General features: G+C 73.8%; 48 protein-coding genes, 1 tRNA gene, 2 pseudogenes and 1 riboswitch (1 of these 52 running past the window's edge). Of the genes and pseudogenes, 31 read left to right on the forward strand and 20 right to left on the reverse strand.

Features of this window, described 5'->3' with window-relative positions:
- The first annotated feature begins 131 nt into the window (after positions 1-131).
- Entirely contained in the window at positions 132-1,823 is a 1,692-nt protein-coding gene (locus ACTWP5_RS23890) for a hypothetical protein (RefSeq protein ID WP_443223147.1), read from the forward strand.
- 326 nt (positions 1,824-2,149) lie between these two features.
- Positions 2,150-3,565, forward strand: a complete 1,416-nt coding sequence (locus ACTWP5_RS23895) for an NAD(P)/FAD-dependent oxidoreductase (RefSeq protein WP_443223148.1) — start codon at positions 2,150-2,152, stop codon at positions 3,563-3,565.
- Between the two features lie 145 nt (positions 3,566-3,710).
- Here ACTWP5_RS23895 and ACTWP5_RS23900 read toward each other — a convergent pair whose 3' ends face one another.
- Positions 3,711-4,571: an ABC transporter ATP-binding protein gene (locus tag ACTWP5_RS23900; protein WP_443223149.1), complete on the reverse strand. Its 861-nt coding sequence runs from the start codon at positions 4,569-4,571 to the stop codon at positions 3,711-3,713.
- Between the two features lie 310 nt (positions 4,572-4,881).
- Between ACTWP5_RS23900 and ACTWP5_RS23905 the strand changes: the two genes are divergently transcribed.
- Both ACTWP5_RS23905 and ACTWP5_RS23910 read left to right on the forward strand, forming a co-directional pair.
- Positions 4,882-4,965 (forward strand) — tRNA-Leu (locus ACTWP5_RS23905).
- 271 nt (positions 4,966-5,236) lie between these two features.
- Positions 5,237-6,076 carry a Bax inhibitor-1/YccA family protein gene (locus tag ACTWP5_RS23910; protein WP_443223150.1) on the forward strand — a complete coding sequence of 280 codons (840 nt, stop codon included), beginning with the start codon at positions 5,237-5,239 and terminating at the stop codon, positions 6,074-6,076.
- A gap of 95 nt (positions 6,077-6,171) precedes the next feature.
- Here the strand turns inward: ACTWP5_RS23910 and ACTWP5_RS23915 are convergent, their stop codons facing one another.
- The 3 genes from ACTWP5_RS23915 to ACTWP5_RS23925 all read right to left on the reverse strand — a co-directional run bounded on the left by ACTWP5_RS23915 (position 6,172) and on the right by ACTWP5_RS23925 (position 8,986).
- Entirely contained in the window at positions 6,172-6,642 is a 471-nt protein-coding gene (locus ACTWP5_RS23915; protein WP_443223151.1) for a hypothetical protein, read from the reverse strand.
- Positions 6,639-7,727, reverse strand: a complete 1,089-nt coding sequence (locus ACTWP5_RS23920) for a hypothetical protein (protein WP_443223152.1) — start codon at positions 7,725-7,727, stop codon at positions 6,639-6,641. The genes ACTWP5_RS23915 and ACTWP5_RS23920 overlap by 4 nt, the downstream gene beginning before the upstream one ends.
- Positions 7,728-7,957: 230 nt before the next feature.
- Entirely contained in the window at positions 7,958-8,986 is a 1,029-nt protein-coding gene (locus ACTWP5_RS23925; protein WP_443223153.1) for an SGNH/GDSL hydrolase family protein, read from the reverse strand.
- A gap of 160 nt (positions 8,987-9,146) precedes the next feature.
- Here ACTWP5_RS23925 and ACTWP5_RS23930 point away from each other — a divergent pair, with 160 nt between their 5' ends.
- The gene (locus ACTWP5_RS23930) at positions 9,147-10,541 is read left to right on the forward strand and encodes a cystathionine beta-synthase (RefSeq protein WP_443223154.1); all 1,395 of its coding nucleotides are present in this window, start codon (positions 9,147-9,149) and stop codon (positions 10,539-10,541) included.
- Between the two features lie 410 nt (positions 10,542-10,951).
- Here ACTWP5_RS23930 and ACTWP5_RS23935 read toward each other — a convergent pair whose 3' ends face one another.
- Complete coding sequence (locus ACTWP5_RS23935; protein WP_443223221.1) at positions 10,952-11,395, reverse strand: hypothetical protein; 444 nt, start codon at positions 11,393-11,395, stop codon at positions 10,952-10,954.
- A gap of 66 nt (positions 11,396-11,461) precedes the next feature.
- Entirely contained in the window at positions 11,462-12,916 is a 1,455-nt protein-coding gene (locus ACTWP5_RS23940; RefSeq protein ID WP_443223155.1) for a diaminopimelate decarboxylase, read from the reverse strand.
- A gap of 175 nt (positions 12,917-13,091) precedes the next feature.
- Between ACTWP5_RS23940 and ACTWP5_RS23945 the strand changes: the two genes are divergently transcribed.
- A complete protein-coding gene (locus ACTWP5_RS23945; protein WP_443223156.1) occupies positions 13,092-14,462 on the forward strand; it encodes a formimidoylglutamate deiminase in 1,371 nt (456 codons plus the stop codon).
- On the opposite strand, the gene ACTWP5_RS23950 is transcribed toward ACTWP5_RS23945, so the two are convergent.
- Positions 14,437-15,081 (reverse strand): hypothetical protein, encoded by a 645-nt coding sequence (locus ACTWP5_RS23950; protein ID WP_443223157.1) that lies wholly within the window; start codon positions 15,079-15,081, stop codon positions 14,437-14,439. The two genes, ACTWP5_RS23945 and ACTWP5_RS23950, sit on opposite strands and share 26 nt — an antisense overlap.
- A gap of 74 nt (positions 15,082-15,155) precedes the next feature.
- Here ACTWP5_RS23950 and ACTWP5_RS23955 point away from each other — a divergent pair, with 74 nt between their 5' ends.
- The gene (locus ACTWP5_RS23955; protein WP_443223158.1) at positions 15,156-16,415 is read left to right on the forward strand and encodes an MFS transporter; all 1,260 of its coding nucleotides are present in this window, start codon (positions 15,156-15,158) and stop codon (positions 16,413-16,415) included.
- Positions 16,416-16,482: 67 nt separating this feature from the next.
- On the opposite strand, the gene ACTWP5_RS23960 is transcribed toward ACTWP5_RS23955, so the two are convergent.
- Positions 16,483-17,178, reverse strand: a complete 696-nt coding sequence (locus tag ACTWP5_RS23960; protein ID WP_443223159.1) for an MOSC domain-containing protein — start codon at positions 17,176-17,178, stop codon at positions 16,483-16,485.
- A gap of 81 nt (positions 17,179-17,259) precedes the next feature.
- Positions 17,260-18,258 carry an RNA polymerase sigma factor SigF gene (locus ACTWP5_RS23965; RefSeq protein WP_443223160.1) on the reverse strand — a complete coding sequence of 333 codons (999 nt, stop codon included), beginning with the start codon at positions 18,256-18,258 and terminating at the stop codon, positions 17,260-17,262.
- 261 nt (positions 18,259-18,519) lie between these two features.
- On the opposite strand from ACTWP5_RS23965, the gene ACTWP5_RS23970 reads away from it, so the two are divergent.
- The 4 genes and pseudogenes from ACTWP5_RS23970 to ACTWP5_RS23985 all read left to right on the forward strand — a co-directional run.
- Positions 18,520-18,906 carry an STAS domain-containing protein gene (locus ACTWP5_RS23970; RefSeq protein ID WP_443223161.1) on the forward strand — a complete coding sequence of 129 codons (387 nt, stop codon included), beginning with the start codon at positions 18,520-18,522 and terminating at the stop codon, positions 18,904-18,906.
- A 325-nt stretch (positions 18,907-19,231) separates the two neighbouring features.
- Complete coding sequence (locus ACTWP5_RS23975; protein WP_443223162.1) at positions 19,232-19,735, forward strand: ATP-binding protein; 504 nt, start codon at positions 19,232-19,234, stop codon at positions 19,733-19,735.
- 130 nt (positions 19,736-19,865) lie between these two features.
- Positions 19,866-20,543, forward strand: a complete 678-nt coding sequence (locus tag ACTWP5_RS23980; protein ID WP_443223163.1) for a response regulator transcription factor — start codon at positions 19,866-19,868, stop codon at positions 20,541-20,543.
- 11 nt (positions 20,544-20,554) lie between these two features.
- Positions 20,555-21,793, forward strand: a pseudogene (locus ACTWP5_RS23985) (ATP-binding protein); the annotation flags it as partial.
- A gap of 101 nt (positions 21,794-21,894) precedes the next feature.
- Here the strand turns inward: ACTWP5_RS23985 and ACTWP5_RS23990 are convergent.
- Complete coding sequence (locus ACTWP5_RS23990) at positions 21,895-22,467, reverse strand: GtrA family protein (protein WP_443223164.1); 573 nt, start codon at positions 22,465-22,467, stop codon at positions 21,895-21,897.
- Between the two features lie 168 nt (positions 22,468-22,635).
- On the opposite strand from ACTWP5_RS23990, the gene ACTWP5_RS23995 reads away from it, so the two are divergent.
- From ACTWP5_RS23995 to ACTWP5_RS24010, 4 genes are all read left to right on the forward strand, one after another.
- Positions 22,636-23,781, forward strand: coding sequence for a 5-(carboxyamino)imidazole ribonucleotide synthase (locus ACTWP5_RS23995; RefSeq protein ID WP_443223165.1), 1,146 nt, complete (start codon positions 22,636-22,638; stop codon positions 23,779-23,781).
- A 104-nt stretch (positions 23,782-23,885) separates the two neighbouring features.
- Positions 23,886-24,374, forward strand: a complete 489-nt coding sequence (purE, locus tag ACTWP5_RS24000) for a 5-(carboxyamino)imidazole ribonucleotide mutase (RefSeq protein ID WP_443223222.1) — start codon at positions 23,886-23,888, stop codon at positions 24,372-24,374.
- A 207-nt stretch (positions 24,375-24,581) separates the two neighbouring features.
- Positions 24,582-25,811, forward strand: coding sequence for a dipeptidase (locus ACTWP5_RS24005; protein WP_443223166.1), 1,230 nt, complete (start codon positions 24,582-24,584; stop codon positions 25,809-25,811).
- Positions 25,812-25,970: 159 nt separating this feature from the next.
- Positions 25,971-28,121, forward strand: a complete 2,151-nt coding sequence (locus ACTWP5_RS24010; protein ID WP_443223167.1) for a DUF6351 family protein — start codon at positions 25,971-25,973, stop codon at positions 28,119-28,121.
- Positions 28,122-28,192: 71 nt separating this feature from the next.
- Here the strand turns inward: ACTWP5_RS24010 and ACTWP5_RS24015 are convergent, their stop codons facing one another.
- Together ACTWP5_RS24015 and ACTWP5_RS24020 are read right to left on the reverse strand one after the other, a co-directional pair.
- Positions 28,193-28,987 (reverse strand): hypothetical protein, encoded by a 795-nt coding sequence (locus ACTWP5_RS24015; protein WP_443223168.1) that lies wholly within the window; start codon positions 28,985-28,987, stop codon positions 28,193-28,195.
- A 237-nt stretch (positions 28,988-29,224) separates the two neighbouring features.
- Complete coding sequence (locus tag ACTWP5_RS24020; protein ID WP_443223169.1) at positions 29,225-29,806, reverse strand: GrpB family protein; 582 nt, start codon at positions 29,804-29,806, stop codon at positions 29,225-29,227.
- A 319-nt stretch (positions 29,807-30,125) separates the two neighbouring features.
- Positions 30,126-30,295, forward strand: a riboswitch (cyclic di-AMP (ydaO/yuaA leader).
- 5 nt (positions 30,296-30,300) lie between these two features.
- Here ACTWP5_RS24020 and ACTWP5_RS24025 point away from each other — a divergent pair.
- On the forward strand, positions 30,301-31,077 hold the full coding sequence (locus tag ACTWP5_RS24025; RefSeq protein ID WP_443223170.1) for a M23 family metallopeptidase: 777 nt from the start codon (positions 30,301-30,303) through the stop codon (positions 31,075-31,077).
- 145 nt (positions 31,078-31,222) lie between these two features.
- On the opposite strand, the gene ACTWP5_RS24030 is transcribed toward ACTWP5_RS24025, so the two are convergent.
- Together ACTWP5_RS24030 and ACTWP5_RS24035 are read right to left on the reverse strand one after the other, a co-directional pair.
- Entirely contained in the window at positions 31,223-32,026 is an 804-nt protein-coding gene (locus tag ACTWP5_RS24030; RefSeq protein ID WP_443223171.1) for an ABC transporter permease, read from the reverse strand.
- The gene (locus tag ACTWP5_RS24035; protein ID WP_443223172.1) at positions 32,023-33,027 is read right to left on the reverse strand and encodes an ATP-binding cassette domain-containing protein; all 1,005 of its coding nucleotides are present in this window, start codon (positions 33,025-33,027) and stop codon (positions 32,023-32,025) included. The genes ACTWP5_RS24030 and ACTWP5_RS24035 overlap by 4 nt, the downstream gene beginning before the upstream one ends.
- Before the next feature lie 92 nt (positions 33,028-33,119).
- Here ACTWP5_RS24035 and ACTWP5_RS24040 point away from each other — a divergent pair, with 92 nt between their 5' ends.
- The 3 genes from ACTWP5_RS24040 to ACTWP5_RS24050 all read left to right on the forward strand — a co-directional run bounded on the left by ACTWP5_RS24040 (position 33,120) and on the right by ACTWP5_RS24050 (position 35,965).
- Positions 33,120-33,923, forward strand: coding sequence for a TetR/AcrR family transcriptional regulator (locus ACTWP5_RS24040; RefSeq protein ID WP_443223173.1), 804 nt, complete (start codon positions 33,120-33,122; stop codon positions 33,921-33,923).
- A 302-nt stretch (positions 33,924-34,225) separates the two neighbouring features.
- A complete protein-coding gene (locus ACTWP5_RS24045) occupies positions 34,226-34,414 on the forward strand; it encodes a hypothetical protein (protein ID WP_443223174.1) in 189 nt (62 codons plus the stop codon).
- A 336-nt stretch (positions 34,415-34,750) separates the two neighbouring features.
- Positions 34,751-35,965, forward strand: coding sequence for a helix-turn-helix domain-containing protein (locus ACTWP5_RS24050; RefSeq protein ID WP_443223175.1), 1,215 nt, complete (start codon positions 34,751-34,753; stop codon positions 35,963-35,965).
- Between the two features lie 439 nt (positions 35,966-36,404).
- Here the strand turns inward: ACTWP5_RS24050 and ACTWP5_RS24055 are convergent, their stop codons facing one another.
- Complete coding sequence (locus ACTWP5_RS24055; RefSeq protein WP_443223176.1) at positions 36,405-37,778, reverse strand: amidase; 1,374 nt, start codon at positions 37,776-37,778, stop codon at positions 36,405-36,407.
- A gap of 280 nt (positions 37,779-38,058) precedes the next feature.
- Between ACTWP5_RS24055 and ACTWP5_RS24060 the strand changes: the two genes are divergently transcribed.
- The 4 genes from ACTWP5_RS24060 (at position 38,059) to ACTWP5_RS24075 (ending at position 40,837) form a co-directional block, all read left to right on the forward strand.
- Positions 38,059-39,330: a serine hydrolase domain-containing protein gene (locus ACTWP5_RS24060; RefSeq protein ID WP_443223177.1), complete on the forward strand. Its 1,272-nt coding sequence runs from the start codon at positions 38,059-38,061 to the stop codon at positions 39,328-39,330.
- A 333-nt stretch (positions 39,331-39,663) separates the two neighbouring features.
- Positions 39,664-40,098, forward strand: a complete 435-nt coding sequence (locus tag ACTWP5_RS24065) for an SRPBCC domain-containing protein (protein ID WP_443223178.1) — start codon at positions 39,664-39,666, stop codon at positions 40,096-40,098.
- Positions 40,085-40,438: an ArsR/SmtB family transcription factor gene (locus ACTWP5_RS24070; RefSeq protein ID WP_443223179.1), complete on the forward strand. Its 354-nt coding sequence runs from the start codon at positions 40,085-40,087 to the stop codon at positions 40,436-40,438. The genes ACTWP5_RS24065 and ACTWP5_RS24070 overlap by 14 nt, the downstream gene beginning before the upstream one ends.
- Before the next feature lie 3 nt (positions 40,439-40,441).
- Entirely contained in the window at positions 40,442-40,837 is a 396-nt protein-coding gene (locus ACTWP5_RS24075; protein WP_443223180.1) for a VOC family protein, read from the forward strand.
- A gap of 267 nt (positions 40,838-41,104) precedes the next feature.
- Here ACTWP5_RS24075 and ACTWP5_RS24080 read toward each other — a convergent pair whose 3' ends face one another.
- Positions 41,105-42,265: an acyl-CoA dehydrogenase family protein gene (locus tag ACTWP5_RS24080; RefSeq protein ID WP_443223181.1), complete on the reverse strand. Its 1,161-nt coding sequence runs from the start codon at positions 42,263-42,265 to the stop codon at positions 41,105-41,107.
- A gap of 166 nt (positions 42,266-42,431) precedes the next feature.
- Between ACTWP5_RS24080 and ACTWP5_RS24085 the strand changes: the two genes are divergently transcribed.
- The 3 genes and pseudogenes from ACTWP5_RS24085 (at position 42,432) to ACTWP5_RS24095 (ending at position 46,322) form a co-directional block, all read left to right on the forward strand.
- Complete coding sequence (locus ACTWP5_RS24085) at positions 42,432-43,799, forward strand: UDP-glucose dehydrogenase family protein (protein ID WP_443223182.1); 1,368 nt, start codon at positions 42,432-42,434, stop codon at positions 43,797-43,799.
- A 275-nt stretch (positions 43,800-44,074) separates the two neighbouring features.
- Positions 44,075-44,830, forward strand: a pseudogene (locus ACTWP5_RS24090) (GH12 family glycosyl hydrolase domain-containing protein); the annotation flags it as partial.
- A gap of 202 nt (positions 44,831-45,032) precedes the next feature.
- Complete coding sequence (locus ACTWP5_RS24095; protein WP_443223183.1) at positions 45,033-46,322, forward strand: extracellular solute-binding protein; 1,290 nt, start codon at positions 45,033-45,035, stop codon at positions 46,320-46,322.
- A 115-nt stretch (positions 46,323-46,437) separates the two neighbouring features.
- Here ACTWP5_RS24095 and ACTWP5_RS24100 read toward each other — a convergent pair whose 3' ends face one another.
- Positions 46,438-47,088 carry a CGNR zinc finger domain-containing protein gene (locus ACTWP5_RS24100; RefSeq protein ID WP_443223184.1) on the reverse strand — a complete coding sequence of 217 codons (651 nt, stop codon included), beginning with the start codon at positions 47,086-47,088 and terminating at the stop codon, positions 46,438-46,440.
- 91 nt (positions 47,089-47,179) lie between these two features.
- Here ACTWP5_RS24100 and ACTWP5_RS24105 point away from each other — a divergent pair, with 91 nt between their 5' ends.
- Entirely contained in the window at positions 47,180-47,563 is a 384-nt protein-coding gene (locus tag ACTWP5_RS24105) for a VOC family protein (RefSeq protein WP_443223185.1), read from the forward strand.
- 58 nt (positions 47,564-47,621) lie between these two features.
- On the opposite strand, the gene ACTWP5_RS24110 is transcribed toward ACTWP5_RS24105, so the two are convergent.
- From ACTWP5_RS24110 to ACTWP5_RS24120, 3 genes are all read right to left on the reverse strand, one after another.
- Entirely contained in the window at positions 47,622-48,893 is a 1,272-nt protein-coding gene (locus ACTWP5_RS24110; protein ID WP_443223186.1) for an LCP family protein, read from the reverse strand.
- 126 nt (positions 48,894-49,019) lie between these two features.
- Complete coding sequence (locus tag ACTWP5_RS24115; RefSeq protein WP_443223223.1) at positions 49,020-49,919, reverse strand: DNA-3-methyladenine glycosylase family protein; 900 nt, start codon at positions 49,917-49,919, stop codon at positions 49,020-49,022.
- Positions 49,920-50,425: 506 nt separating this feature from the next.
- Positions 50,426-51,751 (reverse strand): peptidoglycan recognition protein family protein, encoded by a 1,326-nt coding sequence (locus ACTWP5_RS24120; RefSeq protein WP_443223187.1) that lies wholly within the window; start codon positions 51,749-51,751, stop codon positions 50,426-50,428.
- A gap of 144 nt (positions 51,752-51,895) precedes the next feature.
- On the opposite strand from ACTWP5_RS24120, the gene ACTWP5_RS24125 reads away from it, so the two are divergent.
- The 4 genes from ACTWP5_RS24125 to ACTWP5_RS24140 all read left to right on the forward strand — a co-directional run.
- Positions 51,896-52,648, forward strand: a complete 753-nt coding sequence (locus ACTWP5_RS24125) for a TIGR03089 family protein (RefSeq protein ID WP_443223188.1) — start codon at positions 51,896-51,898, stop codon at positions 52,646-52,648.
- Between the two features lie 39 nt (positions 52,649-52,687).
- Complete coding sequence (locus ACTWP5_RS24130; protein ID WP_443223189.1) at positions 52,688-54,004, forward strand: LCP family protein; 1,317 nt, start codon at positions 52,688-52,690, stop codon at positions 54,002-54,004.
- A 145-nt stretch (positions 54,005-54,149) separates the two neighbouring features.
- Positions 54,150-55,949: an LCP family protein gene (locus tag ACTWP5_RS24135; RefSeq protein WP_443223190.1), complete on the forward strand. Its 1,800-nt coding sequence runs from the start codon at positions 54,150-54,152 to the stop codon at positions 55,947-55,949.
- A gap of 118 nt (positions 55,950-56,067) precedes the next feature.
- Positions 56,068-56,138, forward strand: partial view of an LCP family protein gene (locus ACTWP5_RS24140; RefSeq protein WP_443223191.1) — the 5' end (the start) only. Its footprint extends 1,828 nt past the window's final position; only the first 71 of its 1,899 coding nucleotides appear in the window; the start codon lies at positions 56,068-56,070; its stop codon lies beyond the right edge, outside the window.

A 56,138-nucleotide genomic window follows, 5' to 3' on the forward strand; every position in this document is an offset into this window, starting at 1 on the left:
GGCGACGACCCCGGCTATTTACGGCTTTTTTCTGATTTAGCTGTTATGTGTCATTTCATACCTCGTGGGTAGCCCGAGCGTGTGTCGGCGGCCAGGACGCCGGCCGCCGTGACCCATGGAGGTGTGGACCGGTGATCCAGATACGACTCGACAGCATCCACTGCGTGGAGAACACCGAGACCTTCGGCGAGGACGAGACGTTCGTGCTGGTCTCCACCGTCGACCTCGACCACACGGTCAGCGTCCAGGGCTTCCCCGTGCCGATCCCCGCGAGCCAGGTGGCGCTCTTCGGACCCCACAACCTCAACGACGGAGACACGGCCGACCTCAGGGAGTCCAAGCCGTTCTGGGGCCTGAACACGGGGATGCCCGCGAGCCTCCCCGACCCCGAGCGCGTGATCTCCCACGTCCAGCTGATGGAGCACGACTCGGGCTCTCCCTCGGCGACGCGGATGGCAGCCGAGGGGGCGGTGACCAGCGCGGTCTTCGGCGCCCTGGGCGCCAGTCGGCAGGTGATCTCCCAGCGGATCGCCCAGAGCGTCTCGGGAGCGGTGGCGATTCCCACCGGAGCCCCTGACTTCGAGGACCCGATCGGTGACCCGGTGGAGCTCACGTTCACCGCGGAGGAGGTCCAGCGGGCGGAGAGCGGCCAGTCCGTGGAGAAGGAGGTGACCATCACCGGGGACGGCGGGGAGTTCCGCCTGCGGTTCACCGCGTGGGGCGTCGTCTGGGCGCCGCCGCCCGTCCCCGCGCACGCGGCGGCGGCGCCCCAGTTCGAGTACGCGGGAGTTCCCAAGAACCTCGACGTCGCGGCCTTCGACCGCGACGGGGCGCTGAACATGATGTGGATCACCGGCACCGGCAGCTGGCACGGCCCGCTACGGGTGAGCCCGCCCGGCGTGGCGCCGGCCGGGGGGCCCGTGGCGATGGCGAAGCAGCACGACCGCCAGCTGGACGCCGTGTTCGTCGACGTCAACGGGTCGGTGAACGTGATGTGGGTGGTCGACGCCGGGGTCTGGCAGGGCCCGGTCGGTCTCACTCCGCCCGACGTGGCGCAGCGAGGCGTCCCCACCCCGGTCGCGCTGGGGAGACAGCTCACCCGGCAGCTGGACGCCGTCTTCGTCGACAAGGACGGGGCGGTCAACGTCATGTGGGTCGTCGGCACCGGGAAGTGGGAGGGTCCGGTCGGCATCAGCCCGCCCGACGTGGCCGGGCGGGGAATCCCCACCTCCGTCGCCCTCGCGCGGCAGCTCGACAACCAGCTGGACGCGGTCTTCGTCGACCGGGACGGGGCGGTGAACGTGATGTGGGTGGTCGACGCCGGGGTCTGGCAGGGCCCCGTCCGCCTCACCCCACCCGACACCGCGCCGCCCGGAGCCCCCGTCGCGCTGGCGAAGCAGAACGACCACCAGCTGGACGCGGTCTTCGTCGACCGGGACGGCGCGGTCAGCGTGATGTGGGTGGTCGACACGGGGGTCTGGCAGGGGCCGCACCCCATCAGCCCGCCCGGCGTCGCCTGGCCCGGGGCCACCGTGGCGCTGGCCAAGCAGCTCGGCAACCAGCTGGACGCCGTGTTCGTCGACGTCAACGGGTCGGTGAACGTGATGTGGATCGTCGACCCCGGCGAGTGGCAGGGCCCCGTCGGCCTCTCCCCGCCGAACACCGCGCCCGCCGACGCGGAGACGGGCACCGCCCCGGTCACCCTCGCGCGCCAGACCGGCAACCAGCTCGACGCCTTCTTCGTGAACGGCAACGGGACGGTCATGGTCATGTGGGTGATCGACACGGGCGCTTGGCAGGGACCGCATCCCATCACGCCCTGACCGGTCGTGCCCACCGTCCGCGAGTGCGCGGCCCCCGGGGCGGGTCCGCCGTCCCCACCAGGGACGACGCGGCGACACGGAGTTCGTGAAGTTATTCACATACTTGCCGGCGACCGCGCCCCCACCGCGGTGCCCTCGTCCCCTCGCGGCCGCCCCGCCCGCCACGTGACGTGCCTCACGGGCCGCCCAACGCCCGCCCTGACCTGCGACGTTGCCAGGATCGCCGGGGTCGGGCAGCGCGGGACGCGGAGTGTACCAGAATGTCCGACCAAGCTTGTGAAGGGGCTCACGAGCCTCCCTCCGGACGCGGGAGCATACTCGAAGACATGAGCACCACGGAGCGTCCCCGCATTCTCGTCGTGGGCGGTGGTTACGTCGGCCTGTACGCCGCCCGCAGGATCATGAAGAAGCTGCGGTACGGCGAGGCCACGGTCACCGTCGTCGACCCGCGCTCGTACATGACCTACCAGCCCTTCCTCCCCGAGGCCGCCGCCGGCAGCATCTCCCCCCGGCACGTCGTGGTGCCGCTGCGCCGGGTTCTCCCCAGGGCCGAGGTCCTCACCGGCCGCGTCACCACCATCGACCAGGACCGTCGGGTGGCCACCGTCGCCCCGCTCGTCGGCACCTCCTACGAGGTCCCCTTCGACTACCTGATCGTCGCCCTCGGCGCCGTCTCCCGCACCTTCCCCATCCCGGGCCTCGCCGAGCAGGGCATCGGCATGAAGGGCGTCGAGGAGGCCATCGGGCTGCGCAACCACGTGCTGGAGCAGCTGGACAAGGCCGACTCCACCACCGACGAGGAGGTCCGCCGCAAGGCGTTGACCTTCGTCTTCGTCGGCGGCGGCTTCGCCGGGGCGGAGACCGTCGGCGAGGTCGAGGACCTCGCCCGCGACGCCGTGAGGTACTACCCGACGCTCCGGCGCGAGGACATGCGCTTCGTCCTCGTCGACGTCGCCGACCGGATCCTCCCCGAGGTCGGTCCGAAGCTCGGCGAGTGGGGCCTGGAGCACCTGACCAGGCGCGGCGTCGAGGTCCACCTGAAGACCTCCGTCGTCTCCTGCGTCGACGGGCACGTGGAGCTGAGCAACGGCGTCACCGCCGACGCCGGCACCCTCGTGTGGACCGCGGGCGTCAAGCCCAACCCGGCGCTGGCCCGCTTCGGCCTCCCGCTCGGCCCCAAGGGCCACGTGGACACCGAGCCCACGCTCCAGGTCCGCGGCACCGACCACGTGTGGTCGGCCGGCGACAACGCGCAGATACCGGACCTGGCGGCGCGCGCGGCCGGCCAGGAGAACGCGTGGTGCCCGCCGAACGCGCAGCACGCGCTGCGCCAGGCGAAGGTGCTGGGCGACAACGTCATCGCCGCGCTGCGCGGCTTCCCGCAGCACGAGTACCGGCACGCCAGCCTGGGCGCGGTCGCCGGCCTCGGCCTGCGCAAGGGCGTCGCGATGATCCGGGTCGGCCCGCTCACCCTCCGCTTCCGCGGCCGGCTGGGCTGGTACCTGCACCGCAGCTACCACGGCATGGCCGTGCCGACGTGGAACCGGAAGGTGCGCGTCTTCGCCGAGTGGACGCTGGCGCTGTTCCTCAAGCGCGAGGTCGTCTCGCTCGGCGCGATGGAGCACCCGCGCGAGGAGTTCTACGAGGCCGCCGCGCCCGTCACGGCCTCGGCCGCCGCCCGCGAGGACCGCGAGCGGGACCAGGCCGGGGAGCGGGGCCGCCAGGCGGCGAAGGCCGGCTGACGAGGGCTCGCGGGACGCGAACGGGACACGGTGGCCGCTCCGGGGACGGGGCGGCCACCGTCGTCGTGGGGGCGCGGCGTCAGGCGCGGTGCCTCGCCCTCCCTCACCGGGCGCCGCCGCCCCGCCGGGGACCGAGGGACGACCGTCAGGGCGCCGGGGGCGTGTCCGTCGGCTGTCGCGGGAGCTCGAAGCGGCGCAGGTGCTCCAGGACCCGCTCGGCCGTGGGCCGCTCCATGTGACCGTCGACGCGGCCGTCGGCGAGGAAGACGACCCGGTCCGCGTAGGAGGCGGCGACCGGGTCGTGCGTCACCATCACCACCGTCTGGCCGAGTTCGCGCACCGAGTTGCGCAGGAAGCCGAGGATCTCGGCGCTGGCACGGGAGTCGAGGTTTCCCGTGGGTTCGTCCGCGAAGATGACGTCGGGCCGGCCGGCCAACGCGCGGGCGACCGCCACCCGTTGCTGCTGCCCGCCGGAGAGCTGTGCCGGCCGGTGGCGCAGCCGGTCGCGGAGGCCGACCGTGGCGATGACCCTGTCGAGCCAGTCGGGGTCCGGCCTGCGGCCCGCGATCTCCATCGGGAGTCGGATGTTCTCCAGGGCGTTGAGCATCGGCATCAGGTTGAAGGACTGGAAGACGAACCCCACGCGGTCGCGGCGCAGCCGCGTCAACGAGCGGTCGTTCAGCGACGTCAGCTCGGTGTCGCCGATGCGGGTGGAGCCGGACGACACGGTGTCCAGGCCCGCCATGCAGTGCATGAGGGTGGACTTGCCCGAGCCCGAGGGGCCCATGATCGCGGTGTACTCGCCCTGGCGGAACGCGACGGAGACCTCGTCGACGGCGACGACCCGGGTGGGGCCCGTTCCGTAGGTCTTGGTGAGCTTGTTGGCCTCGGCGACGACGGCTGACACCTGGTGCGCCTCCCACTCGACGGCTCGATGGTTCGACGGTGCGGCGGACGGACGGTTGGGAGCTCGGCAGTTCGACGGGGTACGTCCCGCAGGTCCCATCGTGACCCAGCGTTCGCCCGTTCGTCATTCGCCGGGGAGCGGGTTTCGCATCGTCCCTGGGTAGGAGCCTCCCCGGATGCACGTGCATTCATTCTGTGCGCACGCGTGCGCAGAGGGTGGATTTGCGTCATTCCCACGCCGGGGTTACCAGCCAGTCATACGCGTGACCGGGACGTCACCCCTGACAGGACATCAGGGGCTCATAAAATCAGACAACATCCGTAAGAGACACCGCTGTTCAGGGGAGAGTCACCGTTAAGCTCAGTTGGGAGCCCCACAAGGCGCGCACTCCAAACGGCCTGGGAACCGTGCCCGGATGGTGGAATGTAGACACGGTGAGCTTAAAACTCGCTGGCCCCCTCGGGCCGTGCCGGTTCAAGTCCGGCTCCGGGCACTCCCACGGGTCGCAGCGCGGCCCCTCCCGGCCTGGCGGCGTGCCGCCGCGCAAGCCGTGCGCCGGCCGGCGTCGGTGAGGCGGCGGACCGGCTTCCACCAGGGCCCCCACCCGGCCCTCACCCGGAAGGGCGGCCAGGGCCGCCCAAGCCGGTACCAGCTCGGAACAGTCGAGCCCTTCCGCTCGTTTCTCCCTATGCACTACCGTGCGGTCTTTGCTAAAGCATTACTCTGGTGGTCAAGGCCGCGCCGTGCGGCCATGGAGGAGTGAGATGAGGAGTAGCAACCCGGTCTTCACGCGTCGGGGGTTCAGTCGGGACGGTGGCTACGCCGGCTTCAACGCCGGACCGCAGCTGGCGACCGGGACTCCGTACGCGGGCAGCCCCACCAACCCCTACGCCCAGCCGCAGGTGGGACCCGACGGCACCGTGACGCCGCCGGCCGCCCCGCCGCGCGGTGGCGTGATGACGATCGACAGCGTCGTCTCGCGTACCGCCCTCACCCTGGGCACCGTGATCGTCGCGGCCGCGGCCGCGTGGATCTCGGACATGCCCCTCGGCCTGGGCTTCCTCTTCGCCCTCGTCGGCATGGGCCTGGCCCTGTGGCAGTCCTTCCGGCGCAAGGCGTCCCCGCCGCTGATCCTGGCGTACGCGGTGGCCGAGGGTCTCTTCCTCGGCACCATCAGCGCCGCGATCAACGCCGCCGCCCCCGGCGCGGCGATGCAGGCGGTGCTCGGCACGATGGCGGTCTTCGCCGGCGTGCTCTTCATGTACAAGCAGCGGATCATCCGGGTCACGGCGCGCTTCACGCGCTTCGTGATGGCCGCGGCCATCGGCTTCGTGCTGCTGTCGGCGGTCAACCTCATCGTCGCCGTCATCGGTGACGGGAACGGCCTGGGTCTGCGCGACGGCGGCCTCGGCGTGCTGTTCGGCATCGCGGGCGTCGTGCTCGGTGCCTGCTTCCTCGCCCTCGACTTCAAGATGGTCGAGGACGGCGTGGCGTACGGCGCGCCGGAGGAGGAGTCGTGGCTGGCGGCCTTCGGGCTGACCCTGACCCTCGTCTGGATCTACCTGGAGTTCCTGCGGCTGGTGTACATCCTGCAGGGCGAGTAGCGGGTGCGCGCCCAGTGCGCGCACCCATGGCACGCGGAGGGCCCGCTGGACAACGTCCGTCCCGCGTGCCCTCCGCGTGCCATGGGAACGGGGTGTCAGAAGCGCTGGGAGCCGAGCAGCGCGAGCGCGGCGCTCAGCTCCGCCTCGGCGTCCGGGCCCGGCGGCGCGGCGCGCAGGGCCTCCACCAGGTCGTGCCCGGCGACGGCGAGCTGGTCGCCGACGGCGTAGATCCCCGCGTCCGGGAGCTCACGCTCCCGCGGCGACGGACCGCCCGCCGCACCGGCGGGGGCCGGCGACTCGCCTGGTTCGGCCGGCAGAGCCGACCCCCCTGGTTCGGCCGGCAGAGCCGGACGTGTCGGGTCCGGCGGCTCCAGGCGGTGGGCGCGGCGCGCCAGCTCCCGGGCCAGTGCGAGCCCGCGAGCGGCGGCGCCCCGGCGCAGGGCGCTCTCCGGCAGCGCGCGCAGCCGGTCACTGAGCCGCTCCACCAGCGCGTCGAGCGCGTCGAGGGTCTCGGGCGCGCCGACGGCGCCGTTCCGCGCGCCGGGCCCCGGAGGCGAAGCGCTCATCGCCTGCGCGTGGAGGTGGCGACGACGCGGTCCACGAGCAGGTAGACGCTTTCCTCTCCGCAGGAGAACGTCAGCGCGTAGGCGCCGGCGATGCCCGAGCCGCCCATCAGCACCGGCTCGTGGCCGTCGCGCACGGCCGCCGCGAGCCGCTCCGCGGCCTGCCGGTGGCTGGGGGAGAGACACAGCGTGGTGCCGTCGGCGAAGAGGAGGACGTCGAGGGTGCCCAGCGGGCCCGGCCTGACCTCGGTGAGCGGCGTGCGGGCCTCGGCGAGCTGGGAGAGGCGGGCGGCGGTGCGCTGGTGGGAGCGGTCCACGGGCTCGCCGGTCAGCGTGTACCCGGGGTGGGAGGGGTGGCGGCGGCGGGCGGCGGCCAGCTCCGCCGCGTCGGGGCGTTCGCCCCGTCCCGCGCCCGGCTCCTCGTCCTCGTGCTCGTCCTCGTCGGCGTCGCCCTCGTACTCCTCGTCGACCTCGTACGCCTCGTCGTGGTCGGCGCTCTCGCCGTGCTCGGCGTCGTCGGGCCCGTCCAGCTCGCGCAGCGCGGCCGTGGCGGCGTCGGCGGCCGACTCCGCGTCGGGTTGGGGCTCGTCCAGGCCCTCCAGACCCTCCAGGCCCTCCAGACCGGGCTGGCGCGGTACGAACACCACGCCGTCGCGCAGCGGCGTGGCGTACCCGGAGTCGCTCAGCAGGTACCGCTCCAGGAGGGCGTCCAGCAGCTCCTCGTCGGCGGGGGTGACGCCGCCCCGCCCGAGGCCCGAACCGCCAGGCAGCGGCCCCCGGGCCCTACCCGGCGCCGTCCCGGCCTCGCTGGCCTCGCGCGCCTCCCGGGCCTCCTGCTCCGCCCAGTACGCGCGGGCCTCGGCCAGCTCCCGCTCGCGCTCGGCCGCCAGCGCCTCCGCGACGGCGCTGTGGATCGCCTGCTCGGGAGCGTGCCTGGCCGGGGGAACGGTGGCCCGCGAGGGCCCGGTCAGCTCGGCGCGCAGCGCCGCGATGTCCGCCCGCAGGCCGCGGGCGGTGTGCAGGGCCGCGACGCCCAGGCCCACGGCGGTGCCTGCGGTCGCCAGGAGAATGACGGATATGGCGCTCACGGACTCGCTCCCAGTGCTCGTGGTCCCTGATTTCTTATCTCAGGTTTCCGTGACACGGCCACGCGGGGCAGTCCGAAACGTCACGAATCGGGCGGGACTTTCGCCCCATGCGCCCCCACGCGACCCCTTCTGAGCTGCGGCGTTGCCGATGCGACGCGGCGTGCATCACATCCCGGGTCCGCTTCGGTATCGCTGCTATATACGCGGCGCCCGGTGGCGGTCGCGGGGGCTCACGTGACAGCCGCGTGGTCGGCGTTCCCCTGACCGCCGCCCGCGGACTCCGTCCGCTCCTCCGGCAGGCCGCGCCGACGCCGCAGGCGCAGCAGCGCCCACGGCGTGCGCCGGCCCTGGCTCTCGGCCGCCGCCACCTCCGTGCCGCCCTCCTCCGCGGCGGCGACGGCGGCGCGCGCCACCGGCATCAGCCGCTCGCGCGGCGGGAGGGCCGGCCGCTCCTCGGGCCAGGCGTCCAGCGCCGAGCAGAGCGTCGGCAGCAGCGCCATGGCGGCCGTGGCGTACCCCTCGGCCGACGGGTGGTACTGGTCGGGCCCGAAGAGCTCCCGGGGGTGGGCGGCGAACTCCGGCCCGAGCAGGTCGCCGAGCGAGACGGTCCTGCCGCCGAGCTCCACGGCGGCGATGGTCTGGGCCGCGGCCAGCTGGCGGCACAGCCGTCGGGCGACCCACCGCAGCGGCGGGGGCACCGGCTCCACCGTGCCGAGGTCGGGACAGGTGCCGACGATGACCTGGCTGCCGGCGGTGCGCAGCCGCGTCACCGCCTCGGCCAGGTGCTTCACCGAGCGTGCCGGGGGCACCCGGCCGGTGACGTCGTTGGCGCCGATCATGATCACGCAGACGTCGGGGACGGGCGCCCTGCCCGGCTCGGTCAGCAGCAGCGACACCTGCCGTTCGAGGTCGTCGGAGCGGGCACCGGAGAGCGCCACGCTGTGCAGCTCCACGGTGCGCTCCGAGACGGCCGCCAGGCCGGAGGCGAGGAGTGCGCCCGGGGTCTGCGCGGCGCGGTGGACGCCCTGGCCGGCGGCGGTGGAGTCGCCGAGCATCGCCAGCCGCCACGGCGGGCCGGGGGTGGCGGCGAACGCCGTGCCGTAGACGCCGTCGGCGACGGGCGGCTCCTGGCTGGGTCCGCCGCTCAGCCGGCGGCGGGCGTACTGCACCTCCGTCAACAGCAGCCCGGCCGCCGCGCCGCCGAGCAGACCGATGCCACCGCCCCCGTAGGCCGCGGCGGTCGCGATCCTGCGTGCCACCCTCGCCCTCGACGACATCGCCCGCTGCGCCTCCTCGCGTCTCCGCGTCGGCCCGAGTCCCGGCCGGCTACTCATGCTCTGCCCAGCGCGAGAGGCCGCGCAACGCACTAGGGTGCACTCGGTACGGACCGTAGGCCCGGTACCAGACATACTCGGATTAATGGAGATCCAGGTGCAGTATTACGAGTCGGTGATCGATCTTGTGGGCAACACCCCGTTGGTGCGGCTCGGTCGGGTGACGGAGGGGATCGCCGCCACGGTGCTGGCGAAGGTCGAGTACCTGAACCCGGGTGGCTCGGTCAAGGACCGGATCGCGCTGACCATGATCGAGGCCGCCGAGCGCTCGGGGGAGCTGCGCCCCGGCGGCACCATCGTCGAGCCGACCTCCGGCAACACCGGCGTCGGCCTCGCCATCGTCGCCCAGCAGCGCGGCTACCGCTGCGTCTTCGTCGTCCCCGACAAGGTCTCCACGGACAAGATCAACACGCTGCGGGCCTACGGCGCCGAGGTCGTCGTCTGCCCCACGGCCGTGGCCCCGGAGCACCCCGACTCCTACTACAACGTCTCCGACCGCCTGGTCAGGGAGACCCCCGGCGCGTGGAAGCCCGACCAGTACAGCAACCCGGGCAACCCGCTCTCGCACTACCAGACCACCGGCCCGGAGCTGTGGGAGCAGACGGGTGGCCGCATCACGCACTTCGTCGCCGGCATCGGCACGGGCGGCACGATCTCGGGGGTCGGCAGGTACCTGAAGGAGGCCAGCGACGGCCGGGTGCGCGTCGTCGGCGCCGACCCCGAGGGGTCGGTCTACTCGGGCGGCACCGGCCGCCCCTACCTGGTGGAGGGCGTCGGCGAGGACTTCTGGCCGGACGCCTACGACCGGGGCGTGGCCGACGAGGTGGTGGCCGTCTCCGACAAGGACTCCTTCCAGATGACCCGGCGGCTCGCGCGCGAGGAGGGCCTGCTGGTGGGCGGCTCCTGCGGCATGGCGGTGGTCGCGGCGCTGGACGTGGCGCGGCGCCTCGGGCCGGACGACGTGGTGGTGGTGCTGCTGCCCGACGGCGGTCGCGGGTACCTCAGCAAGATCTTCAACGACGAGTGGATGGCCGACTACGGCTTCCTGGAGGGCGGCGAGCCGCAGTCGCGCGTCGCCGACGTGCTGCGGCGCAAGCAGGGCGACATGCCCTCGCTCGTCCACATGCACCCGGACGAGACCGTGGGCGAGGCGATCGAGGTGCTGCGCGAGTACGGCGTCTCGCAGATGCCGGTGGTGAAGCCGGGCGCCGGGCACCCGGACGTGATGGCGGCCGAGGTCGTCGGCTCGGTGGTGGAGAAGGAACTGCTGGACGCGCTCTTCAGCAAGCGCGCCGGGCTCGCCGACCGGCTGGAGGAGCACATGAGCCCGCCCCTGCCGCAGGTCGGCTCGGGTGAGCCGGTGGGGGACCTGATGGCGGTGCTGCGCGCGGCGGACGCGGCGATAGTGCTGGTGGAGGGGAAGCCGGTCGGGGTCGTCAGCCGTCAGGACCTGCTGACGTTCCTCGCCGAGGGCGTCTGAGCCCGCCGCCCGCGAGGGGCGGCGAGGCGGCGGGAGACCGGAGCCGTCCCGGGCGGGAGGGGAGTGTGAGGGCCGTCACGCGCCGTGACGCTGTGGCCGTGGAACCGATGCCGAAGTGTCACGGCCGGGCAACGCCTCGTTAACACCGGTCCGGCACAGTTATGGATGTCGGCACCAAGGACCTCCGGAGCGGCTCCCGGACCTCCCTGGTCGCCCGGACGCGAGGCCCCGACCCGGCCCGCGTCCCCGCGGGGACCGCCGTCGTCCCGCCCCTGGCGCCTTCGTCGCCGGGGTGCGGCGGTCCCCGCCAACACCTCCCCCTCCTCCCCGCGGCCTCACGCCGACGGCCCGCACGGGGCGATCCCGTGCGGGCCGTCGGGCACGTGCGTCGCGGTGCCGGCGGGGCGACCTCAGTCCCAGTCGGAGGACGGGGGACTGTCGGCACGCCGCAGCCGCCCCCAGGCGTAGCTGAGGTTGACACCGACGATGCCGCCCCAGCAGACCAGCAGGCCCGCCAGCTCGGCCTGGGCCGCGGCGATCGCGGAGAGCGGGATGGCCAGCACCAACGACAGCGCTGCCAGGCCGAACGCCGGCCCGGGGCCGCGCGACTCCTCCGGCTGTCCGGCCCGCCCGCCGCGGGCGATCACCATCTGCTGCTCGGCGAGCTGGCGGCGCAGGCGCTTCTCGACGGTGGCGTCGATCCGCTGCTCGACCTTCTCCAGGAACGACTCGACGAGCTCGTCCTCGTACGCCGCGCCGAGCTCCTTGCGGGTCTGCACCGCGGCGTCGAGATCTCCCTTGAGATCCCCGCCGAGCTCCATGCCGCGGTCACGTCCGGGGTCACGAGAACTCATCATGCCTCCCACGGTAGCCACATGGCGCGGCGCCGACAGGGGGGTTAGCCCCCCTCTTGCGGTGGGTCACGCCTCACCCCCGGACTCGGCCACGAGCTCCGCGAGGGTCTGGCCGCGGCGCACCACGGTGAAGGAGACCGGGTCCTCCTCGGCCGAGAAACCGTATACAACCGGTCGTGGCAGAGCGTTGTATCCGAACGGCGTCGAGAAGTAGTACGCACCCGTGTCGAGCAGCGCCGTCAGGTCTCCCGCGGCCAGCTCCGGCAGCTCGCGGTCCCGCGCCACGAGGTCCCCGGCGAAACAGCACGGACCCGCGACGTCCTGGCGACGCAACGTGCCCGTCTTCGGCCGGCCCTGAGGGTCGTAGGCGGCGACCCGGATCGGCCACGACTCGGGGGCGAACACGGTCCTCGTGGCGACCTGCGCCCCGGCGTGGGTCACGGCGATGGGGCGGCCACCGGCCGACTTCGCGTACTCCACCCGCGCCAGGACCAGCCCGGCCTTCGCCAGCAGCGAGCGGCCGAACTCGGTGACCAGGCGGTACCGGCCGTCGAAGAGCCCCGGCACCTCCCGCCGCAGCAGCCGCGCGTACGCGGCGAAGGTCGGCGTGGTGTCCTCGGAGGCGAAGTTGACCGGCAGCCCGCCGCCGATGTCGAGGGTGTCGACGCGGTGAGCGCCGACCGCCGCGTTGATCTCCTCGGCGAGCTCGTACGTGGCGCGCACCCCCGCGGCCATCAGCGTCAGGGGCACGCCCTGGGAGCCGACGTGGCAGTGGATCCGCGTCAGCCAGGGCCGCTCCCGGTAGGCGTTCACCACCCACTCGCGGGCGCCGTCGTCCGCGAGCGCCACGCCGAACTTCGAGGTGGCGGTCGCCGTGCTCATCGCGTCGATGCTGCCGGCACCCAGCTGTGGGTTGATGCGCAGGCCGAGCCCGCCCACCGGGGGACGGTCGCCGCGGGCGGCGACCAGCTCGTCGAGCCGGGCGAGCTCCTGCGGGTTGTCCGCGTTGAGCGCGATGCCGACGTCCAGGGCCTCGCGCAGCTCCGTCATCGTCTTGGCGGGGGAGTCGAGCACGATGTGCTCCGGCGCCACGCCGGCCGCGCGGGCCAGCGCCAGCTCGCCGGGGCTGGCCACCTCGCAGCCGACGCCGAGCTCGTCCAGCAGCCGCAGCACCGGCACGAGCGAGCCGGCCTTCACGGCGAAGGTGTGCAGCACCTCCTGGCCGGGCGCCAGCACCTCCTCGAACGCGCCGTGGAGGGCCCGCGCGGCCTCGCGCACGGCGTCGAGGTCCAGCAGCGCCACGAGCGGCTCCTCGTCGCTGAGGAAGCCCCGCTCGACGGCCGCGCGCACGGCGCGGTCGCGCCGCCCGGCGCGGGCGCGGTCCTCGCGCCGCACCGCCTCCTCCCCGTCCGTCCGCTCCCCGTCCGTCGGGTCCCCGTGCTCCTCGCGCACCCCGTCGCCCACCTGGCCCCCCTCGTCGCGCTGGCCGCCCCGGCCGCGCTGGTCGATGTCGTCCACCATGCCCTCCAGCCAAGCACGCCGGCTCGGCGCCGCAACGCGGGGTAGGGGTATGGGGAGAGCGGGGCCGGGAACCCGTCGGGCACGGCTCGTGACGGCCACGCCGGACGCCCGAGGTGACGTGTCCGCTCACGAGCAGCACACTCGTAGAGGGACGAGCGAAGCGGGAGGGTCAGGGGTGTCGCTGAGCGCGCAGACGTACTGGGCGGAGCACGCATGGCTCAACGGCACCGTCGAGCCCGGCGTGGTCCTGGCCGCCGCCGACACCGGGTACCTCACGGCCGTGCGCCCCGAGACGCCCGAGCCCCCCGCCGGCGCCGTCACGCTGCGCGGCCTGACCATCCCCGGCCTGGCCAACGCCCACAGCCACTTCTTCCACCGCGCGCTGCGCGCCACCGTCCAGACCGGCGGCGGCACGTTCTGGACCTGGCGCGAGGGCATGTACCACACGGCCGAGCGGCTCGACCCCGACTCCTGCCACGAGCTGGCCCGCGCCGTCTACGCCGAGATGGCGCTGGCCGGCATCACCTGCGTCGGCGAGTTCCACTACGTCCACCACGGCCCCGACGGGGAGCCGTACCGCCCGCGCCACGCCATGGGGCAGGCGCTGCTGGCCGCCGCCGAGGAGGCCGGCATCCGCATCACCCTCCTCGACACCTGCTACCTCTCCTCGGGCTTCGGACAGCCCCCCACCCGCCAGCAGCGGCGGTTCTCCGACGGAAGCGTCGACGCCTGGGCCGAGCGGGCCGACGGGCTGCGCGCCGCGGCCCTCGCCTCCGGCGACGGTCGAGCGCGCGTCGGCGCCGCCATCCACTCCGTGCGGGCGGTGCCCGCCGACGCGCTGTCGACCGTCGCCGGCTGGGCCCGGGAGCGGCGCGCCCCGCTCCACCTCCACCTGTCCGAGCAGCCCGCCGAGAACGACGCCTGCCGCCGCGCCCACGACCGCACCCCCACCCGGCTGCTGTCCGACCACGGCGTCCTCGGCCCGCACACCACCGCCGTCCACGCCACGCACCTGACGGAGGACGACATCGCGCTGCTGGGCCGCAGCGCCACCCGGATCTGCCTGTGCCCCACCACCGAGCGCGACCTGGCCGACGGCATGGGCCCGGCCGCCCGGCTGCGGCGCGCCGGCAGCCCGCTGTGCCTGGGCAGCGACAGCCACGCCGCGATCGACCTCTTCGAGGAGGCGCGGGGCATCGAGCTCCACGAGCGGCTGCGCACCCGCACCCGCGGCCACTTCACCGCAGCGCAGCTGCTGCGGGCCGCCACCGAGGGCGGCCACGCCTCGCTCGGCTGGCCGGAGGCCGGGCGCCTGGAGCCGGGGGCGCTGGCCGACTTCACCACGGTCGCGCTGGACTCCATCCGCACGGCGGGCCCGCCGACGCACCTGGCGACCGAGGCCGTGGTCTACGCGGCGACCGCCGCCGACGTGCGGCACACCGTCGTGGCCGGCCGGCACGTGGTGCGCGACGGCGCGCACCAGCTGGTGCACGACGCGGCGCGCAGCCTCAGCCGCACCGTCACCAGGCTGCGCCGGGCCCGCTGAGCGGCGGCGGAGGCTGCGGCGCCGCGTACACGGGCGGCAGGGACGGGCGGGCGCGCGGCGGGCCGAGCAGCCCACCCAACGCCAGCAGCGCGAAGCCCGCCACCGCCACCCAGGGCCCGGCCATCAGCTCGAACGCCGGATCGCCCGAGCCGCCGATCTCCTCGGCGGCGTCCATCAGGCCGACCGCCAGCAGGACGGTGGCGACCACGCCGAAGGCCCCGGTCAGGGCGGCGAGGGCTCGCAGCGCCGCGCGGGAGCCGCTCACCGGCTGCGGCCAGCACGCGAGCAGCGCGGTCAGCGACGCCGCCAGGGCGTTCAGCCAGCACAGGTACTGGAGGTGGGCGTACGCGAAGCCGCCGAGCGCCTCGCGCGCGTCGTCCCCGTGGAAGGCCCCCGCCACGGCGTTGATCCGCAGGGACTCGTCCGCCGACTCCTCGACCTCGAAGGTGATCCACTCCAGGGCGCCCATGCCGAGGCCGAGGACGAGCAGGCCCACCAGCGCGACGAAGAACCCCGCCGAGGGCGGCGGCGCGGTCGGCGGGGGTAAGGAGGCGGCGGGGTACGGGGGAGGGGGAGACGGTGCCCCCGGCGGAGGCGGCGGAGGGAAGCCCATGGTCACCCAGGGTCCTCGTCACGGACACGGCTTGTCCATACCCCGTCCTGCTCCCACACCCTCCGCCGTACAGTGGCCCGATGAGTCAACGCGGGGGCTTCGGGCGGCTGTTGGGCGCGAACATGCTGACCAACCTCGGCGACGGCGCCGCCCTCGTCGCGTTCCCCTGGCTCGCCAGCACCCTCACCGACAGTGCGTTCCTCGTCGCGCTGGCGGGCGTGGCCCTGCGGCTGCCGTGGCTGCTGTTCACCCTGCCCGCCGGCGTGCTCGCCGACCGGCTGGACCGGCGGCACGTCCTGGTGGCGACGAACGCGGCCCGCGCGCTGCTGTTCGGCCTGCTGGCGCTGCTGGTGGCCCTGGAGGCGACCTCCCTGCCGCTGCTCTACGCCTGCGCGCTCGCCCTCGGCTCCGCCGAGGTGATGGCGGACAACACCTCGCAGGTGCTGCTGCCCGCCGTCGTCGGCCGGGAGCGGCTGGAGGCGGCCAACGGCTGGCTGATGAGCGCCCACATCGTCGTCAACGACTTCGCCGGCCGGCCGGTGGGCGGCGTGCTGGTCGCGGCGGCGCTGGCACTGCCGTTCGCCTTCAGCGCGGGCACGGTGGCCCTGGCCGCCGTCGTGTTGCTGACGCTCCGGGGCTCCTTCCGGGCGGTGCCGGCGGCCGGGCCGGCGGCACCGCCCTCGGGCGCGTCGATGCGCGCCGAGATCGGTGAGGGCGTGCGGTGGCTGTGGGGCCACCCGGTGCTCCGCCCGCTGGCGATCTCCCTCGCGCTGACCAACACGGCCACCATGGGCGTCAACGCGATCTACGTCCTCTACGCCCGCGAGATCCTCCACCTGGACGCGGTCGGCTACTCGCTGCTGCTCGCGGCCGGCGGCGTCGGCGGCCTGCTCGGCGGCCTGCTGGCCGTCCGCGTCAGCCGCCTCGTCGGCCGGGCCGGCTCGCTGGTGCTCCTGGTCCTCATCGAGACGGCCGCCTACGCCGTCGGCGCGCTCTCCTCGAACGCGTACGTCGTCGGCGCCGCGATGAGCACCATCGGCTTCGGCGTGGTGCTGTGGAACGTCGTCACCGTCTCGCTGCGGCAGACGGTCATCCCCGACCACCTGCTGGGGCGCGTCAACAGCGTCTACCGGCTGCTGGGCTGGGGGGCCATGCCGCTCGGGATGCTGTGCTCCGGTGGCCTGGTCGCCCTCGTCGAGGCGCTCGCCGGGCGGGAGGCGGGGCTGCGCGCGCCCTTCGTCGCCGTGGTGCTGGTCCTGCTCGGTGTCCTGGCCTACGTCCGCCGGCACCTGCACGGCCCCGCGATCGAGGCCGCGTTGGCCGCCGCGCCCCCGCGGTGACACGGGGACAGGAAAACACGGGGACAGGGGACGCGGGACGCGGGGCCGGGAGCTTCGTGGACGGCCCTCAGGGGGTGTCCGCGACCGCCGCCCACCGGCGGGCCCGTTCGAGCTCCAGGGCGTGGAGGGCCTCGCCCGCGGCGATGACGCGGGGGCGCAGCTCGGGCGCGGTGGTCCTGGCCCGGAAGTGGAACGCCACCGAGACCTCGTGGTCCGGCCGGTGCACGACCGTCACGGCGTCCCCTGCGCGGATCTCGCCGGGCTCGATCACGCGGAAGTACGCCCCCGGGCGTGCCCCCAGCGTGAAGCGCTTGACCCAGCCCTGCTCGCCGAGCCAGCTGGCGAAGGTGCGGCAGGGGATGCGGGGCGAGGTGGCCTCCAGCACCGCGGAGCCGACGCGCCAGCGTTCGCCGATCCTGGTCTCGCTGACGTCGACGCCGCTCGTGGTGAGGTTCTCGCCGAAGACGCCGTTGGGCAGCTCCCGGCCGAGCTCCAGGGCCCAGGCGTCGAGGTCCTCCCGGGCGTAGACGTAGACGGCCTGGTCGTCGCCGCCGTGGTTGACCCGGTCGCAGACCGCGTCCCCGGCGAGGCCGCTGCCGCCAGCGCCGGGGGCCGTCACGGCCACGGGCCCGGCGACCGGCCGCTTGTCGATGCCGGAGTGGCCGCTGGGCGTGGCGGTGTCGGCGACCGCGAGGGGCCTGCCGACGTTCACCGTCAGGACGACGGGCGGGTTCTTCGACGAAATCGGCGGAAAGCGCACCATGCGCGCCACCCTATGGCCTTTCTTCGGGATGCTCGCGACGCGCCGAGGGTCCCGAAGAAAGGCCATGTGCGGGCGGGGCCGCTACTCCTCGACCATCAGGCCGCGCCGCAGCCTTCCGAGGGTGCGGGCCAGCAGCCGGGAGACGTGCATCTGGGAGATTCCGAGCTCCTCGCCGATCTCCGACTGGGTCATGTTGGCGACGAAGCGCAGCGACAGGATGCGCCGGTCGCGCGGGGAGAGCTCGGCGATGAGGGGCTTCAGGGACTCGATGTACTCGATGCCCTCCAGGCCGTGGTCCTCGTAGCCGATGCGGTCCGCGAGGGCGCCCTCCGCCTCGTCCTCCTCGGGCTGGGCGTCGAGCGAGCTGGCGGTGTACGCGTTGGACGCCGCCATGCCCTCGACGACCTCGTCCTCGGTCAGGTCGAGCCGCTCGGCGAGCTCGGCGACCGTGGGGGCGCGGTCCAGCTTCTGGGCCAGCTCGTCGCCGGCCTTCGCCAGGTCCAGCCGCAGCTCCTGAAGCCGCCGCGGCACCCGCACCGACCAGGAGGTGTCACGGAAGAAGCGCTTGATCTCGCCGACGATCGTCGGCATCGCGAAGGTGGGGAACTCCACGCCCCGGTCGGCCTCGAAGCGGTCGATGGCCTTGATGAGGCCTATCGTCCCGACCTGGACGATGTCCTCCATCGGCTCGCTGCGGGAGCGGAACCGGGAGGCGGCGAACTTCACCAGCGCGAGGTTCAGCTCGACCAGGGTGTTGCGGACGTAGGAGTACTCGTGGGTGCCCTCCTCCAGGACGCGCAGCCGAGCGAAGAGGCTCTTGGAGAGCGCTCGGGCGTCGAGGGGGCCCACCTCGTGGAACGGGGGGATCTCCGGCAGCGAGGCCAGCACCTCGGCCGGGTCGGGGGCCGCGTCCGGCTCGGCCGCCTCCCGTGGGGGCCTCGGGCTCACGGAGCCCGTCCGATCGACCGGGTCGGCCGCGTCGGTCCGGTCGACCGCCTGCGGCTGCTCCGGGAGGGCGGGAGAGCTCTGGCCCGTGTTCGGCGTGGCGATATCGGTATCAATCTGGGGGGACGGTGACATATGGGTCCTCCGTAGTCTTCGTCGGCATATGGCTGCCGAAGCCGTCACGTGCTCTGGGAGATGCGGCGCCTCCAATGCCGACGTTGGGAACCGGAACTTTCTGACGGTCCTCACTACGCCTACCGGTCAACCGGCGGGCATGGCAAGTCTGCTCCGTCCGAATTCTTCTGAATGTCGGGCCTGTTAGGGTGCCCAGCCGGCGCCCCAGGGGCTAGGGTTTCGAACCTAGCCAGGAAAGCGCTCCAATCTGAAGGGGGCTGCATGGACCGGGACCAGCCGGGCGAGTCCAGCCGGCGTCCGTTGACGGTCACCGTGCGGCGCGTGGAGGCGAGCGGCAGCGCTGTGGTGACTCCCGTGGGTGAGCTTGATCACCATTCCGCCGAAACGCTGCGCACGTCGTTGGAGGCATGCGTCGCGGAGGGCTGTTCCCGGATCGTTATCGACTGTTCGGATCTGGAGTTCTGCGACTCCATCGGGCTCAACGTGCTGCTCGCCACGCGCATGGCGGCCGAGGCCCAGGGGGGCGCGGTCCATCTGGCCGGCATGCGCCCGATCGTCGCCCGCGTCCTGGAGATCACGGGGGCGGGCGCGGTCTTCACGGTCCACGGCAGCCTCGGCGACGCGCTCGCCGCGTTGCCCGGCGACTGAGGGGCCCGCGCCAGCGCACACCCGGGCGCACCCGGGCGCGCCCGGGTGCGGGCGGCGCAACGGTCCCCCGGCGTGCCGGGCGGTCCCGGCGGCGCCCGCGGCGTCCGCGGCTCCTCCCCCGGCCGCCCCCCGCGGCGCGTTTCCGCTGGGCAGACCCGCTGTACGGGACCCCTCCGCTCGGGTGACACTATTCCCCGGCTCGGATGGGGTGTGGCCGTCGTTCGTCAGGGCAGGAGTCCCCTCACCTCGGACATCCCGGGCCGCTCCATGGCTCGGTGTATTCGGATATCCGCCGGCGCGGTGACGCGGTGAGGGGAGGCGTACGGTGAGTGCCATCCGTCCGTCTCAGGCTGGCGGTGACCACGGCCGGCGACCCGAGGCCCCCGAGCCGAGGCGGCAGGTGCGCAGGCTGCGGCTGGTCGGGATACCCGGCACCGTCTCGCGGGCCCGCGAGTTCACGCGGCGGGCGCTCCACGACTGGGGATGGCTGCCCGCCGCCACCGAGGAGCAGCGCGCGGCGGCCGAGGACGTGCTCCTGGTCGTCTCCGAGCTCGTGACCAACGCCTGTCTGCACGCCGGCGGCCCCGAGGAGTTGTGCGTCGGCCACACGCCCAAGCTGATCCGGGTGGAGGTGACCGACCGGGGCATCGGAGCACCCGTGCTCCACCCCGCCCGTCGCGCCGGGCGGCCGGGCGGACACGGCCTGTTCATCGTCCAGCGCCTCTGCCTCGACTGGGGAGTGCTCGGTGAGACGGTGGGGACGGGGGACGTCACGCGTGGCGGGGGCAAGACCGTCTGGGCCGAGCTGGCCTCGCCGCTGGTGGACTGAGGCAGCCGCCGGCCCGCGTCCCGGCCCGGCGGCCCACGCGGAACGTCCCTGGCCGTCGCGTCGCGGGCGCCGTCCGCGCGGTGCTGGTTGACGCCCTGGTAGCCGGGGCCGAGCCGTCTACCATCGCCACATGACCCGAGTACTGCTCGCCGAGGACGACGCGTCCATCTCGGAGCCGCTGGCCCGAGCGCTGCGACGCGAGGGATACGAGGTGGAGGTGCGCGAGGACGGCCCCGCGGCGCTGCGGGCCGGCCTCCGCGGGGACATCGACCTGGTCGTGCTCGACCTGGGCCTGTCCGGCATGGACGGTCTGGAGGTCTGCCGGCGGCTGCGCACCGAGGGCCTCGGGCTGCCGGTGCTGATCCTCACGGCGCGCGCCGACGAGGTCGACACCGTCGTCGGGCTGGACGCGGGCGCCGACGACTACGTCACCAAGCCCTTCCGGCTCGCCGAACTGCTGGCCCGCGTCCGCGCCCTGCTCCGCCGCGGCACCGCCGAGCCGTCCCCGGCCCCCGCCGTCCACGGCATCCGGATCGACGTCGAGTCGCACCGGGCCTGGATGGGCGAGGAGGAGCTCCACCTCACCGCCAAGGAGTTCGACCTGCTGCGCGTGCTGGTGCGTGACGCCGGCCGGGTCGTCACCCGGGAACAGCTGATGCGGGAGGTCTGGGAGACCACGTGGTGGTCGTCGACCAAGACCCTCGACATGCACATCAGCTGGCTGCGGAAGAAGCTCGGCGACGACGCCGCCAACCCGCGCTACATCGCCACCGTGCGGGGCGTGGGCTTCCGCTTCGAGAAGAGCTGACCCGCCCCGACGTGCGCCGCCGACTGATCAACTCCACCCTCGCCGTCGTGCTCTTCGTCATCGCGGTGCTCGGCGTGTCCCTGTTCTTCGTCGAGGCGAGCCTCATCCAGTCCAGCGCCAGGGACTCGCTCCAGACGGAGGCCGCACGGCTCGTCGCGGACGTCGAGAGCCGCCTCGCCGCGGGCGAACGCGTGACGCCCGCCGAGATGGCCTCCTCCGCCCCCACCGACCGGTACGTGGTGATCGACCTCGCGGGCCGGCCGCCGTTCACGCTCGGGGAGCAGCCCGAGGGCGGCGTGACCGAGGCGTCCCAGACCGGGATCGGCGGCGTGAGCGTCACCGTGCAGCAGCCCGGCAGTGTCGTGACCGACGAGATCGGGCGCGCGTTGGTGATCATCCTCGTGGTCTCCCTGCTGGCCGTGGCGGCGGCGGCGCTGCTCGCGGTCCGCCAGGCCCGCCGCGTGGCCGCCCCCCTGACCGACCTCGCCGAGACCGCGGAACGCCTCGGCTCGGGCGATCCGCGCCCGCGCCACCGCCGCTACGGCGTGGCCGAGCTCGACCGCGTCGCGGACGTGCTGGACGCCAGCGCCGAGCGCATCGCCCGCATGCTCACCGCCGAGCGCCGCCTCGCCGCCGACGCCTCCCACCAGCTCCGCACGCCGCTGACGGCGCTCAGCATGCGGCTGGAGGAGATCATCGCCACGCAGCACCTCGACGCCGTCAAGGAGGAGGCGGCGATCGCGCTGGCGCAGGTGGAGCGCCTGACCGAGGTCGTCGAGCGGCTGCTGACGAACTCCCGCGACCGGCGGTCCGCCTCGGCCGTCGGCTTCGACGTCGACGAGGTGGTCCTCCAGCAGATCGAGGAGTGGAAGCCGGCCTTCCGCGGCGCCGGGCGCGCCGTCGTCCACTCCGGCAAGGAGGGCCTGCGGGCCGTCGGCACCTCGGGCGCGGTGGCCACGGTGCTGGCGACCCTGGTGGAGAACGCGCTGATGCACGGCGGGGGCACGGTGGCGCTGCGCACGCGGACCACGGGGAACCAGGTGGTGGTGGAGGTCACGGACGAGGGGCCCGGGGTGCCGACCGAGCTGGGCGCCCGCGTCTTCGAGCGGACGGTCAGCGGGCGCAACTCCACGGGCCTCGGCCTCGCCGTCGCCCGCGACCTGGCGGAGGCGGACGGCGGCCGCCTGGAACTCCTCCAGCAGCGACCGCCCGTCTTCGCGCTCTTCTTGAGCCGCGAAGCGGATCAGCCGGAGCGGAGGGGTCTGAGCCGCGAGGCGGATCAGCCCGAGCGGAGGGGTCTGAGCCGAGAGGCGGATCAGCCGGAGCGGAGAGGGCCCGGTCGCGGGGTGGGTCAGCGTGCCGGGGACGAGGAGGGCGACGGCAGCGGGTCCTGCTCGGCGACCACGGCGGGCACCGCCTCCGCGACGGGCGCGGGCTCCGACGCGGGCGCGGGCTCCGACGCGGGCCGCGAGCCCGGCTCCGACGACCTGGACCCGCCGCCGAACACCCAGGTGCGGTAGGACCAGAAGCGGAAGAGGGACCCGAGCCCCAGCCCGACGACGTTCTTCGCGATGTTGTCGGCCAACGGCGAGGTGAGGTCGAGCCCGTAGTGCGACACGGCCAGCGCCCCGTTCTCGATCACCATGCCGACGCCGGAGAAGAACAGGAACAGCCCGGCCTCGCGCGGCATGCGGCGCTTGTCGCGACGCCGGTAGGTCCAGTACCGGTTGCCGAGGTAGTTCGTGCAGATGGCGGCCGAGGTGGCGACGATCCCCGACCGCAGCGGCGCCATGCCGGCGGCCTGCACGCACACGTTGAACACCACGACGTTGACCAGGAAGCCGAAGGCGCCCACCGTGCCGAAACGCGCGGCCTCCCGCGCCACCCCGCGCAGCCGCTCGCGCAGTGCGCGCCGATCGTTCATGACGGCCATGCTAGTAAGGGCCCTCTCGACGGCGCGGTAGGGACGACGGAACCGCTCGATGGGACGCGTCGCGGCGGCCCGGGGTTCCCGCCCGGGCGGGGCACGCGGCACCGGGCGACGTGGCCCGACCCGGCGGGCTCCGCCGGACAGGCTCTAAGCTGGGGTGTCGTGACGTTTCCGGTGGTTGGCATGGTGGGCGGCGGGCAGCTGGCCCGCATGACGCACGAGGCGGGCATCCCCCTCGGCGTCGGTTTCAGGGTTCTGTGCGACACGCGGCAGGACGCCGCGGCGCGCGTGGCGAGCGACGTCGTCGTCGGCGACTACCGCGATCTGGACACGCTGCGCGCCTTCGCCCGCGGCTGCGACGTGGTCACCTTCGACCACGAGCACGTCCCGGCGGAGCACCTGCGGGCGCTGCGGGACGAGGGCGTCGTCGTCCGGCCGGGGCCCGAGGCGCTCGCGCACGCCCAGGACAAGGGGGTGATGCGGGCCCGCCTGAGCGAGCTGGGCGTCCCCTGCCCCCGCCACCGCGTCGTCGCCGACCCGGCCGACGTGCGCCGTTTCGCCGAGGAGGTCGGCGGCTTCCCCGTCGTGCTGAAGACCGTGCGCGGCGGGTACGACGGCAAGGGCGTGTGGCTGGTGCGCGCGGCCGACGCCCCCGAGGCGGCGGAGCCGTTCCGCGCCGGGGTGCCGGTGCTGGCGGAGGAGGCGGTGGACTTCGCCCGCGAGCTCGCGGCCAACGTCGTCCGTTCCCCGCACGGGCAGGCCGTGGCGTACCCGGTGGTGGAGTCGGTCCAGGTCAACGGCGTCTGCGACACGGTGATCGCGCCGGCGCCCGGACTGCCGGAGGAGCGCGCCCTCGAGGCGCAGCGGCTGGCGTTGCGGATCGCGCGGGAGCTGGACGTCACGGGGCACCTGGCGGTGGAGCTGTTCGAGACCCGCGACGGCCGCCTGCTCGTCAACGAGCTCGCGATGCGCCCGCACAACTCCGGCCACTGGACCCAGGACGGCGCGGTGACGTCCCAGTTCGCCAACCACCTGCGGGCCGTCCTCGACCTGCCGCTGGGCGACCCGCGGCCACGGGCGCGGTGGACGGTGATGAGCAACGTGCTCGGCGGGGACTACCCCGACATGTATCCCGCGTTCCTCCACTGCATGGCGCGGGACCCGGGCTTGAGGATCCACATGTACGGCAAGGACGTGAAGCCCGGCCGCAAGGTGGGGCACGTCACCGCGTGCGGCGCGGACCTGGACGTGGTGCGCGAGCGCGCCCGCCACGCCGCCGACTACCTGCGAGGGGTCATCGACGAGTGAGCACCGACGGCACAGGCGCGAACGGTACGGGCGCGACCGGGACGGGCGGCGGGGACGGCGCGGGCGGTACGGGCACGGGCGGCGCGCCCCTGGTGGGCGTCGTGATGGGCTCGGACTCCGACTGGCCCGTGATGCGGGCCGCCGCCGAGGCCCTGGCGGAGTTCGAGGTGGCGCACGAGGTGGACGTCGTCTCGGCCCACCGCATGCCGCACGCGATGATCGCCTACGGCGAGGACGCCGCCGCCCGCGGCCTGAAGGTGATCATCGCCGGTGCCGGCGGCGCGGCCCACCTGCCGGGCATGCTGGCCGCCGTCACGCCGCTGCCGGTCATCGGCGTCCCGGTGCCGCTCAAGCACCTCGACGGCATGGACTCGCTGCTGTCGATCGTGCAGATGCCGGCCGGCGTGCCGGTCGCCACCGTGTCGGTGGGCGGCGCGCGGAACGCGGGCCTGCTCGCCGTCCGCGTGCTGGCCGCGCACGACGCCGGGCTGCGGGAGCGCATGGCGCGCTTCCAACGCGGCCTGAGGGAGCAGGCCGAGGCCAAGGGCGCGCGGCTGCGGGCCAGCCTGGCCGGGCGGGCCGACGGCGCGTGATCCCGGGCCCCGGCCCGTCGATCGGGCACGATCGACCGCACAGGACGAGCACACGCGACGCCGCGCGACACGAGGCCCCGCGACACGACGCCACGCGAGGACCGCGCGGCCGGATCGCGGGTGCGCGGCGACGTTGAGGTGACGTCGAGGTGACGTCGAGCCCCCGCGGCGAGCGGGGGAGCAGGCGAAGACGAAGGAGGGGGCGCGATGCCCGCGTTGGACCAGGCCCGGCGGCTGCTGGCCGAGTACCCCGTCGTGGACGGGCACAACGACCTGCCGTGGGCGCTGCGCGAGCAGGTCGGGTACGACCTCGACCAGCGCGACATCGCCACCGACCAGAGCGCCCACCTGCACACCGACATCCCCCGGCTGCGGGCCGGCGGCGTCGGGGCGCAGTTCTGGTCGGTGTACGTCAGGGCTGACCTCGCCGGTGACGCCGCCGTCAGCGCCTGCCTGGAGCAGGTCGACGCCGTGCGGCTGCTGCTGGCCCGGTATCCGGAGACGTTGCGGGCGGCCCACACGGCCGACGACATGGAGGCGGCGCGTGCCGAGGGCCGCGTCGCCTCCCTCATGGGAGCCGAGGGCGGCCACTCGATCAACAACTCCCTGGGCACTCTGCGCGCCCTGTACCGCCTCGGGGTGCGGTACATGACGCTGACGCACAACAACACCATCGACTGGGCCGACTCCGCCACCGACGAGCCCCGCCACGACGGCCTGAGCCCCTTTGGCGAGGAGGTGGTCGGGGAGATGAACCGCCTGGGCATGCTCGTGGACCTCTCGCACGTCGCGCCCGCCACGATGCGGGACGCGCTGCGCGTCAGCGAGGCGCCGGTGATCTTCTCCCACTCCTCCTCCCGCGCCGTCTGCGACCACCCGCGCAACGTCCCCGACGACGTGCTCGCGGCGCTGCCGGCCAACGGGGGCGTGGCGATGGCCACCTTCGTGTCGGGCTTCGTGCTGCCGGAGGCCGTGGAGTGGGACCGCGGCGCGAGGGCGTACGTGAGCGGCCTCGGCCTCAACCCGCTGTCCAGCGCCGAGGAGACGCGGGCCGCGTACCGCGCCTTCGAGGAGGAGCACCCGCGCCCCAGGGCGACGGTGGCGACCGTCGCGGACCACCTCGACCACATGCGGGACGTCGCGGGCGTCGACCACATCGGCATCGGCGGCGACTTCGACGGCACGACGTTCCTGCCCGACGGCCTGGCCAGCGTCGCGGACTACCCGAACCTCCTCGCCGAGCTGCTGCGCCGGGGCTGGTCCGCCGCCGACCTGGCGAAGCTGACCTGGCACAACGCGGTCCGGGCGCTGCGCGACGCCGAGGCCGTCGCCCGCGAGCTGTCCGCCCGCAGGCCGCCGTCGCTGGCCACCATCGAGCGACTCGACGGCGCGGCACGCGCGACGGCGCCGGAGAACGCGGCCCGCGCCGGGGCGTAGCCGGGCCGTCCGGCATTGTCCGACGCCGTCCGGCGCCGGACGACGCCGCCCGGCCGCGGGCGGGTGGCCGCGACGGAAACGGGCGGCGCGGCGGCCCTCGACACGTGGTCGGCGCGGGTATAGGAGAGGGAGGAGACCCGACGCGGACGGAGGCCCTCCATGCGCGGCACTGTCTGGTGGACCACCCTCGCCCTCGTCGCCGCCGCGGCTCCGCTGGTGGCCGCGGCGCCGCCGTCCGCCGCCGCCGACCGGCCCGAGCTGAGCCTCACTGTGCTCTCCTCCCGGCCCGACACCGTCTCGGGCGGCGACGCCCTCGTCGAGCTGACCGTGACCCACGGGGTCCGCCTCGACCGGGTCCGGGTCGAGGCGGACCGCAGGGACGTGACGGGCGCGTTCCGCCCCGCCGGGCGCGACCGCCTCGTCGGCCTGGTCACGGGCCTGCCGGAGGGCCGGGTGGAGCTGGCCGCCACCGCCCACGGCGGCGGCCACCCCCGCGCCGAGCTGACGGTCGTGAACCATCCGCGCACCGGACCGGTGCTCTCAGGGCCGCACGAGACGCCGTTCGTCTGCGAGACGGACCGCTTCCAGCTCGTCGGCGGCGGAACGCTCGGGCCGCCTCAGGACGAGCACTGCACGGTCCCCACCCGCGTCGACTACGCCTACCGCAGCACCGCGGGCGGCGCGCTGCTGCCGCTGCCGGAGGGCACCGCCCGCCCCGCGGACCTGGCGTGGACCACCACGAGCGCCGGCGCGCGGGTGCCGTACATCGTGCGTGTGGAGACCGGCGTCATCAACCGCGGGGTCTACGAGATCGCGCTGCTCGACGACCCGTTGGACGGCGTGGCGCCCGACGCCCACCACGCCTCGCCCGGCTGGAACGGCCGCCTCGTCTACACCTTCGGCGGCGGCTGCGTCCGCGGCTGGTACCACCAGGGCGACAGGACGGGCGGCGTGACCGAGGACGGCATGCTCCGCGAGGGCTTCGCCGTGGCCTCCTCCTCCCTCAACGTCTTCGGCGTCAACTGCAACGACCTGCTGGCGGCCGAGACCATGGCGATGGTGAAGGAACGGTTCGTCGAGGCGTACGGCGTGCCGGAGTTCACCGTCGGCTGGGGCTGCTCGGGCGGCGCCTACCAGGCGCAGCAGATCGGCGACAACTACCCCGGCCTGCTGGACGGCATCGTCGTCGGCTGCGGCTTCCCCGACGTCGGCTTCGCGACGATCCACACCCTCACCGACGCCAGCCTGCTCCACCACTACTTCGAGGAGCTCGCCCCCGGCGCCTTCACCGCCGAGCAACAGCGCGCCGTGTCGGGCTTCGGGCGCTGGGAGGCGATCGAGCGCCTGGCCGCCGCCGCCGGCCGCATCGACCCGCGTCGCTTCTGCCCCGACGCGCTGCCGCCCGAGCTGCGCTACGACCCGGTCACCCGCCCCGACGGCGCGCGCTGCGACGTCTACAGCCACCACGTCAACGTCTACGGCACCGACCCGGACACCGGCTTCGCCCGCCGCCCGCTGGACAACACCGGCATCGAGTACGGCCGGCAGGCCCTGGCCGACGGCACCATCACCGTCGAGCAGTTCCTGGACCTCAACGAGCGCGTCGGCGGCTTCGACGTCGACGGCGGGCACGTGCCGGAGCGGACCGAGGCCGACCCGCTCGCCGTGCGCGCGGCGTACGGGACGGGCCGGCTGCTCAACGGCGGCGGGGGACTCGCCTCGATCCCGATCATCGACTTCCGCTCCTACACCGACCTGCTGCCGGAGGGCGACCTCCACATGCGGGTGCACTCCTTCGCCACCCGGGCCCGCCTGGAGCGGGCCAACGGCACCGCGGCGAACCAGGTGATGCTGGTGGAGTCCGGCGGTCCCGGCAGCTTCACCTCGGACAACCCGCGGGCGGCGACGGCGCTGTACCAGATGGCGGCGTGGGTCGAGGCGATCCAGGCCGACCGCCGGCCCGGCGGTGCGCTGGCGCGGGTGGTCCGCAACCAGCCGGCGGACCTCGTCGAGGGCTGCTGGACGGCGGGGGGCGAGTGGGTGGCCGAGCGCCAGCGGCCCGGCGTGGGCACCACCCGTTGCAACACCGAGTACCCGGTCTTCGAGACGCCCCGGATGGTCGCGGGCGCCGGGATCGCCAACGACGTCGTCGTCTGCCGGCGCGTGCCCGTCGATCCCGCGTCGTACGGGGTGCCGTTGACGGCGGAGCAGGGGGAGCGGCTGCGGCGGATCTTCCCCGACGGCGTCTGCGACTGGTCGCGTGACGGCGTGGGCCAGCGCGGCCTCGACGGGACGTGGCTGTTCTTCTGAAGGCTGTCCCGCGGCGCCCGGTCTCCCCGACGCTCCGTCCCGCCGGGGGTCGACCGGTCCGGGCGGGGCCGTCAGCGGCGATCGATGATGACCAGCTCGGAGCGCTCGCCGCGTGCGTCGACCTCCTCCTCCGCGACGAGCCCCACGCCCCTGGCGTAGTACTTGTGCTCCACGACGTCGGGTTCCAGGGGAGTGGTGTCCCGGGTCTTCAGCACGTTCTCCCAGGAGCCCGCCGGGACCGTGACCGTCTCGTTCCGGCTGAGCACCTCGCCCTGGTCCTCCGCCACGCCGGGGGCGTTCTCCTGGGGGTAGGCGTCGCCCGGCCGGGGGTCGGCCGGCATCACGATGCCGGGGTGGGCGCCCTCCGTGCCGGCCTCCCAGGAGCCCTCGGTGCTGACGACCTCGCCGTCCTCGATGTCCCGCGAGTCCTCGCCGAAGTACCAGACGTTCCCCTCGCGGTCCTGCGCGAACCAGTCGCGGGTGTCCTCGACCAGCGCGTTCTCGCGGTACACGCGGTCGCGGACCACCGTCACGGTGACGCCCAGGATCTTCCGGGTCCGTTCGGTCACCTCGACGACGGTACGTTCCTGGCCGTCGTGACCCTGGCTCTCGTAGGTGAGGGTGGTGCCGGGTTCGAGCGGCAGGTAGGGGTTGTCGATCTCGCGGACGAAGTCGTCGGGGTCGATCCCGGCCGCGGTGGTGGGGGTGGCGGTGCCGCCCTCGCGCGCCACCTCGCGGGCGGGGGCGTCGGCCCGCCGGGTGTCCTCCTCCCCGGCCCGGTCGGCACAGGAGGCGGTGGACAACGCCGCGAGCAGCGCGACGGTGAGGGCGGTGAGGCCGTCCCGCCGCCGGGTGGGTGAGCGCACTGGTCCTCCTGTGGCGTGGATGACGCCGTTGCGTGACGTGGGGGAGGGATCGTCCGTTGTCGCTCATTCTCGGCGGCCGGCCGGCCGTGGGGCGGCGGCGCGACGGTGTCGGCCGCGCCGGCTCGCGAACCGTCACTCCGACGGCGGGCGCCCGGCGGGGGAGGGAGGGCAGGAGGGCAGGAGGGCCGGCGGGGCCGGCCGGGCCGGCGCGGGGCCGTTCCCTCCGCCCCCGCGCGCTCAGGGACGCCAGCCGGTCCGCTCGGCCCAGCCCTCGGCGAGCGCCACGAGCAGGTCCACCACGGGGTCCTTGGCGTCGGCGTAGGCGTTGAGGTCGGGCGCCCAGGCGGCCAGCGCCCGCTTGAGGTGCCCGTAGGCCGCGACCGCCTCCGGGTGGGCGCGGAACCAGTCGCGGAAGACGAGCGCCAGCCGCTCGCCCGGTGAGCCCTCGCACCGCACGTGGACGTTCGCGGAGCCGTCGGGGTGTTCGCGCCGCCACCACGTCCGCTTCGTCCACCGCGACGGGTCGTCCTCGCGTCCCGCCGGCACGTGGTCCTGCTCGTTCGGCCAGCGGGCGAAGCCGAGGGCGGCCAGCGGCGCGTCGAAGGCGTCGGTGGCCTCGTCGAGGTCACGCACGCTCACCTGGAGGTCGATCACGTCCTTGGCGGCCATCCCGGGAACGGAGGTGCTGCCGATGTGCTCCACCCGGAGCGCCTGGGGGCGCAGGGCCTCGCGGAGCCGGGCGCTGAGCGCCGCGCCCCTCGTGGCCCAGTCGGGCGAGTGGTCGACGATGAGGGCCTGGCGCGCCCATGATTCGGACATTGAGAAGAATCCCCCTTATTCCCGGTGGTGGCTTCGCGCTCGTGACCAAGCTCACCCTGAGGCGTCGCCGGGCACGGAGCGTAGTCCACCCGCGGTGCTCCGGGGGGAGCAAGTCGCCGGTTCGGACGCCCGGTTGACGCGCGTGGACCGCGTGGTCTCCCCGGGCGGTGTCACGCACCGCATGTCCGATCATGGGAGCCCATGGTGCAGGCTGGACGCTCTTGCTTGTCTTGTCGGATTTTCGCGGATTACGGTGCAGGCCGCGCCGCACCCGCGGCGAGCCGCCCCGGACGCCGAATCCTGTCACCGGTCGCGGAACGCAAGCCTTCCGCCTGACAGGAGCGGGGGACCCACTCTCGCCGTACGCGCTCCGAGGGCCACCGAGGAACGCGAACGGCTCGGGGTGAAGCCATGGCGGCGCAGCCGCCGTGGCCGGGCGACTCCGGCCCGAACCCGACAGCTCACCTCGCAGGCGTTGGAGGAGGAGCACACCTATGTCCGCACGCGGACGACACCGCCGTCAGCGCGCCCGGCGCGTCACCCGGCTCTCCCGCATATCCCTCATGCTCACCGCCGGCGGCGCGGGCGTCGCCCTGCCCCTGATGGTCGCCGGTGGTGCCCAGGCCGCGCAGGCCGACACCTACACCGTGGTCGCCGGTGACACCCTCTCCAGGATCGCCAAGGCCCAGGACGTCGACGGCGGCTGGCGTGCGCTCTACGACGCCAACCGTGACCTCGTCGGCGACAACCCGAACCTGATCCGTCCCGGCCAGGAGCTGGTCCTGACGACGGACGGCGCCGCGGACACTGCCGGCTCCGCCGCCGCGCCGCAGGACACCGCCGCCGACAGCGCGGCCGAGACCTCCACCGGCTACACCGCCCCGGTCGCCGCCGCCGCCTCCACCGGCTACGGCGTGGCCGGCTCGCTGTGGTCCTCCGGCTACCACACCGGCACGGACTTCTCCGCGGCCAGCGGCACCCCCGTGGTGTCGATCGCGGCGGGCGAGGTCGTCAAGGCCGGCGACGGCGGCGCGTACGGCAACGAGATCGTCATCCTCCACGCCGACGGCCACTACAGCCAGTACGCCCACCTCTCCTCGATCTCCGTCAGCGTCGGCCAGCAGGTCGGCTCGGGCGACCAGATCGGCCTGGTCGGCACCACCGGCAACTCCACGGGCCCGCACCTCCACTTCGAGGTCCGCACCGGCCCCGACTACGGCTCGGACATCGACCCGCTGGCCTACCTGCGGGCCAACGGCGTCACCATCTGACGTCACGTCACGTCACGTCACGCCACACCCGGCGCCGGCACGACGTCGAAGCCGGGGAACGGATCCTCCCCTCGGACCCGTTCCCCGGCTTCCGTCGTCCCGGCCGGGCCGCCGCCCGGCACGGGCGCCCCCACCCCGGTCCGTGTCAGCGGCCCATCCGCTGGTACCGGCGCAGCGCGAGCGGCGCGAAGACCGCCGTCAGCACCACGGGCCAGACCACGGCCAGCAGCACGGCGTTCTCCGTCGCCCACGAGCCGCCCGCCTCCGCGAGGCCCGGGTTCCCGAACAGCTCGCGGAGCGCGGTCACCGTCGCCGACAGCGGGTTCCACTCGGAGATCGTCCCGAGCCAGCCCGGCATCAGCTCCGGCGACACGAAGACGTTGGAGACGGCCGACAGCGGGAACGCCAGCGGGAAGACCACGGCGCCCACGGTGTCGGGGTTGCGCAGCAGCAGGCCCAGGTAGATCCCGATCCAGGTGATCGCCACCCGCAGCATCAGCAGCAGCGCCAGCGCCAGCAGCGCCCTGCCCGCGCCCCGGTGCCAACTCCAGCCCACCAGCAGGCCGCAGACCAGCACGACGGCCGTCTCCGTCAACGCCCGCAGCAGGTCCGCGACGGCGCGCCCCGTCAGCAGCGCCGAGCGCGCCACCGGCATGGCGCGGAAGCGGTCCACGACGCCGCGCGCGACGTCCGTGGCGATCTGCCCGCCGGTCGCGCCCATGCCGTAGAGCATGGTCATCGCGAAGACGCCGGGTATCAGGAACTCCCGGTACCCGTCGCCGCCGCCCCCCACTGCCATGCCGTTGCCGAAGACGTAGCCGAAGACGAGCACGAACATGACGGGCAGCGCGAAGTAGAGGACGGCCTCCTCGGGGGTGCGCACCAGGTGCGCCATGTTGCGGCGGGTCATCACCAGGCCGTCCGCCGTCGCCAGTCGCAGGCGCCTCATGCCGCGGCCTCCTGTTCGGCGCGCTCCCCGGGCCGCGCGGGCTCCGTGGTGGTGGCGGTGGTGTGGTGTCCCGTCAGGCGCAGGAACGCCTCGTCAAGGGTGGGCCTGCGGGTGCCGATGTCGGCCACGTCGATGCCCCGGGCGTCCAGCGCCCGCACGGTCTCGGTCAGCGCGCGGACCCGGTCGGCCGTGGCGGCGCTGACCCGCCGCGTGTCGGGGTCGGTGTCGGGCGTCGAGCCGGTGACGCCCGCCAGCAGGGCGGCCACCTCGGGCAGCTGGGCGGCGTGCCGGGCCACGACCTCGACCCGGTCGCCGCCGATGAGGCCCTTCAGCTCGTCGGCCGTACCCTCGGCGACGACGCGTCCGGTGTCGATCACCGCGATGCGGTCGGCCAGCTGGTCGGCCTCCTCCAGGTACTGCGTGGTCAGCAGGACGGCGACGCCCTCGGCGACGAGCTCGCGCACCGCGTCCCAGACCTGGTTGCGCGAGCGCGGGTCGAGCCCCGTGGTGGGCTCGTCGAGGAAGAGGACCCGGGGGACGAGGACCATGCTGGCCGCCAGGTCCAGCCGGCGGCGCATGCCGCCCGAGTACGTGCCGGCGGACTTCTCCGCGGCCCCGGTCAGGCCGAAGCGCTCCAGCAGCTCGTCGGCCCGCGCGCGGGCGGCGCGCGGCCTGAGGCGGAAGAGCCGGCCGAACATCACGAGGTTCTGCCGGCCGCTGAGCTGCTCGTCGACGGCCGCGTACTGGCCGGTGAGGCCGATGCGGGCCCTGACCTCCTCGGGCTGCCGGGCCACGTCGTACCCGCAGATGGTGGCGTGGCCCGCGTCGTAGCGCAGCAGCGTGGCCAGGGCGCGGACGGCGGTGGTCTTGCCGGCGCCGTTGGGTCCGAGCAGACCGTGGACCGTGCCGGGTGGCACGGCGAGCCCGAAGCCGTCGAGCGCCCGCGTGCCGTCGCCGTACCGCTTGCGCAGCCCCTCGGCCTCGATCACGTGTCGCGTCATCCTCGTTCCCCTCCGCACGAAACCGTGTGTGGCGTAAACTGTCTACGTCGTAGACTTACATCTACACCATACACAGTTCTAGGATGTCGTCAATGACAACGCGGCGTGACCTGGAAGAGACCCTCGCTCTGCTGTGGCGCACCAAGCAGCCGGGACGCAGAGGGCCGAGGGGTAGCCTCACCCTGGACCAGATCGTGGGCACGGCGATCGACATCGCCAACGCCGAGGGCGTCGCCGGCGTCTCGATGCGCAAGGTCGCGGAGCGGCTCGGCGTCACCACGATGTCGCTCTACCGGTACGTCCCGGGCAAGGACGACCTGTTGGACCTGATGTTCGACATGGCCGCGGGCCTGCCCGACACCAGCGACTGGCCGAGCGACTGGCGTGGTGCCCTCGCCGCCTACGCCCGCGCCATGCGTGAGCTGCTCCGCTCCCGCTCCTGGATGCTCGACATCCCCCTCAACGGACCCCCGATGGGCCCGAACGACCTCGCCTGGATGGAGGCGGGTCTGGCGCCGTTGGCCGACGGCGGCCTGACCGAGGGGGAGATGGTCGGCGTGCTGATGCTCCTCACGGGCTACGTGATGAACGAGGTCCGCCAGGAGGTCTCCATGACCCGCGCGGCCCCGCAGACCGGGGTCACGTACGAGGAGTGGGGCAGGGTCTACAACGCGATGCTCGCCAAGGTCGTCGCGGACGGCCAACACCCCACCCTGGCCCGGCTGGTGGCCGCCGGTGCCTTCGAGGACGATCCGGCGGGGCCGGACGCGGACTTCGAGTACGGCCTGTCGTTCCTCCTCGACGGCATCGAGGCGCTCGTCCGCGAGCGGCGTGAGGCGGAGCGGGGGGACGGTCCGGACGCCGCGGCGACGGAGACCGGTTCCGTTCAGGAGTGACCGGAGTCGCCCGTTTCGCGACTGCTTCTGATGACTGTTTGCTTGACTCCGATGAGTTTTCGCCGATGCCGCGTGCGTAATTGCAATTAACTGCCTGTGGCGCTGGCGTTCCGGAGCGTTGAGGGATAACTTCGCGGCACGGGAGGACCCGGCACAGGTTGGCGCCCGCCGGGTCCGCCCACTGCGTATGTCGATGAATGATCAGAGGAGGAATCTCTGTGTCTCATTACCGACCACTGCTGAGGTTTTCCCTGGTGAACAGGGTTCCGCAGCACGTCGAAGTTACCATTCCGCGCCCCCTCGTGTCCGAAACCATCGAGGCGAGTGTCAGGGGCGTCAACACCTCCCCGCTGCTCTTCCTCGCCACCGTCGCGGCGCCCCTGGTGGTGTACGCCGGCGGTCTCGGCGTGTGGGAGGCGCTCGCCTCGGCGGCCGGTGTGCTCCTCGGGCAGGGCTCGTACATCCGTTATCGGCGGGTTCGTACCGGCTGACGACGGGCTTCGGTCGGGGCGGTCGCGCGCCGCCCCGGCCGGGGTGGCGCGTTTCCGCTCCCTTCGCCGCCGCGACCCCTCCTGCACGGGCGCCCGCACATGCATCGGTACGTGCATCTGTTTCTCCGTCCGGTCCGCGCGGATCCGTCGCCCGCTCGCGGCGAAATCCCCGGACATGAACTGTCCGCCGTTCCCAGACCTTCTCCCGAAGCCGTTCCCAGGCCCGTTCCCAGGCCCGTCCCCAGAGCCGTTCCCAGAGCCTGTCCCCGCCCCAGACCCCGCCCCCCGCACCACGCCCGCGCCGCGCGCCGCGTGGACACGCCATGAAGAGGAGTCATGAAGGACTGTAGGAACCCGAAGTGCCACCGGCCCTTCGAGCCCAACCGTCGGGGCCGGCCCAAGGAGTACTGCGACAAGCGCTGCCGCGACGCGGCGGCCCGGGACGCCGCCGCCCGCGACGGCGCGGTCGAACCGCTGCCGACGTCCGACCGGCACCCGGGCGGCGTCCGGGAGGTGGCGGAGGACCTCGCCCGGCGCGCCGAGGAGGCCCGGCGCCTGGCCCACGACGACGACGGCGCCGCGCGGACCTCGCTGCGCGCCCTCCGCCTCGCGCTCGAACTGGAACGGGACGTCACCGACCTCCAGGCCGTCATCGTCCAGCAGGCCCGCGACCGGGGCGTCCCCGTCGCCGCCCTCGCCCGTTCCTTCAGCCGTTCCCCCGGCGCGGTCGGCCGCCGCTTCTCCGCCGCGGCGATAGACCGGCGCATGGCCCAACGGCGCAGGCGGCTGGAGGAGGCCGAGCGCGCCCGACGCGGGGCCGCCGGCACCGGCCGGGGCGGCGCGGACACGGCCGACACCCCGCGCGCCGCCGACGCCGCCGGCACGGCGCCGACCGGGAACGACGGGGCCGCCGGGGGCGGGGCCGGGGCCGGGGGCCGTGGCACGGCGGACACCATGGGCGGCGCGGCCGCGGAGCGGGCCACACCCCGTTCCCCACGGCGCCGCCGCCGCGAGGCCAACGGCCCGGACGAGGGCCCGTTGGTCAGCGCCCTGTTAGCACTGCGACGCACCAGCGGCCAGACCCTGCGTGCCCTCGGCGAGGAGGCCGGGGTCTCGGCCTCCTACGTCTCGCGGGTGCTGTCGGGCGAGCGCCGCCCCTCCTGGCGGGTGACCGAGTGCCTGGTGCGGGCGTGCGGCGGCGACCCGGCCGACGTGCTGCCGCTGTGGGTGGACGCCCGGGGCCACCCCCTCCCGCGCGGGGTCTCGCCCGCCGACCTCCACTACGCGCTCCGCGGCCTGCACCAGGTCGCCGGTCAGCCCGACCCGGAGACGGTGCACGCCGTCAGCAACGGGCAGTTGAGCCGGGACGACGTCGTCGGCGTGCTGCACGGCGGGGAACTCCCCGACTGGGGGACGGTCGACCGCTTCGTCCAGGTCCTCGGCGGCCGGCCGGAGCGCTACCGCCAGCTGTGGCGCGCCGCCCAGAGCGGCCGGGGCTCCCTCACGCCGCCGGACCACGCCGCCGACCTGCCCGCCTCCTCCTTCGGATGAGTCCCCGAGGGCCCACCGCCCGACGCGGACTCACGACCCGCAGCCGACCACCGTCCCCGGGAACCACGCCATGACCCTCACCGCGTGTCACCACGACGGGTGCCCCGACCCGACCGTCCTGAACGAGGCGATCCGCGCCTACGTCCGCGCCCGCCGCGGCCGGCGGTGGAGCGCGGCCGAGCGCGCCGAACTCGACCGGCTCCGCACCGCCTGGCTCGCGGCGGTGGGGTCCCCGGCCCCGGCCCCGGCCGAGCCGTCACCGAAGTCGCCGTCTCCGAAGTCGCCGTCGCCGTCTCCGTCGGCACCGCCGTCTCCGTCGACGTCGCCGTTACCGTCGTCGACGCCGTCGGTCCCCCGCCGCCCGGCCGCCGAGGCCGCACGGCGCCGCCGCGCCGGCCGTTGAGCCGGCGGGTGCCCCGCCCCCGCCGACCCGCGAGGCTCACCGCGCGACGCGGGCCTCCGCCGCCGCCACCGCGAGGTCGAGCAGCCCTCGGTCGCCACCCCGCGGCCCGACCAGGCACAGCCCGCGCGGCGCCGTCCGCCCGTTCGCGCCGCGGACCGGGACGCTGACGGCGCAGCGCCCCGTGATCCCCGCGATGCAGGTGAGCTGGAACGTCTGGGCACGCGCCGCCTCGATCACCGGACCGCCGATCGACGCCTCCTCGCGGGTCGGCGCGACGGACGAGGCGGACGGGAGCAGCAGCACCCGGTCGCCGAGCACCTCGTCCAGCCGCCCCCTCGCCTCGCGCAGCACGGCATCGGCCGCCGTGAGGTCGTCCTCCGTGTACGTCGCGGCGCGCTCGAACCGGGACCGCACGTCGGGGTTGAGCGTGTCCCAGTGCTCCGAGATCCACGGGCCCCAGTAACGCCACGCCTCCACCGCCTGCCTGGTCTGGAAGGCCCGCACCCACTCGGGCAGCACCGACGCGTCGAAGCGGACACCGCGCACCGACGGCAGGTCGGCGGCGCGCCAGCGGGCCACGGCGCGGCGCACCGAGGAGGCGACCTCCGGGTCGGCCACGTCGACGAGCTCCTGGCTCAGGAGCACCTCGGACGCGGCGGCCCGGGAGGACCGTCCGCCGCCGGGCAGCAGGACCTCGCCGACGGCGCGCAGCGTCGCCGCGTCCCTGGTCAGCCAGCCCACGGTGTCGAACGAGGGGGCCAGCGGCAGCAGCCCGGCCGTGGAGACCGCGCCGTGCGTGGGGCGGATCCCGTACAGGCCCTGGTAGGAGGCCGGGATGCGGACCGATCCGCCGGTGTCGGTGCCGAGGGCGATGTCCGCCTGGCGCAACGAGACCGCGCTGGCGGGGCCCGAGGTCGAGCCGCCGGAGATGCGCTCGGGCGCCTGGGGGTTGGGCGGCGTGCCGTAGTGGCCGTTGGTGCCGGCCAGGCTGTAGGCGAACTCGTCGGTCCGCGCGATCCCGGCCACCGAGGCGCCCGCCGCGAGCAGGGCGGCGACGGCCGGTGCCGAGGCCGTCTCGGGCTCGCTCTGCGCGAGCCAGGCCGGGTTCCCGGCGCCGATCCGGTGGCCCTCGACGGCGAACAGGTCCTTGACGGCGACGTCGAGTCCCCGCAGGGGGCCACGGGAGGACGGCGGCACCAGGGGGCGGCCGTACTCCCGCCAGACCGTCGGGTCGGGCTCCGTCACCCCACCCACGCTACCCGCGCCGCCCGCGCTGCCCGGCCGCCGGGCGGGTGCCGCGGCAGCCGCCGACCCCGCCGTCCCGGTCGCCGAGAGCAACGCGGCGGCGCCGGCCGCCGTGGCCAGTCCGAGGAACGTCCGCCGGTCCGGTGTACGCGTGGGGTGGCGCATGTGGTGGGTCCTTCCGTGCGCGGGTGCCGGCCGTGGACGTTAGGCAGTGCGGATGTCGGCCGAATGTCGCCCGTGCTACGGCGTGTTACATGGATGTAGGGTGCAACGACCTCAGGGTGACGACGGACCGTCGAGCGCGGTCCCGCCCACCACGTCGCGCGCCCCGCCCTCACGGTCGGGATCGCGCACGCGTCCTGGCGGCACGCCAACGGGGTGAACCACGCGGCCGTCCCGCGTGAGGACGCGTGGGCGCGCGGCCACGGCGGGAAAGGCTGGCGGCATGCGCACACGCAGGGCTTCCGCCACCCCGTCCTTCCCGCGCCGCGCGTGCGGGCTGGCGCTCGCCGCCGCGGCGCTCGCCGCGCTCGCCGCCGGCCCACCGTCGTCCTCGCCCTCACAGGCGCGTCCACCGGCGCTCCCCTCGTTGGACGCGACGCTCCAGGCCGTCCCCGAGGCGGGCGTCCCCGGGGCCTACTCCGCCGTGCGCGACGGCACCACCCACTGGCAGGGCGCGGCCGGCGTGGCCGACGTCGACACCGGGCGGCCCATGGCGCCCGACATGCACCACCGGATCGGCAGCATCAGCAAGACCTTCACCGCCGTGGCCGTCCTCCAACTCGTCGGCGAGGAACGGATCGACCTCGACGCGCCCGTGGCCGCGTACCTGCCGGAGCTCGTGGCCGAGGGCATGGACCCGGCGGTCACCGTCCGCATGCTGCTCAACCACACGAGCGGCATCAACGAGTACCTCGCGGCCGCGTTCCCCTCCCTCACGGAGGACTCCACGGCCAGCCTCCGCGAGAACCGCTTCCGCGAGGCGGAGCCAGAGGAGCTGGCCCGCATGGGCCTGGCGGCCCCCGCGGTGGACGCCCCCGGCGAGCGCTTCTTCTACTCCAACACCAACTACGTCATCGCCGGCCTGCTGCTGGAGCGCGTGACCGGGACCGACGCCGGGCGGTACCTCGCCGAGCACGTCGTCGAGCGCGCCGGGCTGGAGGACACCTACCTCCCGGAGACGGAGTTCCTGGAGGGGCCCCACGCGCGGATGTACGACGCGTGGTACGGCCTGATCGACCCGCCCCGCGACTACGCCGTCTACAACGCCTCCTGGGGCTGGATCTCCTACGGCCTCGTCTCGACGATGGAGGACCTCAACCGCTTCTTCGCCGCCCTCTTCGACGGCCGTCTGCTGGAGCCCGCGGAGCTGGAGCAGATGCTTCAGACCGTGCCCGTCGAGGGCGCGCCGCCCGAACTGGCCGGGTACGGGCTCGGCATCTCCCCGTGGGAGTTCAGCTGCGGCACGTTCTGGGGCCACAGCGGCACGACGCTGGGCGCCTTCAGCGTGGCGTACACCAGCCCCGATGGCGAGCGGCAGGCCGCCGTCGGGATCAACCTGGAGCGGTACCAGACCCTCGACGAGGAGGGGAACGTCGTCCTGCACGCCGCCGACGCCGCGATGTTCCGCCACCTCGAACGCGCCCTGTGCGGAACGGCCGAGCCCCAGGCCACGACCGTGCCCTGGTACTCCCCGGTGGCCGTGACGCTGCCCTAGGACGTGTCCGCGACGTCGCGGCAGGAAGGAGCAAGTCGGGGCGAGCCGCAGGTCGTCCCGCGACGGGGGGTGACCGCGTTGGGACGGCGCCGCGCGGACGGCGCGGGGCCGTCTGGAAGCCGAAGGCCCGCCACTCCGACGGGCCCGTGTTCCAGCTGAGACGTTGGGGTCGGAGAGCGGCACATGCCTCGGGGGAACCCGTGTGGAGGCGTCCGGTGTCTGGTGTCCTCACACTGCTTCACCCCTCACCGGTGGATTGGGGGCACTTGTCGCAACCAATTGGTTGCGATACTGTCCGGGGGTCGATGAGTCGCCATACGCAAGGGGGGGCGCATGCCCGTACCGGATCGGATCGAGCGCGTGCTCGAACTTCGCCATCCGCGAGAGAAGGTGTGGGCGGCACTGACCACCCCCCGAGGTCTCGGTGGTTGGTTCGGCTCCAGCGCCGAGATCGACGACCTGCGCCCCGGCGGCCTGGCCCGGGTGCGGTGGAACGACGGCGTGGAACACACCCTGTGGATCCAGGTCGTCGATCCGCCACACCGTTTCTCCTACACGTGGGCGATCGAAGGGCTGCCCCCCTCCGACCCGCGCCGAACCCTTGTGGAGTTCACACTGGAGGCGAGGCCCACGGGCACCCGGCTCACCGTCGTGGAGACCGGCTTCGCCCAGCTGCCCGACGGCCTGGCCGACGCCTACGAAGCCAACGTCACGGGCTGGCGGACGGAGCTGGCGGAGCTGGCGGAGTATCTCGATGCCGCCGCCTGACCACCCCGACGCCGAGTCGATCGCCCAGGAGGTCTTCACCGCCCTGGCCGACCCCACCCGACGCGGCATCCTCGCCCAACTCGCCACGCGCGGACCGGCGACCGCGACCGACCTGGCCGAGCGGCTGCCCATCTCGCGGCAGGCGATCGCCAAACACCTCGGCCTGCTGGCCGACGCCGGACTGGTCCGGGCCGAGGCCGGGGAACGGCGCCGGATCCGCTACCGCCTCCACGCCGGACCGGTGGCCGTGGCCCAGTCGTTCCTCGCCGCGCTCGCGCGGGACTGGGACGGCCACCTGGGCCTCCTGCGTGACCATCTCGACCAGACAGAGGAGAAATGAATCATGAGCCCGACCTTCCGCGGCGGCCACAACATCGCCATGAAGCTCCCCAAGGCACAGTACGACCGAACCCTCGCCTTCTACCGCGACGTGCTGGGCATGGAGGTGACCGACGCGAGCGGCCAAGCCGCCACCGAGGGCGTCGCACAGAGCGCCTCGACGCGGTTCGGTCCGGTGACGTTGTGGTTCGACCGTGTTGACAACTACTCGCACGCCGAGCTGTGGCTGGAGCTGTTCACCGACGACGTCGACCAGGCGACGGCACACCTCGCCGCGCACGGCATCGCCACCCAGGACGAACTGGAGCCTTTCCCAGCCGGAATGGACGCCCACTGGATCTGCGGTCCCGCCGGTATCCCGCACATCGTCCGATCCCCCGACGACGCCGACCGGGACTGAACTCGTGACGGTGTGAGGATGACCCGGGCGGCCGATCTGTCGGAACGGACTGCTCGACACCGGGTACGGACCCCCGGCACGGTGCCGGGGGTCCTTGTGTCTGCCCGGGCCGCGGGTCGGTGGGTGTCCTCGGGGCGTCCGGGATTCCCCAGCCCGACGGCCGCCCAGAGCGGTCAGAGCCGTTCGGAGTCGGTTCGGGGCCGTTCGGGGCCGTTCAGGGCCCTAGAGATCGCCGGCGTACGACCGCGTGGCTCCGACCCGCGAGCCCTAGGGGAGGTTCCGCGCCATCACGATCCGCTGGACCTGGTTCGTGCCCTCGTAGATCTGCGTGATCTTGGCGTCGCGCATCATCCGCTCCACCGGGTAGTCGCGGGTGTAGCCGTAGCCGCCGAGGAGCTGGACCGCGTCGGTGGTGATCTCCATGGCCGCGTCCGAGGCGTAGCACTTCGCGGCGGCGCCGAAGAACGTCAGGTCCGCGTCCTCGCGCTCGGAGCGGGCCGCGGCGGCGTAGGTGAGCTGGCGGGCGGCCTCCAGCTTCATCGCCATGTCGGCGAGCATGAACTGCACGCCCTGGAAGTCCCCGACCGGCTTGCCGAACTGCTTGCGTTCGCGCACGTACCCCTTGGCGTAGTCGAGGGCGCCCTGCGCGATGCCCAGTGCCTGGGCGGCGATCGTGATGCGGGTGTGGTCGAGCGTGCGCATCGCGGTGGCGAAGCCGGTGCCCTCGGCGCCGATCATTCGCTCGGCCGGGATCCGCACGTTGTCCAGGTAGACCTCGCGGGTGGGGGAGCCCTTGATGCCGAGCTTCCTCTCCGGGGCGCCGAACGAGACGCCTTCGTCGTCCTTCTCGACGACGAAGGCCGAGATGCCGCCGCGCGTGCGCTTCTCCGGGTCGGTCACGGCCATGACCGTGTAGAAGTCGGAGACACCGGCGTTGGTGATCCAGCGCTTGACGCCGTTGAGCACGTAGTGGTCGCCGTCGCGGACGGCGCGGGTCTTCATGCCGCCCGCGTCCGAGCCGGCGTCCGGCTCGGAGAGGCAGTAGGAGAACATCGACGCGCCCCGCGCCAGCGGGGCGAGGTACCGCTCCTTGAGCTCCTTGGAGGCGGAGAGCACCAGCGGCATGGAGCCCAGCTTGTTGACCGCCGGGATCAGGGAGGAGGAGGCGCAGACGCGTGCCACCTCCTCGATGACGATCACCGTGGCCAGGGCGTCGGCGCCGGGGCCGCCGAACTCCTCCGGCACGTGCACGGCGTGCAGTTCGTTGCTGACCAGCGCGTCGAGCGCCTCCTGGGGGAAGCGACCCTCCTCGTCCACCTCGGCGGCGTGCGGGGCGATCTTCGCCTCGGCCAGCGCGCGCACCGACTCGCGAAGCGCCTCGTGCTCCTCGGCCGGCCGGTAGAGGTCGAAGTCTGCGGCTCCTGCCACGGTCATCTCCTCGTGCTCTCCTGCTAACGACTGTTAAGTAACTTGATCCTACGAATCCGCGGCGGCTGTGGATAGGTGAGCTTGCCGACCCGGCGACCCCGTCTAGTCTGGGCGCGGATCACCTCGGACCCCGCCGGACCTCCACCCTCCCCCTCCAGGAGCGCACATGTCCACCCGACCCAGCCGGCCCAGGATCACCGTCATCGGCACCGGATACCTCGGCGCCACACACGCCGCCGCCATGGCGGAGCTGGGGTTCACCGTGACGGGCCTCGACGTGAACCCGGAGAAGACCGAGGCGCTGGCCGCCGGCAGAGCCCCGATGTACGAGCCGGGGCTGGAGGAGCTGCTGCGCCGGCACGTCGCCGGCCTGGAGGGCTCCTCGGGGCGGCTGACCTTCACCACCTCCTACGCCGAGGCCGCCGAGGCGGGCGACGTCCACTTCGTCTGCGTCAACACCCCGCAGCGCGCCGGCGAGTACGCCTGCGACATGAGTTACGTGGACGCCGCGATCGACTCCCTCGCCCCCCACCTGACCCGCCCGGCCCTGGTCGTCGGCAAGTCCACGGTCCCGGTCGGCAGCGCCGCCCGGCTCGCGAGGCGGCTGGCCGAGCTGGCCCCGGCCGGTGAGGAGGTGGCCCTGGCGTGGAACCCGGAGTTCCTGCGCGAGGGCTTCGCGGTCGAGGACACCCTGCACCCCGACCGCATCGTGATCGGCGTGGCGGCGGGGGCGGCGGGCGAGCTGGCCGAGCGGCTGCTGCGTGAGGTGTACGCCACGCCGGTCGCCGAGGGCTCGCCCTTCCTCGTCACCGACCTGCCCACCGCCGAGCTGGTCAAGACGGCGGCCAACGCCTTCCTCTCCACCAAGATCTCCTTCATCAACGCGATGGCCGAGATCTGCGAGGCCGCCGGCGGCGACGTGCTGCGGCTGGCCGAGGCCCTCGGGTACGACGACCGGATCGGCCGCAAGTTCCTGCGCGCCGGCATCGGCTTCGGCGGCGGCTGTCTGCCCAAGGACATCCGCGCCTTCATGGCCCGCGCCGGCGAGCTCGGCGCCGCCGAGGCGCTCTCCTTCCTCCGCGAGATCGACTCGATCAACATGCGCCGCCGCGGCCACATGGTCGAGCTGACCCGGGAGACCGTCGGCGGCTCGCTCATCGGCAAGCGCATCGCGGTCCTGGGCGCCGCCTTCAAGCCGGACTCCGACGACGTGCGGGACTCGCCCGCCCTGAACATCGCGGGCCAGATCCACCTCCAGGGCGCCGCGGTCACGGTCTACGACCCGCAGGCCATGGAGAACGCGCGGGCCCTCTTCCCGACCCTGCGGTACGCGCCGTCGGCGGCGGAGGCGGTCAACGGCGCCCACGCCGTGCTGCACCTGACGGAGTGGCGTGAGTTCCGCGAGCTGGACCCGGCGGCGCTGGGCGAGTTCGTCTCCGAGCGCAACGTGCTCGACGGGCGGAACACCCTCGACCCCACCGCGTGGCGGAAGGCCGACTGGAGGTACCGGGCCCTGGGGCGGCCGACGGCGTAGGCGGGGCGGGGTCAGGCGGGGACAGGCGGGGCGAGGGGGCCGCCACGCGGGGCGCGGGCGCGCCGGGCGGGCGCGCGGCCGACGTGTCACGGCACCCGTCGGCACCTCGCCGCCCGCGCGGAGCCCGGCCGCGAGCCACGCCGCGAACCCGGCGTCGCGGCGTGTGCGTCGTCTTGCCATCGGGCGTGGCTGCCCATAGAGTCCGGCGCACATGGGCCCTTGGGAGCGCTCCCACGAGTACGAGCACCGCATCCCCCCACAACCGAAGGAGCACCATGACATCCCGCGTACGCTCCGCGGCGGTCGCGATCCTGGTGGCGGTCGGGTCGATCGTCGCCTTCGTGACGACGACGCAGACCTCGCAGGCACAGGTCCAGATCTGTGAGAAGTACGGGACCACCGTCATCCAGGGCACCTACGTGGTGCAGAACAACGCCTGGGGCACCAGCCAGCCGCAGTGCATCAGCGTGAGCAACTCCGGCTTCCAGGTCACGCAGGCGGACGGCAGTTCCTCCACGAGTGGCGCGCCGAAGTCGTACCCGTCGGTCTACCTCGGCTGCCACTACTCGAACTGCTCGCCGGGCACCAACCTGCCGCGCCAGCTGAGCTCGATCTCCAGCGCCCCCACGAACATCTCGTACACCTACGTGAACAACGCGGTGTACAACGCCTCCTACGACATCTGGCTCGACCCGACGCCGAAGACGGACGGGGTCAGCCAGACCGAGATCATGATCTGGCTCAACCGTGTCGGCCCGATCCAGCCGATCGGTTCGCAGACCGGCACCGCGACCGTCGCGGGACAGAGCTGGGAGGTCTGGGAGGGCAGCAACGGCGCCAACAACGTGATCTCGTTCATAGCGCCCTCGGCGATGAGCAGCTACAGCTTTGACGCCATGGACTTCATCGACCGGGCCATCGCGGAGGGCCTCGCGACCGAGCAGTGGTACCTCACGAGCCTCCAGGCCGGCTTCGAGCCGTGGGAGGGTGGTGTCGGCCTCGGCGTGAACTCGTTCTCGGCCTCGGTGAACTGACCGGGCCGGCCCGCTGACACCCCACCCGGCCGTCCGGCTCCCGCGGTCCGCGCGACCGTCGCGTCGCGGGAGCCGGACGGACCAAGGACGGGGCGGCGGCGGGCGCGGGGGAGGGCGGAGGCGGCCCCGGGCGGGGCCGCCGCAGGAGGACTTGCAGACGACTGGCCCTTCGGGGTCACCGACGAGAGGGGCGGCCCGCGTGGACCGTCGGCGTTTCCTTGGCATCACGGCGTCGGTCGCGGGGGCGGGTGCCCTGGGCGTGACGGGGACGGGCTGTGGCGGCGGGGGATCCTCGAAGGACGGCCCGCTCCGGCTGGTCGCGACGGAGCACGGCTCGGCCGACGGCTCCGGCGGCGCCGAGCGGTTCTGGCGTGAGGTGGTCGAGGGCTTCCGCGGCGAGCACCCCGACATCGACGTCGAGGTCTCCGTCATCCAGTGGCAGGACGCGAACATCGAGGTCGCGCGCATGGTCGAGGAGGGCCAGGCGCCCGACGTCGCGCAGATATCGGCCTTCGCCGACTTCGCCCTCGCCGAGGAGCTCCACCGCGCGGACGAGATGCTCCCCATCCCGCAGCTCGCGGACTTCATCCCCTCCATCCTGCGGGCGGGTGAGGTGAACTACGTCCAGTACGGGATGCCGTTCGCCTCCATGACCTGGCGCCTGTACTACAACCGCACGCTCTTCGAGGAGGCCGGCCTGGACCCCGGGCAGCCGCCGCGCGACTGGGGCGAGCTGCTCCGGATGGCCTCCGCCCTGCGGACCTCCGGCGTCAACGTGCCCTTCGCCACCCCGTTCGGCCACGACGAGGCGTACGCGGAGGCCGAGTTGTGGATGCTCTGCGGCGGTGGCGGCGTCACCGACCGCGGCGGACGGTACGCCCTGGACTCCCAGCCGAACGTGGAGGCCTTCACCTGGCTGCGGGACGAGCTGGTCGCCACCGGGCTCAACGGCGGCAGCCAGCCCGCGGCCGTCAGCCGCGAGCGGGCCTACGAGGACTTCGCCGCGGGCACCGTCGGCATGGTCCTGGGCGACCCGCTGCTGACCCGGCAGGCCGGCGAGGCGAACATCGACTACGGCACGGCCACCCCGCCCGGCCGGGTCGAGCCCGTCCCCTCCACCCTGGGCGAGGCGTCGTGGGTCCTCGCCTTCAACCAGAACGGCAGGGGGGAGCAGATCGGCACCTTCCTGCGGTACGTCTTCGGCAGCGAGAGCGTGCCGAGCTTCGCCGAGGACTACGACATGCTGCCGGTCACCACCGACGCCACGCTGCGGATCACCGAGAGCGGTGATCCGGCGCACCTCGTGCCCTTCCTGGAGGACCTGCCCTCGGCCACCTTCCATCCCGTGGGCAAGGCCTCGTGGTCCCGGGTGGCGGCCCTGATCGGCCAGGAGATCGGCAGCGCCCTCCAGCACGACAGCGACGTGAGCGCCGTGCTGGGCGAGCTCCAGTCGCAGGCGGTCTCGGCCGACGAACAGGCGGGTGTCTGAGGACTCCGCCGCCGGTCGCCACGCGCCGGTCGCCTCTGCCCGGTCGCCTTCGCGCCGGGGAGCACCCGTGCCGGGGCCCTCGCCGAGACGGGGCCCGCGTCGGGGAGCCCCGGGGTCAGCGGCTCCCCGTGCCGAGGCCGCCCGGAGCCCCGCCCGCCGCTCGGTCCGTGTCACGGCCCGAGCGGCTGGCCCGGTAGGTGCGCATCTTGGCGCGGGCGCCGCAGACCTGCATCGAGCACCAGCGACGGCGCCGCGCCGGGCTGTGGTCGTAGTACGCCCACTGGCAGGTGTCGGCCTCGCACACCTTGAGCCGCCGCCACGTGCCGTCCGCGTCGGCCGCGGCGACGGCCGCGGCGACGCGCGCCGTCAGCGTCTCGACCGCCGTCAGGCCCGGGGCGGGGAGGAGGGTGGCATCGCCCGTGGGGGAGAGGTGGAGGACCACGGAGGCGGGCAGCGGCGCCAAGGTCATCGGGGCCGGGGCGACCGCGACCGAGGCGACCTGGGCGCCCCGGGCGGCCGCCGGCCGCCGTCCGGGATCGGACGGCCCGTCGTGGAGGCGGCAGGCGGCCCGCAGGACCTCCCGGAGCCGCTGGAGCTCCGGCACCGCCTCCGCGGGCAGACCCGCGAGTTCGGTGAGACCGTGGGCACGGCGGAGTTTCTCCCGCCCGCCGGGAGTGGCGAGGGCGTCCTCGCCCTTCTCGATGTCGAGGGTGTTGATCAGGTCCATGACGAGGACGAGACCGCTGGGGATGGGTCGCTCCGGCACGGTTGCGACGTTACCGGCAATGGCTGATGATGAGGTAACTCAGCGGTTACCAGTAGAGCCGCTGAAACGGTAACGACGGGAGGAGTGTGTCATGGCCATAGCGACCATGGGCGTCACCGTGCTGGACTGCCCGGACCCGCGCAGGCTCGCCGAGTTCTACGCGGCCGTGCTCGACTGGGAGGTGACCGCCGGCCCCTTCGGCGACGGTGAGGACTGGATCGAGCTCAATGGGCCGCACGGGCGACAGCTGGCCTTCCAGCGCTCCGAGGGACACCGGCCGCCGCAGTGGCCCGGCACCGAGCACGGTCAGCAGTTCCACCTCGACCTCGACGTCCCCCGGGACGAGATGGACGCGGCCGAGAAGCGGGTGATCGCGCTCGGCGCACGCCTGCTGCAGGACGACGACGGCGGCAAACGCGACTGGCGGGTCTACGCGGACCCCGCCGGCCACCCCTTCTGTCTCTGCGCCGCCTGACGACGGGACGACAGGCGACGACAGGCCGAGAGGGGCGGCCGGCGGGACCCGCCCGCGGTCAGAAGTCGCCCAGCTCGTCGCTGACGGTGACGGGCTCGTCGTTGCGCAGCTGCTCCACGAGCTGCTCGACGCGGTTCTCGTCCCAGTGGACGGCGAAGTCCCTGGCGGGCATGTTCATGCGCTTGGCGTCCCGCATCGCGAAGAAGACCGAGCGCAGGTCCCACAGGCTCATGTCCTTGTCCACGATCAGCGAGTCGAGGACGGCGCCGCCCGCCGGGTAGAGGCGGAACGGGTTGAGGATCATCGACGGCGAGGCGGCCTTGTCGGAGATGACGCTGAGGAACTCCTGCTGGTTCTGGGTGCGGCCCAGGTCGCCGAGGTCCTCCTGGTAGCGCTGGCGGTTGAAGGCCAGCGCCTCGGCGCCGTCGAGATTGTGGCAGCCGGCGTCGAAGTCGGCGCCGGAGTTCCGGTCGCGTATCGGCTCGTCGAAGCACATCTCGACGCCGCCGAGCGCGTCGACGACGTTGGCGAAGCCGCCGAAGCCGATCTCCAGGTAGTGGTCGATGCGCAGGTCCAGGTTGTACTCGACGGTGCGCACCAGCAGCCACGGGCCCTCGTCGGCGTAGGCCTCGTTGAGCTTGACGCCCTCGCTGGCGGGAATGCGGTTGCCCGAGGTGGAGCCGGTGAACTCCGGGATGGTGACCAGCGAGTCCCGCGGCAGGCTGACCATGGTGTTCCCGTTGTCGCCCACGTGGAGCAGGATCATCGTGTCGGTGCGCTGGCCGGCGGTGCTTCCGGTGTGGAGCTCCTGCTGCTCCTCCTCGCTGAGGCCCGCCCGGCTGTCGGAGCCGACGATCAGGTAGTTGGTGCCCTCGCCCGGCTCGGGGCGGTCCTCGACGAGCGAGAGGTCGACCTCGCGGCGGAGCTTGCTGTCGGCCCAGAAGAAGCTGCCGGTGGCGACGATCACCAGGACCAGGACCAGGGCCAGGGCGGAGTACGCGACGCGACGCGGCCAGTTCCGCTGGCGCGGCTCGGCGTCGTCGGGGTCGCCGTACGGGTCCTGGGGCGGCGTGGGCGGCTGCGGGCCCTGGGGGCGGCGGGCGCCCCGGTACACCTGGCCCTCGTTGTACCCCGAGTCGTACGTGGCCCGCTGGTCACCCCGCTGGCCACCGTACGCGTCGTCGGCGTAACGGTCGTGCGTGGGGACGCGCGGGCCCGGAGGCGTGGGGGGCTGAGCGCGTTGTACGTGGGGCATCACCCGGGCACCCTCGGGCGGCGGCGGGGTACCCCTGCGGTTGTTCTCGGTCCATCCGTCGGGCCAGTCGCTCATGACCTGAAGTCTGCCTGCTCGGGCAGGTGACTGGGGAAGACGGGGTGGGGGAATGTGGCAGACCTGATGCAAACCGCGGTTGACCCGCCGCCGGCGTGAGCCCTCGCGGCACCGGTGTAACGCTCGTCACAGTCGGGCGATGTTCGCGTGCGGCGCGCGCGGTGCGCGGCGCGCCGGGGCGCGGCCCGTGAGGAGGACGAGGCGGGCGGCGCGGTACCGCTGGCCGGCGTAGGGCGCGAGCAGCTCCAGCATGCGGGCGTCGTCGGCGCCGCGCCGGCCCGTCAGCGCGTAGCCGACGATGCCGGGCAGGTGCAGGTCGCCGATGGTGATCGCGTCGGGTGCCCCGTTGCTGCGCTGCACCGTCTCCGCCGCCGTCCACGGGCCGATGCCGGGCACGGCGCGCAGCCGCGTCATGGCGTCCTCGGGCGCCATCGCCGCCGCCTCCTCCAGACGCCGCGCCAGCCGTACCGCGCGCAGCACGGCGGAGGAGCGCTGGCCGTCGACGCCGGCCCGGTGCCACTCCCAGGAGGGGACGCGGGAGACGACGCGCGGCTCGGGCATCACGAACATCGCGTCGCGTCCGCCGATCGCCCCGGCCGGCCCGGGGGCGGGCTCGCCGAAGCGGCGCAGCAGCATCCGCCACGCCCGGTACGCGTCGTGGGTGGTGACCCGCTGTTCGAGGATCGAGGGGATCAGCGCCTCCAGGACCAGCCCGGTGCGGACCAGCCGCAGGCCGCGGTGGCGGCGGAAGGCCTCGGCGAGGAGGGGGTGGTGCGCGGCGAGGGGCGCGAAGGCGTCGGGCTCGTCGTCGGCGCCGAGGAGGGTGGGGAGCTGGTCGAGGATCCAGTCGGCTCCCGGGCCCCAGGCGGTGGCGTGCAGGCTCCGGCCGGGGCCGGCGCCGGGCACGAGACGGAGGGTGGCGGCGCCCTCGGGGGTGCGGGTGGCCCGCCAGACGCTGCCGTCGCGGGCGATGCGGAAGGCCGGGTCGTACGGGCCTCGGCCGAGGACGCTGACGGTGCGGTGCAGGTCGTACGGGTCGGGCGGGGTCCAGCGGCGCTCGCGCGGGGCGTCGGCGGCGTGGCGGTGGGGCTCGACGTCGAGGCCGGAGCGGGGGTCGACGTGCGGGTCGACGTGCGGGGCGAGGTGTGGGTCGAGGTGTGGGTCGAGGTGAGGGGCGACGGCGTCAGGGGCGACGGCGTGGGGGGTGGCGCCGTGGGCCACGACACGGAGAGCGCCGTCCGCGTCGCGCCGCGCGTCGTGGCGCCCGTCGGGGTGCGGGTGGGTGGGAACGTCGGCGCGGGGCACGACGGCGTCGGCGTCGGCGTCCGCGTCGGCGAGGAACTCGGCGCGGACCTCGGTGGAGCTGTCGGTGGAGCCGTTGGTGGGGAGGTCGGTGGGGGTGTCGGTGTCCATGGGGGGGTGGAGTGCCGGCATGGCAGGCAAGGCTATGCCACGGCGGGGCGCTGCCTGGGATGTTCCCCCGGACAGGGCCCCGCCGTGGTGTCGCGCCCGGTGTCGCGCGGCGCGTCGTTTCAGCCCTTGCGGCCCTGGAGCCGGGTGGCGAGGTCGCGGATCGCGGGGAGCGCGTCGTAGAGGCGCTTCCCGGGGCACTCGGTGGCGTAACCGTCGCGGTGTCCCGAGATGTTGTCCAGCCGCACCTCGGTGCCCGCGGGCCACTTGCCGCCGCCGGAGATCCGCACCTGGGAGCGGGAGGGGTTGACGTCGTAGAGGCCGAGCTTCCAGGCCGTGATCTTCGCGACGCCCTCGATCGCCCGCTTGCTCGGCTTGGTGTCGCTGTAGGTGCCCAGCACGGCCACGCCCATGCTGTTGTGGTTGTGGCCGTAGGTGTGGGCGCCCATCACGGGCTCGATCACGCCGCCGGCCCGACCCTCGTAGATCGTGCCGCAGCGGTCGACGAAGAAGTTGTAGCCGACGTCGCGCCAGCCCAGGCTCTGTGTGTGGTACACGTAGATCGACCGGATGACGGCCGGCGCGTTCTTGCACGTGTAGCTGTTGCTGCCGGCCGTGTGGTGGACGAAGGCGGTGCGCACCCGGTCGGTGTAGACGAAGCCGGACTCGCGCAGGCTCTCGTCCGCGCCCCAGCCGGAGCGCGTGACGATGGGCGGCCGTGGCCCGACGTGGTCGCCGGCCGTCGGCGCCGAGTCGACCGTGGGCAGTTCCGCCTCGGGCAGCTCGGGCTCGACGACCTCCACCACCGCCTCGCCGTCCGCCGCCTCCGCTTCGTTCGGGTCGACGAGCTCCAGTCGCATCCCCTCCGGGAGCCCGACGGTGGTCTCGCCGTCGGGGGTCGTCACCCGCACCTCGACGCCGTCCGACTCGCCCACCCACAGCGGCGTGGTGCCGCCGCGCAGGTCGGGGTCGCCGGACTCGGCGGTGTTCTCGTCGGGGGCGTGCTCGGCGGTGGTCGGCAGCGTCCGCCACCGCGACCAGGTGCCGGACTTCCGCGCCCGGGTGCGGACCTCCACCACGCCGTCGAGGGTCGCCTCGGGGTTGGTCCACACGACGCCGAGCAGGGAGAACGGCTCCGTCCTCGTGGCCGGCAGGGTCAGTGAGCCCGCCGGGGCGGCCGCGCCGCCGGCCGTCCAGGCGGCGGCCGTGGCGGTCTCGGTGGAGGCCGTGGGCGTGAGGGCGAACGACTGGACGGCCGCCGCCGCGGCGGTGGTGGCGGCGGTGTCGGAAGAGGCGTCGGAGGCGTCCACGGCCGCCACGGCATCCACGGCCTCCACGGCGACGGGGGCGGACGCGGGGCCGGCCGCGGGCTCGGCGGCGGCTCCGAGGGGCACGAACAGTGGAACGGTCAGGGCGACGGCGCAGGCGCCGAGCGTCGTACGGGTCATCAGAGAACCAGGCAGAGAACGCGGTAGGAAGGAACGCATGTCACTGATATTTGACATACCAACATATAACTGTCCATTTGGAATAACCCGGATGATGTTTCCGTCGCCGCTCCCCGGTGGCCGCCGCCACGTACCCTGACGGCGATGAACGCCACCGACCCCACCCCCGCCGACCTGCTGCGTTCCGCCCTCGCCGCGGACGCCTCCCGCCCGTTGGTGACCTACTACGACGACGCCACCGGCGAGCGCGTGGAGCTGTCCGTCGCCACCCTCGGCAACTGGGTGGCGAAGACCGCGAACCTCCTCCAGGACGAGCTCGCCGCCGAGCGCGGCGACCGCCTGGCGCTCCTGCTGCCGGCGCACTGGCAGACCGCCGCGTGGCTGCTGGCCTGCGCCGCCACCGGCGTCGTCGCCGAGATCGACGGCGACCCGGCCACGACGGACCTCGTGGTGAGCGGCCCCGAGCGGCTCGACGAGGCGCGGGCCTGCGCCGGCGAGCGGGTGGCGCTCAGCCTGCGCCCGCTCGGGACGCGCTTCCCCCTGCCGCCGGAGGGCTTCACCGACTACGCCACCGCGGCGCCCGGCCAGCCCGACGCCTTCACCTCATACGACCCGCCGGGGCCCGAGGACTCCGCCCTGGTCGTCGGGGGACGGGAGCTGACCGGACGCCAGGTCGTCGAGCTGGCGCGGGCCGACGCCGCCGAGCGGGGGCTGAGGCCGGGCGACCGCGTCATGTCGCTGCTGGACTACGACCGGTGGGAGGGGGTGTCGGCGGGCCTGTTCGCACCGCTCGCCGCGGGCGCCTCGGTCGTGCTGTGCCGGAACGCGACGGACCTCGACGCGGCCGTGCGCGCCGCCCGCGTGGCCAGCGAGCGCATCACCCACTTCGCCGAGTGACGGTGGCGGGGGGTGACCGACACCCCCAGGATCGTAGTCATGAGGGTCCCGCGCCAGCCCGTCCCCGACCGTAGCCACCCCCGTCAGCGCGGCGAGGGCGGCCCTCGGGGCCTGCGGGCGCTGCGGGCGCTGTGGGCTCCGCGCGGCCCGCGGCGGCCCCGCGGTCCGAGGCGGTGGGCCCGCCTGCTCGTCACCCGCTCCCGCACGACGACCGCCCCGACCGCCACGACAGCCGCGGCCGGACGCGGCGGCGGGAACGGCGAGGGCGAGGCGAACGGAGCCGGGGCTTGGGCCGGGGCCCGAACAGGAGCCGGTCCCGGCGGGCGCCGCTGGCCACGGCGCACGGTGCTGGCACTGGCCCTCTTCCTGACGACGGGTCTGCTCGTGACCACCGTGCTCGGCTGGGGCCTGGTGCGCCGCCTCGACGGCCGCATCGAGGCCGACGCCACGACCGCCGCCGAGCTGGAGCGCCACGAGGAGCAGCGCCCGCCCCCCGCGCCGGGCGGCGCGCAGAACCTGCTGCTGATCGGCACCGACGCCCGGGGCGACGGCGAGCCGCGCGCGGACGCCGTGATCCTGCTCCACCTGTCCGGCGACCGCAGGAGCGCGACGGCCGTGAGCGTCCCCCGCGACCTGATGGTGGAGATCCCCCGCTGCGCCCGCCCCGGGAGCGACACCCGCGAGCCGGCCCGGCGCGCCGCGTTCAACACCTCCTACGCGACGGGCGGCGCCGCCTGCACCATCCGCACCCTGGAGAGGCTGACGGACATCCGCGTGGACCACCACGTCATCGTGGACTTCGAGGCGTTCGCCCGGATCGTCGACGCGGTGGGTGGCGTCGAGCTCTGCCTGCGCGAGCCGGTGCGCGACCGGCCCGCCGGGCTGAGCCTGCCCGCCGGCCGGCAGACCCTGAGCGGGGAGGAGGCGCTGGCGTACGTCCGCGCCCGCAAGGAGCTCGCCGACGGCAGCGACACCGCCCGCATCACCCGCCAGCAGCAGTTCCTCCGCGCGCTGGTGGACACCCTCGCCGACGACGGCGTCCTCATGAACCCCGCGAAACTCCTCCCCGTGCTTGACGCCGCGACCTCATCCGTCACAACTGACGCGGAAATCGCGTCGCTGGTGGGGTTGTACGACCTGATGCGGGAGATTCAGTCAGTATCATCCAACGAATTCCGATTCGTTACGATTCCTCGTCGGAGCGATCCCGAGAATCCCGACCGTGACGTGCTGCGCCAGCCGGCCGCGAACGACCTGTTCACGCGGCTCCGCGAGGACCGGCCCGCGGCCGTGCGGGAGGCCACGGGCGGCATGGCCCGGACGGCGAGCGGAAACGCCGCCACCGTGTGTGAGTGAACGGCTGGGCCCTCGGCGACAAACCTCCAGAAAAAACGAACTAATCGGAGCATTGCCCCGCTGTTCCCGGGTGGAATCCGTCACCGCCATCGCCGTACGGGGAACCACCGGGCTAGTGTGAGCCGTCTGAAACCCCAGAAGGCACATGCGGAGGGCTCACGGATCGGTGGAGGCGCAGGGACCTGGAGGCGGGGGCGGCGAGATCGACCCGGCGGACCAGTGGGTGTACAACCCGAACACCGGCGAGTACGAGCTGAGGGTGTCCGGGTCGCAGGGGTGGCAGGGCGGCCGACGGCCGGGCCACGCGGCGCCGGACGCGCGAGGCCCCCGCACCACGACGACCGGCCGTAACACCCCGCCCCGACAGAGGCGCGACGCGCGGCCCGCCGAGGACCCCTCGTCCGCGTCCTCCGCCTCCTCTTCCTCCGCCTCGCCCGCGGGCCCCGCCGCGCCGGGCCGGCGCGCCCACCGCGACCGCCCGCTCCCGGGTCAGCGCGACCGCCGCGCACCGCACAGCCGCCGCAAGCCGAAGCCGAGGCGCAGCCGCAAGCGGAAGGCGCTGATGTGGACCAGCGGCGTCCTGACGATGCTGCTGCTGACGGGCTGCGCCGTCGTCGGATACATGTGGTGGCGGCTGAACGCCAACATCGACTCCACCGACGTCGTCGGCGAGGACACCGGGTACGAGGACGGCGAGCCGGTCAACATCCTCTTCATCGGCACCGACGACCGCACCGGCGAGGGCAACACCGGCTACGGCAACGAGGGCGACTCAGGGCGCGCCGACACCACCGTCCTGATGCACTTCTCCGCCGAGCGCGAGCACGCCACCGGGCTGAGCATCCCCCGCGACCTCATCACCGACATCCCCGAGTGCGAGGTCAGGAACTCCGACGGCTCCACCACGGTGATACCGGGCAGTGAGGACGTCCGCTTCAACGAGAGCCTCGGCGTCTCGGGCCGGGACGCGGGCTGCACCTGGCGGACGGTGGAGCACATCACCGGCGTGGAGATCAACCACTACATCATGGCCGACTTCAACGCCGTGAAGGACATGTCCACGGCCGTCGGCGGCGTCGAGGTCTGTGTCGCCGAGCCCATCGACGACCCCAAGTCCCACCTCCAGCTCGACGCCGGACGCCACGAGCTCCAGGGCGAGGACGCCCTGGCGTTCGTCCGCACCCGGTACTCCGTCGGCACCGGCAGCGACCTCAGCCGCATCGAGCTCCAGCAGCAGTTCCTCGCCTCGCTCGCCCGCGAGGTCACCTCCGTCAGCCTCACGAGGATGTGGGACCTGGCGGACGCCGCCACCAAGGCGCTCACGGTCGACAACGCGATCGGCAGCGTGCAGGAGCTGTACGACCTCTCCCAGGACCTCGGACGGGTCCCCATGAGGGACATGGCCTTCCTCACGGTCCCCGTGGTCGACAACACCGACGGCGCCACGGTCCTGGTCGACGAGTCCCGCGCCCAGCCGATCTTCGAGATGCTCCAGCAGGACATCTCCATGACCGACGACGGCAGGCCGAGCGGCGGCGGCGGCGGTGGCGGCGGCCGGCAGGAGATGGCTCCGCCGGAGGAGGTCCGCGTCGACGTCTACAACGGCGGCGAGGTCATCGGCGCCGCCCAGGAGACCGTCACCTGGCTCCAGAACGAGCAGGGCGTGCCGCTGTCCACCAACGCGGGCAACGCGGCGCAGCCGCAGGAGCGGACCACCCTGGAGTACGGCCCGGACCAGGCCGACCAGGCGGCGAGGCTCCGCGACATGATGGGCCTGCCCAAGCGCGCGATGCAGGAGGGCACCGCCAACGCCGGAGACGAGCCCATGGTCCTGATCCTGGGCAACGACTTCAGCGCTGCGGGCGAGCCCATCGGCGGTCCGCCGAGGAAGCCGGACGACGTCGACAGCATCACGGCGGACGACGAGGACGTCTGCGCCTCATAACGAGCCGGACATCGCCCCGGTACAACCTTCCGGGACGGTGGACCGTCCCAACCTATCGACCGGCCGACGGGGCCGCCCCGTGGGCGGACGGGGCCGGGCCACCCTACGGACATGGGGGATGTACATGCGGAGGAGCCGCATACGCGAGGAGCGTGCCGCCGACGGCACGGGCGGCACAGGCGACATAGC

Source organism: Streptomyces sp. 4N509B, assembly GCF_052245655.1.
GTDB lineage: Bacteria > Actinomycetota > Actinomycetes > Streptomycetales > Streptomycetaceae > Streptomyces.

Bases quoted from the DNA above. Each gene is read 5' to 3' on its own strand.
- ACTWP5_RS23960 (WP_443223159.1), bottom strand. From the start codon at position 17,178: ATGGTGCGCTTTCCGCCGATTTCGTCGAAGAACCCGCCCGTCGTCCTG.
- ACTWP5_RS24050 (WP_443223175.1), top strand. From the start codon at position 34,751: ATGAAGGACTGTAGGAACCCGAAGTGCCACCGGCCCTTCGAGCCCAAC.
- ACTWP5_RS23915 (WP_443223151.1), bottom strand. From the start codon at position 6,642: ATGAGCGCTTCGCCTCCGGGGCCCGGCGCGCGGAACGGCGCCGTCGGC.
- ACTWP5_RS24105 (WP_443223185.1), top strand. From the start codon at position 47,180: ATGGCCATAGCGACCATGGGCGTCACCGTGCTGGACTGCCCGGACCCG.
- ACTWP5_RS24010 (WP_443223167.1), top strand. From the start codon at position 25,971: ATGCGCGGCACTGTCTGGTGGACCACCCTCGCCCTCGTCGCCGCCGCG.
- purE (WP_443223222.1), top strand. From the start codon at position 23,886: ATGGGCTCGGACTCCGACTGGCCCGTGATGCGGGCCGCCGCCGAGGCC.
- ACTWP5_RS23935 (WP_443223221.1), bottom strand. From the start codon at position 11,395: ATGAGTTCTCGTGACCCCGGACGTGACCGCGGCATGGAGCTCGGCGGG.
- ACTWP5_RS23910 (WP_443223150.1), top strand. From the start codon at position 5,237: ATGAGGAGTAGCAACCCGGTCTTCACGCGTCGGGGGTTCAGTCGGGAC.
- ACTWP5_RS24120 (WP_443223187.1), bottom strand. From the start codon at position 51,751: ATGACCCGTACGACGCTCGGCGCCTGCGCCGTCGCCCTGACCGTTCCA.
- ACTWP5_RS24055 (WP_443223176.1), bottom strand. From the start codon at position 37,778: ATGCGCCACCCCACGCGTACACCGGACCGGCGGACGTTCCTCGGACTG.
- ACTWP5_RS23965 (WP_443223160.1), bottom strand. From the start codon at position 18,258: ATGTCACCGTCCCCCCAGATTGATACCGATATCGCCACGCCGAACACG.
- ACTWP5_RS24070 (WP_443223179.1), top strand. From the start codon at position 40,085: ATGCCGCCGCCTGACCACCCCGACGCCGAGTCGATCGCCCAGGAGGTC.
- ACTWP5_RS24025 (WP_443223170.1), top strand. From the start codon at position 30,301: ATGTCCGCACGCGGACGACACCGCCGTCAGCGCGCCCGGCGCGTCACC.
- ACTWP5_RS24035 (WP_443223172.1), bottom strand. From the start codon at position 33,027: ATGACGCGACACGTGATCGAGGCCGAGGGGCTGCGCAAGCGGTACGGC.
- ACTWP5_RS24130 (WP_443223189.1), top strand. From the start codon at position 52,688: ATGAGGGTCCCGCGCCAGCCCGTCCCCGACCGTAGCCACCCCCGTCAG.
- ACTWP5_RS23900 (WP_443223149.1), bottom strand. From the start codon at position 4,571: ATGGGACCTGCGGGACGTACCCCGTCGAACTGCCGAGCTCCCAACCGT.
- ACTWP5_RS23940 (WP_443223155.1), bottom strand. From the start codon at position 12,916: ATGGTGGACGACATCGACCAGCGCGGCCGGGGCGGCCAGCGCGACGAG.
- ACTWP5_RS23895 (WP_443223148.1), top strand. From the start codon at position 2,150: ATGAGCACCACGGAGCGTCCCCGCATTCTCGTCGTGGGCGGTGGTTAC.
- ACTWP5_RS24005 (WP_443223166.1), top strand. From the start codon at position 24,582: ATGCCCGCGTTGGACCAGGCCCGGCGGCTGCTGGCCGAGTACCCCGTC.
- ACTWP5_RS24060 (WP_443223177.1), top strand. From the start codon at position 38,059: ATGCGCACACGCAGGGCTTCCGCCACCCCGTCCTTCCCGCGCCGCGCG.
- ACTWP5_RS24075 (WP_443223180.1), top strand. From the start codon at position 40,442: ATGAGCCCGACCTTCCGCGGCGGCCACAACATCGCCATGAAGCTCCCC.
- ACTWP5_RS23990 (WP_443223164.1), bottom strand. From the start codon at position 22,467: ATGAACGATCGGCGCGCACTGCGCGAGCGGCTGCGCGGGGTGGCGCGG.
- ACTWP5_RS24135 (WP_443223190.1), top strand. From the start codon at position 54,150: ATGCGGAGGGCTCACGGATCGGTGGAGGCGCAGGGACCTGGAGGCGGG.
- ACTWP5_RS24110 (WP_443223186.1), bottom strand. From the start codon at position 48,893: ATGAGCGACTGGCCCGACGGATGGACCGAGAACAACCGCAGGGGTACC.
- ACTWP5_RS24040 (WP_443223173.1), top strand. From the start codon at position 33,120: ATGACAACGCGGCGTGACCTGGAAGAGACCCTCGCTCTGCTGTGGCGC.
- ACTWP5_RS24030 (WP_443223171.1), bottom strand. From the start codon at position 32,026: ATGAGGCGCCTGCGACTGGCGACGGCGGACGGCCTGGTGATGACCCGC.
- ACTWP5_RS24020 (WP_443223169.1), bottom strand. From the start codon at position 29,806: ATGTCCGAATCATGGGCGCGCCAGGCCCTCATCGTCGACCACTCGCCC.
- ACTWP5_RS23930 (WP_443223154.1), top strand. From the start codon at position 9,147: ATGGAGATCCAGGTGCAGTATTACGAGTCGGTGATCGATCTTGTGGGC.
- ACTWP5_RS24065 (WP_443223178.1), top strand. From the start codon at position 39,664: ATGCCCGTACCGGATCGGATCGAGCGCGTGCTCGAACTTCGCCATCCG.
- ACTWP5_RS23980 (WP_443223163.1), top strand. From the start codon at position 19,866: ATGACCCGAGTACTGCTCGCCGAGGACGACGCGTCCATCTCGGAGCCG.
- ACTWP5_RS23955 (WP_443223158.1), top strand. From the start codon at position 15,156: ATGAGTCAACGCGGGGGCTTCGGGCGGCTGTTGGGCGCGAACATGCTG.
- ACTWP5_RS24085 (WP_443223182.1), top strand. From the start codon at position 42,432: ATGTCCACCCGACCCAGCCGGCCCAGGATCACCGTCATCGGCACCGGA.
- ACTWP5_RS24125 (WP_443223188.1), top strand. From the start codon at position 51,896: ATGAACGCCACCGACCCCACCCCCGCCGACCTGCTGCGTTCCGCCCTC.
- ACTWP5_RS23970 (WP_443223161.1), top strand. From the start codon at position 18,520: ATGGACCGGGACCAGCCGGGCGAGTCCAGCCGGCGTCCGTTGACGGTC.